This is a genomic window from Hyalangium ruber (assembly GCF_034259325.1).
Taxonomy (GTDB): domain Bacteria; phylum Myxococcota; class Myxococcia; order Myxococcales; family Myxococcaceae; genus Hyalangium_A; species Hyalangium_A rubrum.
Genome location: NZ_JAXIVS010000002.1, coordinates 573,164 through 629,833, shown reverse-complemented (window position 1 = coordinate 629,833; position 56,670 = coordinate 573,164). Strand labels below are relative to the sequence as shown.

46 protein-coding genes (2 of these 46 only partly in view) are annotated in these 56,670 nt (G+C 69.7%); 23 read left to right on the top strand and 23 right to left on the bottom strand.

Annotated elements, in window-relative coordinates; all coding sequences use genetic code 11:
* Together SYV04_RS07615 and SYV04_RS07610 are read right to left on the bottom strand one after the other, a co-directional pair.
* Positions 1–175: the 5' portion of a CHAT domain-containing protein gene (locus tag SYV04_RS07615; protein WP_321544967.1), read on the bottom strand. The gene continues 3,224 nt to the left of window position 1, outside the view; 175 of the gene's 3,399 nt are visible here — the first part of the coding sequence; the start codon lies at positions 173–175; its stop codon lies off the left edge, out of view.
* A 56-nt stretch (positions 176–231) separates the two neighbouring features.
* On the bottom strand, positions 232–1,494 hold the full coding sequence (locus SYV04_RS07610) for a hydroxymethylglutaryl-CoA synthase family protein (RefSeq protein WP_321544966.1): 1,263 nt from the start codon (positions 1,492–1,494) through the stop codon (positions 232–234).
* Positions 1,495–1,600: 106 nt separating this feature from the next.
* Here SYV04_RS07610 and rarD point away from each other — a divergent pair, with 106 nt between their 5' ends.
* Together rarD and SYV04_RS07600 are read left to right on the top strand one after the other, a co-directional pair.
* The gene (rarD, locus tag SYV04_RS07605; protein WP_321544965.1) at positions 1,601–2,542 is read left to right on the top strand and encodes an EamA family transporter RarD; all 942 of its coding nucleotides are present in this window, start codon (positions 1,601–1,603) and stop codon (positions 2,540–2,542) included.
* A 111-nt stretch (positions 2,543–2,653) separates the two neighbouring features.
* The gene (locus SYV04_RS07600; protein WP_321544964.1) at positions 2,654–3,625 is read left to right on the top strand and encodes a TIGR03885 family FMN-dependent LLM class oxidoreductase; all 972 of its coding nucleotides are present in this window, start codon (positions 2,654–2,656) and stop codon (positions 3,623–3,625) included.
* A gap of 2 nt (positions 3,626–3,627) precedes the next feature.
* On the opposite strand, the gene SYV04_RS07595 is transcribed toward SYV04_RS07600, so the two are convergent.
* The gene (locus tag SYV04_RS07595; RefSeq protein ID WP_321544963.1) at positions 3,628–4,095 is read right to left on the bottom strand and encodes a hypothetical protein; all 468 of its coding nucleotides are present in this window, start codon (positions 4,093–4,095) and stop codon (positions 3,628–3,630) included.
* Positions 4,096–4,248: 153 nt separating this feature from the next.
* Between SYV04_RS07595 and SYV04_RS07590 the strand changes: the two genes are divergently transcribed.
* Both SYV04_RS07590 and lepB read left to right on the top strand, forming a co-directional pair.
* Positions 4,249–5,256 (top strand): serine hydrolase domain-containing protein, encoded by a 1,008-nt coding sequence (locus tag SYV04_RS07590; protein WP_321544962.1) that lies wholly within the window; start codon positions 4,249–4,251, stop codon positions 5,254–5,256.
* A 9-nt stretch (positions 5,257–5,265) separates the two neighbouring features.
* Complete coding sequence (gene lepB / locus SYV04_RS07585; protein ID WP_321544961.1) at positions 5,266–5,973, top strand: signal peptidase I; 708 nt, start codon at positions 5,266–5,268, stop codon at positions 5,971–5,973.
* A gap of 1 nt (position 5,974) precedes the next feature.
* On the opposite strand, the gene SYV04_RS07580 is transcribed toward lepB, so the two are convergent.
* Positions 5,975–6,703, bottom strand: a complete 729-nt coding sequence (locus SYV04_RS07580) for an SDR family NAD(P)-dependent oxidoreductase (RefSeq protein WP_321544960.1) — start codon at positions 6,701–6,703, stop codon at positions 5,975–5,977.
* Between the two features lie 42 nt (positions 6,704–6,745).
* Between SYV04_RS07580 and SYV04_RS07575 the strand changes: the two genes are divergently transcribed.
* The 4 genes from SYV04_RS07575 (at position 6,746) to SYV04_RS07560 (ending at position 13,926) form a co-directional block, all read left to right on the top strand.
* Positions 6,746–7,261 (top strand): macro domain-containing protein, encoded by a 516-nt coding sequence (locus SYV04_RS07575; protein ID WP_321544959.1) that lies wholly within the window; start codon positions 6,746–6,748, stop codon positions 7,259–7,261.
* A 49-nt stretch (positions 7,262–7,310) separates the two neighbouring features.
* Positions 7,311–8,063 (top strand): DUF1338 domain-containing protein, encoded by a 753-nt coding sequence (locus SYV04_RS07570; RefSeq protein WP_321544958.1) that lies wholly within the window; start codon positions 7,311–7,313, stop codon positions 8,061–8,063.
* A 110-nt stretch (positions 8,064–8,173) separates the two neighbouring features.
* The gene (locus SYV04_RS07565; protein ID WP_321544957.1) at positions 8,174–12,493 is read left to right on the top strand and encodes a pilus assembly protein; all 4,320 of its coding nucleotides are present in this window, start codon (positions 8,174–8,176) and stop codon (positions 12,491–12,493) included.
* 26 nt (positions 12,494–12,519) lie between these two features.
* Entirely contained in the window at positions 12,520–13,926 is a 1,407-nt protein-coding gene (locus SYV04_RS07560; RefSeq protein ID WP_321544956.1) for a pilus assembly protein, read from the top strand.
* 70 nt (positions 13,927–13,996) lie between these two features.
* Here SYV04_RS07560 and SYV04_RS07555 read toward each other — a convergent pair whose 3' ends face one another.
* Positions 13,997–14,269, bottom strand: a complete 273-nt coding sequence (locus SYV04_RS07555; RefSeq protein WP_321544955.1) for a mersacidin/lichenicidin family type 2 lantibiotic — start codon at positions 14,267–14,269, stop codon at positions 13,997–13,999.
* 157 nt (positions 14,270–14,426) lie between these two features.
* Between SYV04_RS07555 and SYV04_RS07550 the strand changes: the two genes are divergently transcribed.
* The 3 genes from SYV04_RS07550 (at position 14,427) to SYV04_RS07540 (ending at position 18,395) form a co-directional block, all read left to right on the top strand.
* A complete protein-coding gene (locus SYV04_RS07550; protein ID WP_321544954.1) occupies positions 14,427–14,726 on the top strand; it encodes a mersacidin/lichenicidin family type 2 lantibiotic in 300 nt (99 codons plus the stop codon).
* 133 nt (positions 14,727–14,859) lie between these two features.
* Positions 14,860–15,117 carry a mersacidin/lichenicidin family type 2 lantibiotic gene (locus SYV04_RS07545; protein ID WP_321544953.1) on the top strand — a complete coding sequence of 86 codons (258 nt, stop codon included), beginning with the start codon at positions 14,860–14,862 and terminating at the stop codon, positions 15,115–15,117.
* 47 nt (positions 15,118–15,164) lie between these two features.
* On the top strand, positions 15,165–18,395 hold the full coding sequence (locus SYV04_RS07540) for a type 2 lanthipeptide synthetase LanM family protein (RefSeq protein ID WP_321544952.1): 3,231 nt from the start codon (positions 15,165–15,167) through the stop codon (positions 18,393–18,395).
* 9 nt (positions 18,396–18,404) lie between these two features.
* Here SYV04_RS07540 and SYV04_RS07535 read toward each other — a convergent pair whose 3' ends face one another.
* Positions 18,405–22,367, bottom strand: a complete 3,963-nt coding sequence (locus SYV04_RS07535; RefSeq protein ID WP_321544951.1) for a protein kinase domain-containing protein — start codon at positions 22,365–22,367, stop codon at positions 18,405–18,407.
* A 78-nt stretch (positions 22,368–22,445) separates the two neighbouring features.
* Positions 22,446–25,106: a PAS domain S-box protein gene (locus SYV04_RS07530; protein ID WP_321544950.1), complete on the bottom strand. Its 2,661-nt coding sequence runs from the start codon at positions 25,104–25,106 to the stop codon at positions 22,446–22,448.
* 300 nt (positions 25,107–25,406) lie between these two features.
* Between SYV04_RS07530 and SYV04_RS07525 the strand changes: the two genes are divergently transcribed.
* A complete protein-coding gene (locus SYV04_RS07525; RefSeq protein WP_321544949.1) occupies positions 25,407–27,431 on the top strand; it encodes a S9 family peptidase in 2,025 nt (674 codons plus the stop codon).
* 9 nt (positions 27,432–27,440) lie between these two features.
* Here SYV04_RS07525 and SYV04_RS07520 read toward each other — a convergent pair whose 3' ends face one another.
* The 5 genes from SYV04_RS07520 to SYV04_RS07500 all read right to left on the bottom strand — a co-directional run bounded on the left by SYV04_RS07520 (position 27,441) and on the right by SYV04_RS07500 (position 30,599).
* The gene (locus SYV04_RS07520; RefSeq protein WP_321544948.1) at positions 27,441–27,821 is read right to left on the bottom strand and encodes a hypothetical protein; all 381 of its coding nucleotides are present in this window, start codon (positions 27,819–27,821) and stop codon (positions 27,441–27,443) included.
* Positions 27,818–28,453, bottom strand: coding sequence for a hypothetical protein (locus SYV04_RS07515; RefSeq protein WP_321544947.1), 636 nt, complete (start codon positions 28,451–28,453; stop codon positions 27,818–27,820). Before SYV04_RS07515 ends, SYV04_RS07520 begins: the two co-directional genes overlap by 4 nt.
* A 6-nt stretch (positions 28,454–28,459) precedes the next feature.
* Entirely contained in the window at positions 28,460–29,053 is a 594-nt protein-coding gene (locus tag SYV04_RS07510; protein WP_321544946.1) for a GNAT family N-acetyltransferase, read from the bottom strand.
* Between the two features lie 76 nt (positions 29,054–29,129).
* Entirely contained in the window at positions 29,130–30,215 is a 1,086-nt protein-coding gene (locus tag SYV04_RS07505) for an OmpA family protein (protein ID WP_321544945.1), read from the bottom strand.
* 21 nt (positions 30,216–30,236) lie between these two features.
* Entirely contained in the window at positions 30,237–30,599 is a 363-nt protein-coding gene (locus SYV04_RS07500; RefSeq protein ID WP_321544944.1) for a DUF4398 domain-containing protein, read from the bottom strand.
* Positions 30,600–30,792: 193 nt separating this feature from the next.
* Between SYV04_RS07500 and SYV04_RS07495 the strand changes: the two genes are divergently transcribed.
* Entirely contained in the window at positions 30,793–32,400 is a 1,608-nt protein-coding gene (locus tag SYV04_RS07495; protein WP_321544943.1) for a Na+/H+ antiporter, read from the top strand.
* A 558-nt stretch (positions 32,401–32,958) separates the two neighbouring features.
* Here SYV04_RS07495 and SYV04_RS07490 read toward each other — a convergent pair.
* Together SYV04_RS07490 and SYV04_RS07485 are read right to left on the bottom strand one after the other, a co-directional pair.
* Positions 32,959–33,975, bottom strand: coding sequence for a hypothetical protein (locus SYV04_RS07490; protein ID WP_321544942.1), 1,017 nt, complete (start codon positions 33,973–33,975; stop codon positions 32,959–32,961).
* Positions 33,976–33,988: 13 nt separating this feature from the next.
* Complete coding sequence (locus SYV04_RS07485) at positions 33,989–35,521, bottom strand: MBOAT family O-acyltransferase (protein ID WP_321544941.1); 1,533 nt, start codon at positions 35,519–35,521, stop codon at positions 33,989–33,991.
* Positions 35,522–35,826: 305 nt separating this feature from the next.
* Here SYV04_RS07485 and SYV04_RS07480 point away from each other — a divergent pair, with 305 nt between their 5' ends.
* The 4 genes from SYV04_RS07480 (at position 35,827) to SYV04_RS07465 (ending at position 39,708) form a co-directional block, all read left to right on the top strand.
* The gene (locus SYV04_RS07480; RefSeq protein WP_321544940.1) at positions 35,827–37,137 is read left to right on the top strand and encodes a hypothetical protein; all 1,311 of its coding nucleotides are present in this window, start codon (positions 35,827–35,829) and stop codon (positions 37,135–37,137) included.
* Positions 37,138–37,333: 196 nt separating this feature from the next.
* Positions 37,334–38,296, top strand: coding sequence for a hypothetical protein (locus tag SYV04_RS07475; protein ID WP_321544939.1), 963 nt, complete (start codon positions 37,334–37,336; stop codon positions 38,294–38,296).
* A 52-nt stretch (positions 38,297–38,348) separates the two neighbouring features.
* On the top strand, positions 38,349–39,230 hold the full coding sequence (locus tag SYV04_RS07470; RefSeq protein ID WP_321544938.1) for a 5'-3' exonuclease: 882 nt from the start codon (positions 38,349–38,351) through the stop codon (positions 39,228–39,230).
* Between the two features lie 37 nt (positions 39,231–39,267).
* Complete coding sequence (locus SYV04_RS07465; RefSeq protein WP_321544937.1) at positions 39,268–39,708, top strand: group II truncated hemoglobin; 441 nt, start codon at positions 39,268–39,270, stop codon at positions 39,706–39,708.
* Here SYV04_RS07465 and SYV04_RS07460 read toward each other — a convergent pair.
* The 3 genes from SYV04_RS07460 to SYV04_RS07450 are packed head-to-tail and all read right to left on the bottom strand — an operon-like array spanning position 39,705 to position 43,719.
* A complete protein-coding gene (locus SYV04_RS07460; protein WP_321544936.1) occupies positions 39,705–41,573 on the bottom strand; it encodes a putative Ig domain-containing protein in 1,869 nt (622 codons plus the stop codon). The genes SYV04_RS07465 and SYV04_RS07460 overlap by 4 nt on opposite strands.
* A gap of 32 nt (positions 41,574–41,605) precedes the next feature.
* Positions 41,606–43,012, bottom strand: a complete 1,407-nt coding sequence (gene kaiC / locus SYV04_RS07455) for a circadian clock protein KaiC (protein ID WP_321544935.1) — start codon at positions 43,010–43,012, stop codon at positions 41,606–41,608.
* Positions 43,009–43,719: a response regulator gene (locus SYV04_RS07450; RefSeq protein WP_321544934.1), complete on the bottom strand. Its 711-nt coding sequence runs from the start codon at positions 43,717–43,719 to the stop codon at positions 43,009–43,011. Before SYV04_RS07450 ends, kaiC begins: the two co-directional genes overlap by 4 nt.
* A 200-nt stretch (positions 43,720–43,919) precedes the next feature.
* Between SYV04_RS07450 and SYV04_RS07445 the strand changes: the two genes are divergently transcribed.
* Together SYV04_RS07445 and SYV04_RS07440 are read left to right on the top strand one after the other, a co-directional pair.
* Entirely contained in the window at positions 43,920–44,519 is a 600-nt protein-coding gene (locus SYV04_RS07445; RefSeq protein ID WP_321544933.1) for a TetR/AcrR family transcriptional regulator, read from the top strand.
* Between the two features lie 36 nt (positions 44,520–44,555).
* Entirely contained in the window at positions 44,556–45,482 is a 927-nt protein-coding gene (locus SYV04_RS07440; protein ID WP_321544932.1) for an alpha/beta fold hydrolase, read from the top strand.
* On the opposite strand, the gene SYV04_RS07435 is transcribed toward SYV04_RS07440, so the two are convergent.
* The 4 genes from SYV04_RS07435 to SYV04_RS07420 form a co-directional block, all read right to left on the bottom strand.
* Positions 45,469–46,545, bottom strand: a complete 1,077-nt coding sequence (locus tag SYV04_RS07435) for a hypothetical protein (RefSeq protein WP_321544931.1) — start codon at positions 46,543–46,545, stop codon at positions 45,469–45,471. The genes SYV04_RS07440 and SYV04_RS07435 overlap by 14 nt on opposite strands.
* A gap of 58 nt (positions 46,546–46,603) precedes the next feature.
* Positions 46,604–47,620 (bottom strand): hypothetical protein, encoded by a 1,017-nt coding sequence (locus SYV04_RS07430; RefSeq protein WP_321544930.1) that lies wholly within the window; start codon positions 47,618–47,620, stop codon positions 46,604–46,606.
* Positions 47,621–47,641: 21 nt separating this feature from the next.
* Positions 47,642–48,805 carry a hypothetical protein gene (locus tag SYV04_RS07425; protein WP_321544929.1) on the bottom strand — a complete coding sequence of 388 codons (1,164 nt, stop codon included), beginning with the start codon at positions 48,803–48,805 and terminating at the stop codon, positions 47,642–47,644.
* A gap of 77 nt (positions 48,806–48,882) precedes the next feature.
* Positions 48,883–49,818: an acyl-CoA desaturase gene (locus SYV04_RS07420; protein ID WP_321544928.1), complete on the bottom strand. Its 936-nt coding sequence runs from the start codon at positions 49,816–49,818 to the stop codon at positions 48,883–48,885.
* Positions 49,819–50,116: 298 nt separating this feature from the next.
* Between SYV04_RS07420 and sitA5 the strand changes: the two genes are divergently transcribed.
* From sitA5 to SYV04_RS07405, 3 genes are all read left to right on the top strand, one after another.
* Complete coding sequence (gene sitA5 / locus SYV04_RS07415) at positions 50,117–51,601, top strand: SitA5 family polymorphic toxin (protein ID WP_321544927.1); 1,485 nt, start codon at positions 50,117–50,119, stop codon at positions 51,599–51,601.
* A gap of 12 nt (positions 51,602–51,613) precedes the next feature.
* Complete coding sequence (locus tag SYV04_RS07410; RefSeq protein WP_321544926.1) at positions 51,614–52,234, top strand: pentapeptide repeat-containing protein; 621 nt, start codon at positions 51,614–51,616, stop codon at positions 52,232–52,234.
* 79 nt (positions 52,235–52,313) lie between these two features.
* The gene (locus tag SYV04_RS07405) at positions 52,314–54,302 is read left to right on the top strand and encodes an alpha/beta fold hydrolase (protein WP_321544925.1); all 1,989 of its coding nucleotides are present in this window, start codon (positions 52,314–52,316) and stop codon (positions 54,300–54,302) included.
* Between the two features lie 9 nt (positions 54,303–54,311).
* Here the strand turns inward: SYV04_RS07405 and SYV04_RS07400 are convergent, their stop codons facing one another.
* Entirely contained in the window at positions 54,312–55,223 is a 912-nt protein-coding gene (locus tag SYV04_RS07400) for an SEL1-like repeat protein (RefSeq protein WP_321544924.1), read from the bottom strand.
* A 134-nt stretch (positions 55,224–55,357) separates the two neighbouring features.
* On the opposite strand from SYV04_RS07400, the gene SYV04_RS07395 reads away from it, so the two are divergent.
* Positions 55,358–55,894 (top strand): hypothetical protein, encoded by a 537-nt coding sequence (locus tag SYV04_RS07395; RefSeq protein WP_321544923.1) that lies wholly within the window; start codon positions 55,358–55,360, stop codon positions 55,892–55,894.
* A 55-nt stretch (positions 55,895–55,949) separates the two neighbouring features.
* Here SYV04_RS07395 and SYV04_RS07390 read toward each other — a convergent pair whose 3' ends face one another.
* On the bottom strand, positions 55,950–56,670 hold the 3' portion of the coding sequence (locus tag SYV04_RS07390) for a sensor histidine kinase (RefSeq protein ID WP_321544922.1). The gene runs 2,471 nt beyond the window's last position; the window shows 721 of its 3,192 coding nt (coding positions 2,472–3,192); the start codon falls outside the window, past its right edge; it ends in the stop codon at positions 55,950–55,952.

Genomic DNA, 56,670 nt, shown 5'->3' with positions numbered 1-56,670 from the left:
TTCCCGAGCGGCGCACGGCCAGGGTGTGCAGCCGCTCGAAGCGCTCGTCACCGAAATACGACCGGAGTGCGCGCTCCTCGTCTCGACTGGGACGATAGAGCAAGGCGGCGAACTGATCCGGCTCCGAGGCTTCGACACGCGCGATGAAGGCTCTCTCGTCCAGGGTCGGCGTCATGGCCACCGAGCCTAGCGGAAGTCATCGCGCGCGGAGCATTGCCCGCTGGGATGAGTTCAGCTCTCGGCACCCTCGACGTAGCGGCGCTTGTGGTCCCGAATCTCCGCCAGGCGGAACTCTCCCGGCGCGGGGGCCAGCGCCTCCGGCGCATCTCCCGGCAGCTTCATGAGGCGCTCGTACTCCTCCACGGACACGCGCTCGCGCCGCGCCATCACCGCCTCCACGTCCGTGCGCGCCATGCGCTGGGCCGCCTGCGCTCCCACCACGCCGGAGAAGAACTCCGAGGCGCAGCCACTGCCGTAGGACAGCAGGCCCAGCCGCTGCCCGGCCAGTGCGCTGCTCTCGGCGTGCAGCAGCCCTGCCAGCGCCAGGTACAGCGAGGCGGTGTACACATTGCCCACGCGCGCGTTGAGGCTCAGCGAGGAGGCCACCTGCGCCTCGTAGCTGGCGCTCGACTTGGCCAGCTCCTCGCGCGCCTCGGCCGTCGTGGTGGCCGCGTTGGGCGCGTCCTCCAAGTCACACAGCCGCAGCTGGGTATGCGCCTTGCGCGCCATCTTGCAGAAAGGCACGTGGTAGAGGATTCGCGCCAGCTGCTCTCCCGGAGTCGTGGAGCCCCAGCGCACCACCTCGTGCGCCAGCGCCCGCTCACGCCAGCCTCGGTAGGCCCCCGAGAGCGCCTCCAGGTAGCACTGGATGGAGTAGTGCCCGTCCACCACCGCCTCGCGCCGGCCCAGCGGACGCCAGAAGTCGTACACGTCCATGCTGCACGAGCCGTTGAGCCCCACGTCCAGCGCCAGCAGGTCCGGCTGCTCGCTCACCAGCAGCGCCACCGCGCCCGCGCCCTGCGTGGGCTCGCCCGCCGTGTTCAGCCCGTAGCGGGCGATGTCCGAGCACACCACCACCGCGCTGCGCCCGGCCGCCGCTCCCGAGGCAATCCACTCCGCCGCCGCCATGAGCCCCGCCGTGCCGCCATAGCAGGCGTGCTGGGTGTCATACACGCGCATGGTGCGCGGCAGCTTCAGCAAGCCCTGGACGTGCGAGGCCACCGGCTTGGAGTGGTCCACGCCCGTCTCGGTGCCCACCACCAGCATGCCGATGCGCGAGGCGTCCACCTGGTGCGTACGCAGCAGCCGCGAGACCGCCGAGGCCGCCAGCGCCACCGTGTCCTCGCCCGGGTCGTACACCGCCATCTCCCGCGCTCCGAGGCCCGAGGTGTACTTGGCCGGGTCCACTCCGCGCGCGCGAGCGAGCTCCGCGAGGTCCACGTAACGGCGGGGGACGGCGATGGCCAGGGCTTCGATTCCGACGGGCTTCTTCATGGCGGTTGGCGGGTCCTAAAGGAGAGCGTGCTTCGTCATGCGGTGCGGCCAGGGGGGATGTTATCTAGGTCCAGCCCGAGAGGGACGAGAGAGAGAGAAAGCAGCCATGCCCAGCGAGCCCTCGCCCGCTCCGCGCGCGTCAGGCTTCGCCTACGCCATCGCGGCCTACCTGTCATGGGGCCTGTTCCCCATCTATTGGAAGCAACTGGCGCAGGTGCCACCCCTGGTGGTCATCGCCCACCGGGTGGTCTGGTCCTTCCTCTTCGTCGCAGGCCTGCTCACCTTCGCCCGGCGCTGGCCGGAGGTGAAGCGCGCGCTGAGCCAGCGCAAGACGCTGGTGGCGCTGCTCGTGTCCACCGCCCTCATCTCCTCCAACTGGTTCCTCTTCATCTGGGCCGTCAACACCGGCCATGTGCTGGAGGCCAGCCTGGGCTACTACATCAACCCGCTGCTCAACGTGGTGCTCGCCCGGGTCGTGCTGGGCGAGCGGCTGCGTCCGCTGCAGCTCGTGGCGGTGGGGCTCGCGGCGCTCGGCGTGCTCTACCTCACCGTGGGGCTGGGGGTGCTGCCCTGGGTGTCGCTGCTGCTCGCGCTCACCTTTGGTTTCTACGGGCTGGTGCGCAAGATGGCCCCCGTGGAGCCGCTCACGGGGCTGGCGGTGGAGACGGGCTTCGCCGCGCCCGTGGGGGTGCTGTTCCTGCTGCTGGTGCCCATGGCCCAGCAGGGCCAGCTGTTCGCGGGCACCGTGCGCGAGTCGCTGTTGCTGGTGGGCAGTGGCGTGGCCACCGCGCTGCCGCTCCTGTGGTTCGCCCTGGGCGCCAAGCGGCTGCGCTACTCCACGCTGGGCTTCATCCAGTACCTGGCGCCCACCGGCCAGCTCGCCCTGGCGGTGCTGGTCTATGGCGAGTCGTTCACCTCTCGCCACGCCGTCACCTTCGCCCTCATCTGGACGGCCGTGCTCCTCTACGCCGCCGACAGTGTGCGGGGTAGCCGGCTCGGAGGCACGCCCGTGCCCGTCACGAAGCCGCGGCGGACCCAGTCCGCGTAGCCCGAAGGAACAGGTGGAGACACTCGTGGCGTGGGGCCGCTTTCGTTAGCGGACAGTCGGGGGCCAGAGCGCTCCCGGCCCGCCTGCCCCTGCGACAAGGTTCGGGCCTCCATGTCCAGGGTCCAGGTCGGCTACCACGCCTCTCATGAGCAGTTTCCCCCCAGCGCGTTGCTGCGCATGGTGCGCAAGGCGGAAGGGGTGGGCTTTCGCGCCGCGCTCAACTCCGACCACTTCCACCCGTGGACGGAGGCTCAGGGCCAGAGTGGCTTCGCCTGGTCCTTCATGGGCGCGGCGCTCGCCACCACGCAGCTCTCCCTGGGCGTGGTGAACGCGCCCGGCCAGCGCTACCACCCCGCCATCATCGCCCAGGCCCTGGGGACCCTGGCGGAGATGTTCCCGGGGCGTGTCTGGGCGGCGCTCGGCAGCGGGCAGTTGCTCAACGAGGCCATCACCGGACAGGGCTGGCCCACCAAGGAACAGCGCAACGCACGGCTGCGCGAGTGCGTGGACATCCTCCGTGCCCTCTTTCGCGGCGAGACGGTGACGCACCGGGGCCTCGTCACCGTGGAGGAGGCGAAGCTCTACACCCGGCCGAAGGAGCCACCGCTGCTGGTGGGTGCCGCCATCACCGCGAAGACGGCCGAGTGGGTGGGGAGCTGGGCCGACGGGCTCATCACCATCTCCCAGCCGCCGGAGGCGCTGCGCCAGGTGGTGGAAGCCTTCCGGCGCGGTGGTGGCGAGGGCAAGCCGATGTTCCTCAAGGTGCAGGTGTCCTACGCCGCGGATGAGGCGGCGGCCCGCTCGGGGGCGCTCGAGCAGTGGGGGTCGAACATCTTCCCCAGCTCGGTGCTCACCGACCTCCGGGGACCCTCGCAGTTCGCGGAGGCCGCCAACACGGTGCGCGCCCAGGACCTCGACCGCGCGGTGCGCATCTCCTCCAGCCTCCAGCGGCACCTCGACTGGCTGGGGGAGGATGCGCGCCTGGGCTTCGATCGGCTCTACCTCCACAACGTCAACCGGGAGCAGGACGCCTTCATCGAGGCCTTCGGAGAGAAGGTGCTCCCCGCCCTGTCCCGCGCGTAGGGTCAGTCGCCGCGCGCCGGGTTGAGGCGCTCGTCGTAGGGGCGGGTCCCCGAGGGCTCCGCCGAGACGAAGGAGAGCGTCACCCCGCCCTGGGTGGACTTGAGCTTCGCGGTGACGCTGTAGCAGGTGAGGGCTGATTTGGCCTCGAGCTCCTCGTTGTTCTTCGCGTTCATCTGCTCGGAGACCGGTTCCGGTACGTCCTCGACCTGGACCGTCCCCACCAGGCCCGTGCGCTTCTGGATCGCTGGGTCCTTGGGGTCACACGGCTCGGCGTAGAGGGTTCCCGGCGAGCCCACCAGCACCCCCGAGGGCGCGACGTGCAGCAAGAAGACGCGGCCCTTCTTGGCCTTCGAGAGCTCGCGGAAGCTCTTGACCTTGGTCGCCTCGACCTTCTTCGGCTCGTCGGCGCTCGCCGGAGCCGCGAGGAAGAGGAACACGCACGCCACGAAGCACATCCACCGTCTGGACATCTGTTGCTCCTTGCCGCTTCCCATGGGTTTATCCGCCTCCGCATGCTCATCGATCCGAGACCCTCGCGGAAGTACCGCGACCTTCTCATCGTGGTGTTGGCCTGCGGCCTGACGGCCTGCGGGGGCCTCCGGATGGAGGGGCCTGGCAGTCCGGTGGATCCGCTCGAGGATGGGTGGCCCGTCTCCTCGCTGGAAGCCGAGGGCATGGACCCCGCGAGGCTCGCGGAGCTGGAGCGGAAGTTCGAGGCTGGGGAGTACCCCGCGCCGGACTCACTGCTCATCGCGCGCAACGGCAAGCTCGTGTACGAGCGCTACTGGAACGGCTTCCGCCGCGACACGCCGCATGACCTGCGCTCGGCCACCAAGAGCGTCACCTCGATGCTGACGGGCGTCGCCCTGGAGCAGAAGCTATTGCCCGGAGTGGATGCGCCCATCCTGCCTCTGCTGAGCCGGTACGCGCCCTTCCAGAATGAGGATGAGCGCAAGGGACGGCTGACCCTGCGCCACCTGCTGGAGATGCGCACCGGGCTGGCGTGCAACGACTGGCAGCAGGACTCTCCCGGCCAGGAAGAGCGGATGTACGACTCGCGGGACTGGGTGAAGTTCATTCTCGACCTGCCCATGGCGGAGGAGCCGGGCCAGTCGAGCGCGTACTGCACCGGCGGCGTGGTGGTGCTGGGCGCGCTGGTGGAGGACGCCGCGGGCATGTCGTTCCCCGAGTTCTCGCGCCGCCACCTCTTCGAGCCGCTGGGCATCACCCACTTCGAGTGGGAGGAGGCCGACGGCGGGCGCACCGACACCGGAGGCCACCTGCGCCTGCGCCCTCGGGACTTCGCCAAGCTGGGCCAGGTGATGCTGGATGGAGGCAGGTGGCAGGGCCAGCAGCTCATCCCCGAGGACTGGGTGCGGGAGTCGACCGTGGGCCGCCACCCGCTCGGGGACTCGAAGTATGGCTACCTCTGGTGGGTCAACACGTTCGGCATTGGCGACACCCCCGTGGACGCCTGGTTCGCGCGTGGCAACGGCGGCCAGTACGTCTTCGTCTTCCCCTCGCAGAGCCTGGTGGCCGTCTTCACCGGCAGCCTCTACAACGAGCCCGAGTCCGCCCTCGCCGTGGAGCTGTGCGGCCGCTTCGTCCTTACCTCCGCGCTGCGCAAGTAGAAGACACCCATGAAGCCCGCCCACCTGCGTCTCCTCATCGGCCTGCTCGTCGGCTTCGGTGTTCTGGCCGTCTCGGGCGTGCTGGCCCTCCGGTTCCTGGTGGTTCACACGTGGACCGTGCCCAGCTCCTCCATGTACCCGGCCATCAACGCCGGGGACCTCATCTCCGGGTACCAGTGGTCCTATCTCTCGGCTGCGTCGGCCGCCAAAGCCACCCAGCGCGGGGATGTGGTCATCTTCCGGCACCCCGAGCAGGGCTCCGACGTCCTGCATCGGGTCGTGGGGCTGCCGGGCGATACCATCGACGTGCTTGCTTCGGGCGAGGTGCATGTCAACGGCACGCCGCTGCCGCGCTGCCTGCTCGGGCCCTGGCCCTCGGACGCGCTCCAGCAAGTCGACTCCGTGCTCGCGTTCCTCGAAACCCAAGGCGAGCGGCGGTACGTCGTCCTCCAGAGCCTCCTGGCTCGCGCGGAGCCCAGCCATGCCGTGGTTCCCCCAGGTGACGTGTTCGTCATGGGAGACAACCGAGACAACTCCTGGGACAGCCGCTACTGGGGGACGGTGCCCTTCGCGAACCTCCGCGCGCGGGTGAGCCACATCGTCTTCGCCGGCGAGGACCCCGCGGTCTGGGAGAAGAAGCGGTTGGGGCACGAGGTCCACGCCAGCCCGCTGCTGCCCCTCTCCCTGGAGCCGGCGCTGAAGAACTGCCCGCCGTGACTCAGAACTTCTCGGGGGCGGGGCGCAGGTCCAGCTCCTGGGTCCACGCGCTGGGGTGCTGCTGGTGGAGCTGCCAGTAGCTCTCCGCGATGGCGTCCGGCGCGAGCATCGTGGAGGCCTCCCGGCCCGGCATCATCCCGCGCACCCGCGCGGTGTCGATCTGCCCGTCGATGACGATGTGGGCCACGTGGATGCCGCGCGGGCCGAACTCGCGTGCCAGCGACTGCGCCAGCGCCCGGAGCCCGAACTTGCCCACGGCCAGCCCCGCGAAGCGCGCGCCGCCGCGCAGGGAGGCGGTGGCGCCCGTGAAGAGCAGGGTGCCGCGTCCGCCCTCGAGCATCGCCGGGAGCACCTCGCGCGCACTGAGGAAGCCGCCCAGGCAGTTCGCCCGCCACGCCGACTCGAAGGCGGCCGGATCCAGCTCCAGGATGCCGCCCATCTGGAAGGCTCCCGCGTTGTAGACGAGCACCTCCGGAGCGCCCAGCTCCGCGCGAACCTTCGAGAAGGCGGCCGAGACGGAGCCCGCATCCCCCGCGTCCGCCGGGTACACCGCCGCGCTCCCGCCGTCTCGGGTGATGCTCGCCTGCACCTCGCGCAGCCCCGCTTCCCCGCGCGCCAGCAGCGCCACCGTGTAGCCCTCGCGCGCGAAGCGCCGGGCCACCGCCGCTCCCAGCCCCGGGCCCGCTCCGAACACCGCCGCTACCTTCTTGGTCGTGGTCATGGCCGGCATGGGTAATCGCTCCGCCGCCCGGATGCCATCGTCCGGAGGACCGTGCCCACCTCTCGCCTATATAAGGATGCGGGGCCTGTCCCGGAGGTGTCGGTGGTTCGCGTCGTGGAGGGAGACCTGCTGGACCAGCGCGTGGACGCCATCGTCAACGCGTGGAACCGGAACATCATCCCCTGGTGGCTGCTGATACCCCAGGGCGTGTCCGGCGCCATCAAGCGGCGCGCGGGGCACGGGCCCTTCCGCGAGCTGGCGCGCGTGGGCCCCATGCCGCTGGGCACCGCCGTGGTCACCTCCGCCGGTGGGCTGCCGTACCAGGGCATCATCCACGTGGCCGGCATCAACATGCTGTGGCGCGCCTCCGAGCAGTCCATCCGGGACTCGGTGGTGAACGCGCTCGCGCGGACCCGGGAGCGTGGGTGGCGCTCGGTGGCCTTCCCCATCATCGGCGCGGGCAGCGGGGGCTTCAACGAGGAGCGCGCCCTGGGCCTCATGCACACGGCGCTGGAGCCGAACGTCGGGGACCTGGAGGTGACGGTGGTGCGCTACCGGCGGCCCTGAGCACGCCCGGGCTCGTCTCCGGCACGCGGGCCGGCTATGACTCGCGCGCATGAACCCTGCCGCCGTGCGATTGCTCGACCTGCTGTGGGACCGCTACGCCGCCGAGGTGCCCTACGCGCGGACCTTCGTCCAGCTCTCCGGAGGCAGCTTCCGCAATGACCACGTGGCGCTGCGCACGCTGGCCCGGCCCGGCGGCGGCATCGCCCTCTTCGAGCGCGTGTTCGAGCGGCTCGGCTGGAAGCGCGCGGGCGAGTACACCTTCCCGGACACGCACCTGGCCGCCATCTATATGTCCCACCCGGAGGGACTGCCGCGCGTCTTCATCTCCGAGCTGAAGGCGGAGGAACTCTCACCACGCGCCCGGCAGCTGCTCTCCGCGCTGCCCGAGGACCCGCCGCCGCCCGAGGACGTGGAGGCACTGGCCGCCTGGTTCTCCGCGCCTCCGCCGCCGGAGGAGTCCGCGCTGCTGGAGCTGGAGAAGGAGTCCCAGTACGGCGCGTGGCTGCTGGCCTTCGGCCGCAAGGTGAACCACTTCACCGGCTCGGTGGACGACGTGGAAGTCTGGCAGCGGCGCATGCGCGAGGCCGGTGTGCCGATGAAGGCCGACATCGAAGGCGCCGTGGGTACGTCCCTGCGGCAGACGGCCACACACGCGGCGCCGCTGCCGGTGGCGCTCAAGGGCGGCGGCACTCGCACCTGGCCCTACGCCTACTTCGAGATCGCCCAGCGCTCCGCCGGCTTCGATGGCTTCCTCGGCCCGCAGGCCCGCGCCCTCTTCGACATGACCAGGCGCGGAGGCTGATCCGGACCCACAGTCAAGCCAGAATCCACTGATAGCTCAGTAAAAACAGGATTCCCATCTTAACGGGAGTGTGAGACCTAGCACTCCGTTCAAGGCATTGGGGGTCTTCGATGAAGCGTCTGCGGAATGTCTGCCTGGGGCTGGTGCTGCTGGGGGTGGCGGGTGTTGCCTCCGCGCAGCTCGGTACGAACCAGAACAGCGCGGCCTGTTGTCAGCTCACCACGTCGCTCATTCAGGATGTGCTCACCAGCAAGGAGCCATCGGGGGACGAGCGCCAGCTGGTCACTCCCGCCACGCCGCCCAACGTCCACTTCCTCGTCGACACGTCGGGGTCGATGCGGGAGCTGCCGCAGGTCACCAACGCTGACCACGTCGCGTTCTTCAACAGCACCATCAACGGGTGCTCCAACCCGAAGCTGGATGCCTTCCAGCTCAGTCGCGGCTGGGACCCCGCAATTCTCTATCCCGTGCCGGATGTGGGGACGGGCCTGGGCGCCGACACGGGCTTTCCCAACCTGTTCCAGGACAGCAAGTTCTACGGGTACATGACCTGGGGAGACAGCTCGAACCCCTCCCCGAACTGGGCCTCGAAGGAGCAGGCATGCCAGGAGCGGATACCCAACTGGAACAGCTCGCGCGCGACTGACTACATCCGGTGCCTGAGCTGCCTGAGCACCCGGGGCTATTACAAGCTGCCGGAGGCGTATGCGAACAACAGCGGGGATGTGAGCAATCTCGACTTCATCCTCTGGGGCCGCTTCCTCAACTTCAACCCGCCCAAGTACGTGACGATGCGGGCGGTGCTCAAGCAGGTCCTCAAGGATCTCCAAGGCTCGCGCGTCGGCTTCAGCATCTTCAGCAACACCACTGCGAATACCGAGCTGCGGCAGCGTCAGAACCCATCCTGCGACCAGACGCTCCTCAACCCCAACGCCTTCGATGCCTACCGCGGCAGCTACATCAACGCCATCAACGGCCTGGGTTTCACCACGGGCACCCCCCTGGCGCGCTCGCTGCTCAACATCGGCTACTACTTCACCTCGGATGATGGGGTGTACCGGGACGTGTTCGGCTTCGGCACGGGCTACATGTACCCGAGCGCGTTCCGAAACGGCTCGCTCACCTCGCCGGGCCGCAGCGTGTGCTGGGGATGCCAGTCCACCTCCGTGGTCATCATCACCGATGGCGAGCCCACCGGTGACAACCTCCACAACACCGTCGTCAGCAAGCTGCGCATCCTCAATGGTGGGCCCGTCTACTGCCCGGACTCCGCGTGGTGCGGCTCCAACTCCACCACTGGGCGCGACCGGGGCACCAATCTCGCCAGCTACACGGACGACAACCCGAACTACCTCCTGGATGACGTGGCCAAGATGCTGGCCACCCAGGATCTACAGCGCAACACGCCTGCCGTGGTGGGCGACTTCAACACCGCCGGCCGGCAGAGCCTGACCATCCACACGGTGGGCTTTGGCATCAACAGCAACCTGCTCCGGAACACGGCGCAGGTGGGCAACGGCTTGTATTACACGGCCGAGGACAGCGCCTCGCTCAAGCAGGCGCTGCTGGAACTGCTCGGCGTGACGCGTTCGCCTTCGCAGCCCGTCGCCCTGGCGGCGCCGGCCGTGGAGCTCCAGCCCGCGGCGGGCCTGAGCGCGGCCCTCATTCCCCGACTGAAGACCGCCCCGGGGAGCAATCCCTGGCAGGGGTTCCTCTACCGCTTCAAGTCCGCCGTGGAGCGGGAGCTGGGGTGTGATCCCCTCAGCCCCGGCATGGGCGATCTCAACGGAGATGGCGATTGTGAGGACACGCACCTGGTGGATGCCACGGGGGAGCCGGTCATCGAGAGCCCTGATGGGGGCTTCGTGAAGCTGTTCTCGCCCAACGTTCCCGCCCAGCCGTACTGGGAGGCGGGCCAGAAGCTGCGCCCAACGGGTGCGACCTCTCCCATGCGATGGAAGACGCGCCGCATCTACACGCTCGTGGACACCAACGGGGACCAGAAGCTGGACCGGAGGGACTCGCCCGTGGCGTTCACGGAGGCCAATGCCTCGCTGCTGATGGACTCGCTGGGCATCAGCCAGAACCCGACCGTGTGCAACGACCTGGCGGTGCTGCTCGGGGTGTCCTCGCTGACGCCCCTGGACTGTGCCCGCCTCGTCATCCGCTGGTACCGCGGCGCGGACGCCCTCAACCCGGATCCGGCCCTGCGCGACTATGACCGGCCGTTCCTGCTCGGCGACATCTTCCACTCCGCGCCCATCCTCGTGGAGCCGCCGATGCCGAAGGCCGAGTGCGGGGCTTCCGGGCAGTGCCTGCCCGCGCTCTTCAGCGGGCAGACGCCGAATGAGCAGGGCCCGCTCTACCCGAATGGCCCGTGGGGGGACGCCTATGAGCAGTACGTCTACCGCGCGTCGAATCGCGACAAGCTCGTCCTGGTGGGCTCCAACGGGGGCATGCTCCACGCGTTCCACGGGGGCAAGAGCACCGGCTGGGTCGTCACCCCGGGAGGCCGCTTCCAGTACGACGAGGGAACGGGCGAGGAGCTGTGGGCCTTCATGCCGCCGGATCAGCTGCCCAAGCTGCGCCCCAACCTGGGCAAGCACGCCGCCTTCGTGGACGGCACGGCCATGGTGCGCGAGGTGTGGCTGGACGGAGTGGACGGACCGTCGGATGGGGTGAAGCAGGCGGGCGAGTTCCGCACCGTGGCCGTGGTGGGCACGGGCAAGGGCGGGGTGCATCGCTTCGCGCTGGACCTCACGCGCCTGCTGGGCGTGGGCATGGACATTCCGTCCAACGTCCGTTCGCCCAACGTTCCGGGCGACTTCTTGTGGATGTGGCCGCAGCCGTGCGACCCGCTGGCCCTGCAGCTGGGCGAGAGCACCAGCCACTTCGCTCCCCAGCCGCCGCCGGTGGGGCCGGTGGCGCTGTCGCCGGAGGCCGATGATGCCCTGCGCAACCTCTACGGGCAGTGGGGCAGCGGGGTCGAGACGCCCTGGTCCATGGGCGGGATGCCCGCGCGCGAGCGCTGGGTGGTGGGCCTCAACGGCGGCTATGACGCGCTCCAGGTCCGCGGCCGGGGCATGGCCCTGGTGGACGTGGCCACCGGCCACACCGTGTGGAGCTTCTTCCACGGAGATGGGCAGAGCCGCTCCGAGTTCCTGCGCTACCCCCTCGGCGCGGGGCTGGCGCTGGCGGACGTGGGCAACGACACCTATAGCGTGAACGAGTCGGACGGCCTGTTCGACACCGCCACGGTGGGCGACTACGGCGGCCAGCTGTGGACGGTGCGCTTCTGGCAGCCGGGCACGTGGAACCCCAGCCGCCAGCGGGTGGACAACTGGCACGCGGCGCGGGCCTTCCGCGTCGCCCACCCGGGGCAGACGGGCAGCCCCGAGGCCCTGCGCGGGCCCTTCAGCACCATCGCCGTCAACGTGGTGCATCCGTGGGCGGGGGCGCTTCGCACCCTGGTGGGCACCGGGGACCGGCAGAACCTGGACGAGGTGGGGACGACGTGCCGGCTGGGCAACCCGCGCGCCTGCGCGGAGCAGGGCTGCATCGTACAGAACTCGCTCCAGGTGAGCCGGGGCGGCTCCACGACGTCGGTGACCAATGCCACCTACCTCAATTACAGCTACTGGAGCGGTTCGGCGATCCAGGGCTCTTCGGGCGCCTCGTGTGCCAGCGCGCGGGTGCGGCTGAACTGGGACCATGATTCCGGGGGCACGTGCTCGAGCAACGACGTGGGGACGTTCGACTACCTGTGTGATGGCACCTCTTCCACCTGGCTCTGCCGCGCGATGACCGACGGCCGGACGAAGTACGCCCTCAACGGGTCGGTGGCGCCGTACCCCCAGCGCTTCTATAGCGTCTGGAGCTATGGAGGAGGCACCCCGGGCCGCACGTTCAATACCGATGCGGAGGCGGACATGTTCGACAGCCAGATGCTCACGGACGCGGACCTTCAGAACGTGAGCCAGTTCGACGCGAGCGGCAACGTGGGGCTGGAAGAGCTGGAGGCGCCGGCGAATGGCATGGGCTGGTATGTCCAGTATGCCCAGGGCTCCGAGCGCACCAGCACCAGCGCCACCGTGGTGAACGGGTGTGTGCTCTGGAATTCGTTCGTGCCCAACAACGCCTCGACCGGGGCGTGCATGGTGGGCAACCGCCACTCGAACCTCTACCAGGCGGACTTCGTGAGCGGGAAGGCCAGCTGCGCCTCCGGCTTCGTCTCCGCGTATACCGGCACCCGGGCCCGCTACCTGAGCTTCGCGACCCAGGTGAGCCTGCCCGAGGCGGCGGTGCGCCAGGTGAGCTTCAATGGTCAGAACGTGACGAACGTCACCCTGAGCGCGCCGCTCTGGACGCGGAGCCTCAGCGATGGAAGCCAGGGGCCGCTCATCTCCGTCCCCGTGTCCGTGAGCCCGTAGTCGAAACCCCCAAGAGGAGAATCCGAATGAACCTCATGTCCCATCGACTGTGTGTCGGGCTGGCGCTGCTCGGCCTGGCCGGCACCGCATCCGCCCAGACCGCTCCCCCGAACATCCACTTCCTCGTCGACACCTCGGGCTCGATGCGGGAGCTGCCGCAGGTCGTCGCCAGCGACCACATCGAGTTCTTCAACAACACGACGAACGGCTGCTTCAACCCGCGCCTGGATGCGGCGCAAGAGAGCCGTGGCTGGCACCCGGACACCGTCTACGCCGTGCCGGACGTGGGCACGGGGCTGGGCACGGACACGGGTTTCCCCAACCTGTTCCAGGACAGCAAGTTCTACGGCTACATGGCCTGGCTCGACAGCAGCAACCCCACGCCCTATTGGAGCTCGAAGGAGCAGGCCTGCCAGTCGCAGGTGCCCGACTGGAACACCACGCGCACGAACGATTACAACCGGTGCATGAGCTGTCTGGACCTCAAGGGCTACTACAAGGTGCCCGAGGCCGAAGCCGTCAACAACGGGGACCTGAGCAACCCCAACTTCATCTTCTCGGGCCGCTTCCTCAACTTCAACCCGCCCAAGTACGTGACGATGCGGGCGGTGCTCAAGAAGGTCATCAAGAACCTGCAGCAGACGCGGGTCGGCTACAGCTACTTCTCCAACTCGGCGCCCAACACGGTCATGGGCAGGGGACAGAACGCCACGTGCGATGCGGCTCGGGCGGACCCCTATGCCTTTGACTCGCACCGCATCAACTATGTCCAGGATCTCAACGCGCTGACCTACAACACCAGCACGCCGCTGGCGCGCTCGCTGCTCAACATCGGCTACTACTTCACCTCGGATAACGGGGTGTACCGGGACGTGTTCGGCTTCGGCACGGGCTACACCTACCCGCTGGGCTTCCAGAACCCGCTGCTCACCTCCTCGAGCCGCAGCGTGTGCTGGCAGTGCCAGCACTCCGCCGTCGTCATCATCACCGATGGAGAGCCCACCAGCGACTCGCTCAACGCGACGGTCGTCACCAAGCTGCGCACCCTCAATGGTGGGCCCGTCTACTGCCCGGACACGGAGTGGTGTGGCTACAACAGCAGCAGCGGGCGCGACAAGGGCACCAGCTCGACCAGCTACACCGATGACAACCCGAACTACTACCTGGACGACGTGGCCAGGCTGCTGTCCCAGCAGGACCTGCAGCGCAATACCCCGTCGGTGGTGGGAGAGTTCGACACCGCGGGCCTGCAGCGCGTGACCGTCCACACGGTGGGCTTCGGCATCCAGAGCAACCTGCTGAAGAACACGGCGGCGGTGGGCGGCGGCCTCTACTACTCGGCCGACAGCGCGGCGACCCTCCAGCTGGCGCTGCAGGGCATCCTCAGCAACGTGCAGACGCAAGCCGCGACCTGCACGCTGCCGACTCCGTAGTCCGTTGGAGCAGAGACCCGGACGCCGCACCCGCTCGGGCGCGGCGTTCGGGGCCTGCGGCGGTGCTCGCTCAGAAGCGCTGCGCGGCGAACTTGAAGGCGGTCGCGCGCTCCTGCCAGCCGAACGGGTTGACCCGGATGTACGGGGTGACCCAGGGCGGGAAGTCGCCGAGGTCCTGATCCGGTCCGATGCGGCCTCCCACGACGTCGGCCAGGTGGCTCTCGTCCAGCTCGCTGAGGGCGTAGCCCGCCGGCGACTCGGGCAGCGCGTCGCGCTCCTCGGTGGACAGACGGGCGCGGAACTCCGGATCCTTCCACGCGCGGATGATCAGCTCTCTCTTCATGGTGCATCTCCTGGTGAGGCCCTGCGAGGGGTTGCTCCGGTAGAGGACCCCGTCGTGATTTGTGAGGCAGTCGGGCCGCCAGCGCCCGCCTGTCACAAAGCCCTCGGCGCTCACTCCTTCCGAATGCCCACTCACGGGCAATGCAAGGAGCAGGGACATGAAGCGAGAGACTGTAGTCCGGGCCTGGAAGGACCCGGCGTTCCGCGCGAGCCTCACCCCCGAGGAGCGCTCGGCGCTTCCCGAATGCCCGGCTGGTACCGCCTTCACCGAGCTGGATGACGCGGAGCTGGCGGACGCCGTGGGTGGGGCGCTCCTCTTCATCGAGGATGGGTGCATGTGCACGGACTGGACGGTGCCCTTCACCACCAAGACGTTCACCTCCGTGCGCATCAATCAGCTCGAGCTGGTCAACCCGGTCGTCCTCGACAAGGCCGTGCTGAACACGCGCGGCTTCTGAAGTCTGGGGCACGGTGAGCCCCTCTCGAGTCGCGTGAGAGGTGCTCACCCCGCCCCATCACAAACGGCCTCGTCGAACTCTCTCCTCATGTCCGCGCCAGTGAAGGCACGGCCCACCCCCACAGGAGAATTCGATGGACCCTCGCAACATCATCCAGGCTTGGAAGAACCCCGAGTACCGCGCCCGCCTCTCCCCCGAGCAGCGCGCGTCGCTTCCGGAGTGTCCCTCGGGCCGGCCGCTGACCGAACTGGGTGAGGAAGAGCTCGGCGACATCATCGGCGGGCGTCCTGCTCCCATCGACGTCGCCAACACGGGCTGCACCGGCGAGCCCAAGCAGACCTGCGGCATCATCAACTGCGACATCAAGATCCTCTTCCCCGAAGTGGCGTGACGGCTCCCGGCACCCTCCGCTCCGCTCCGCTCTTCGTAGAGGCACGCATGCAAGCCCCCGTACCGGTATTCCCCTGGAAGAAGGCGACGTTCCTCCACGAGCGAGCGATGGCGGAGGCAGGCGGCTCCGAGCGCCAGAGCGAGGCCGCCCTCCAGCAGGCTGAGCAGCGCGCGAGCGCCTGGCGACAGGTGATGTCCGTGGACGAGCCGGTGCTCGAGGAGCGCCTGCGCAGCATCGGCCTGAGCCGAGAGGACTTCCTGCGGGTGCTCGCCAGCGAGGAGCAGGCGGAGGGCTCGGCCCCGGGCGAGCCCTGGGAGCGCCTCATCCAGGAGGTGCTCGAGGACCGCTACGCCGGGGAGCCGCTGCCGGACTCGCTCCAGGCTCCCGTCAGCGCCAATGCGGCCGGGCTGCCGTTCTCGGGCTTCTTCCAGCCGTTCCTGCGGCTCGGGGCGGCGAGGCTCCGGGCGGGGCTGGCGGCGCTCCAGGCCCGGCAGGCTTCGGGAGAGCCCCTCGTGGCGCCCGAGCTCGAGGCCACGCTGCTGGAGGGGCTGATGCAGCGGCTCCACGAGCTGGCCTCGCGGGTCCTCATCCTGGAGCTCAACGTGGCTCGGATGATGGATCAGCTCTCGGGGAGCACGCCGCGCGAGCGCTTCCACCACTTCTCCACGGTGCGGCTCCAGGAGCCGGGCGTACGCGCGGCGCTCCTGGAGGAGTACCCGGTGCTCGCCCGGTTGATGGCCACCTCGCTGGAGCGCTGGTGCGACACCCGCCTGGAGTTCCTGGGTCACCTCGCCGAGGAGCGCGAGCTGCTCGGCCGCACGTTCCTCGGTGGCGGGGCGCTCGGTCCCCTGGTCGCGATTCAAGGAGGCGTCTCGGACATGCACCGGGGAGGCCGGGGCGTGTTCCTGCTGCGGTTCGGCTCGGGGCTGCGGCTCGTCTACAAGCCGAAGTCCCTCGCGGTGGACGTGCGCTTCCAGCAGCTCGTGCAATGGCTCAACGCGGAGGGCATGCGCCACCCGCACCGCGTGCTCACGGTGGTGGACCGCGGGGACCACGGATGGGTGGAGTACGTGGCGTGTACCGGGTGTGACTCCCGTGAGGCGCTCCAGCGCTTCTATTGGAGGCAGGGCAGCTTCCTGGCGCTGCTCCACCTGCTGTCCGCGGTGGACTTCCACCTGGAGAACCTCATCGCCTCGGGCGAGCACCCGGTGCTCGTGGACCTGGAGGCGCTCTTCCACCCGCGAATGCCGCCGGAGCCGGGCGAGCGGGCCCGCGCGCGTGCCTGGGCGATGCTGGACCAGTCGATCGTCTCGGTGGGCATGCTGCCCATCTTCCTCTACGGCCGAGAGGGCAGGGCGGGGCTCGACGTGAGCGGGCTGGGCGGCGAGGCCGGGCAGCTGTCGCCCCAGCGGGTGGCGATGGTGGAGGACCTCTGGAGCGACACCATGCGCGTGGTGCGCCGCCAGGGGACGATGGAGGGCTCGAACAACCGGCCCCAGCTCGGGGATGCGCCGGTGGACCCCACCGACTTCACCGAGGACATCGTCCAGGGCTTCCAGGACACGTATGCGCTGCTGGCGAGCCGGCGCGAGGAGCTGGCGCCGCGCCTGCGCGCCTTCGCCGACGTGGAGGTGCGCCACATCGCCCGCGCCACCCAGCGCTATGCGCTGCTCCTGCACGAGAGCCACCACCCGGACTTCCTGCGGGACGGGCTGGAACGGGACAAGGTGCTCGACCACCTGTGGGTGGAAGCCGGGCACCTGCCCGCGATGCGGCGGCTCGTGCCGTTCGAGCATGAGGATCTGCGGTTGGGAGACATCCCCTTCTTCACCGCCCGCCCCGGCGCGCGCCACCTGTGGAGCAGCACCGGCGAGTGCATCCCGGACTACTTCCCGCGCGACAGCCTGAGCGTCGTGATGCGGCGGCTCGAGGGCCTGGAGGAGCGGGACTGCGCCAACCAGGTGTCCTTCATCCGCAAGGCGATGGTGTCGCTCGACAAGGGGCGGGGCCCGGCGCGGACCGCCACGACTCCTGAGGCGCAGGCGCTCCTGCCCGAGGCCACGGCGGAGGAGTGCCTGGCGGGCGCGGTCGCCATCGGCGAGGCGCTGGCGGCCAAGGCCGTGCGGGGCGCGACGGATGCCAGCTGGATTGGCCTGAACCTGGAGGACATGAAGCAGTGGCGCTGGAGCCTGTCGCCCGTCGGCATGGACCTCTACGAGGGGCTGGGCGGCATGGCGCTGTTCTTCGCCTGCCTCGCGAAGCGGACGGGGCGCGCGGACTTCGAGGCGCTGGCACGCGCGGCGGCGGAGCCGGTGCTCGAGAGCTGGCGCGAGCCACGCCCGGAGAGCGGCTCGGGCATGGGCGTGTTCGTGGGCCGGGGCGCTCCCGTCTATGTGCTCGGCCACCTGGCGGCGCTCTGGAACGAGCCCGCGCTGCTGGACGAGGTGCGTGACGGGCTGTCCGCGCTGGAGCCGCTCATCGACGCCGACATGCGCTTGGATCTGCTGAGCGGCTCGGCGGGGCTCGCGGTGGCGCTGCTGGGCCTGTACCAGCGGACGAAGGAGCCGCGATACCTGGAGGTGGCGGAGCGCTGTGGGCGGCGGCTCATGGCCACGGCGGTGACCCTCTCGGAGGGTGTGGTGGCCTGGAAGTGCGAGGTGGGAGAGCAGCCGCTGGGAGGCTTCTCCCACGGCGTGACGGGCATCTGCTGGGCGCTGCTGGAGCTGGCCGCCGCCACGGGAGACGCGCGCTACGCGGAGCTCGCTCACCGAGGCCTGGCCTATGAGCGCTTGCTGTTCGTCCCGGAGCAGGGGAACTGGAAGGACCTGCGCGCCCCTGGCAGCACGGTCACGGGCCCCGCGGGCCACTTCATGGCCATGTGGTGCCATGGGGCCGGGGGGATTGCCCTCGGGCGGCTGCTCTCGCTGCGGCACATGGATGGGCCCGAGGTCCGCGCCGAGCTCGAGACGGGGTTGGAGACGACGCTGCGCACCGGCTTCGGCGGCAGCCACTGCCTGTGCCATGGCGACGTGGGCAACCTGGAGGTGCTGCACCTGGCGGGCGAGCGGCTCGGCGAGCCGCGATGGACGCAGGCGGCGCTGCGGTGTGCCACCTCCGTCCTCCGCCAGGGCCAACAGGGCGAGTGGCGCTGCGGGTTGCTCCGAGGCAGTGAGAGCCCCGGCCTGTTGATGGGACTGGCGGGCATCGGCCACGGCCTGCTGCGGCTATCCGCGCCGGAGTGGGTGCCGAGCGTGCTCGCGCTGGAGCCCCCGCGCTGAGCGGGCCCCTCAGCGCAGGATGCCCTCCCAGTGCTCGCCCCAACGATGGCGGGCCAGCTGGAGGGTGCGGGCATTCTCCGGCACCTGGCGCATGAAGCGCTCGCGGGCGTCCGGCTCCGGGATGTCCTCGGCCTGCTGGCGCAGGCACCGCACGGCCTGGCGCAGGGCGTTCTCCCCGGGGGCGGCTTCCTCCTGGGCGAAGCAGGCCTCGGCCAGCGCCAGCCACATCCCCACGGCGGCGGCGCCGCGGCCGCCCATCTGCTCCAGCACCTGCACGCCCTGCTCCGCCTGCGCCTGGGCCTCCGAGGAGCGTCCCCGCGCCAGCAGCGCCGCGCACAAGCTCATCCGCGCCATGAGCTGCAGCGGCTTGAGCATGCCCAGCAGCTCGCACGCCTTGCGGGCTTGCGCCTCGGCCTCCGAGGGCAGGCCCTGGAAGGCGGCGACCCGGGCCAGGGCGATGTGTGCCATGCCCAGGTGCACCAGGTTCACCTTCTCCGTGCGCAGCACCTGGAGCGCCAGGTGGCGGGCCTCCTCCTGGTGGCCGGCCTCGGGGCTGCTGGTCAGCACCAGGGCCAGGTGGAGCTGTGAATAGGTGATGGCATACATCTGCCGTGCCCGGAGGGCGCCGGCCAGGCTCTCGCGGGAGATGTCGATGGCGCGCGGCACGTCTCCCAGCGCGACCAGCGTCAGCCCCAGCAGGCCTCGGGGCGCGGCCTGGTTGCGGTCCGAGCCCACCTCCTGGAACGCCTGCACGGCCTGCTCCAGCCAGGACTGGCACTGCCAGAGCCGCGCATCGAGGAAGTAGTCGAAGTAGCTCCGGGCGTTGTACGTCCACCCGCGCGCCATGGCATCCCGCGCCACCGTCTCGGCGCTGGCCGCGTTCAGCCGCTCCAGCGCGGAGAGGGCCTCCTGCCGCTGGCCACTCCACGTGTACATGGCGACGAGGTAGCTGACGGCCTCCACGTAGATGGTCACCGCCTCGGCGTCCGGCGGAGTGCTCAGCAGCACCTGGCTCAGCTCGGGCAGCTCCGCCATGTGCCCGCTCTGGGGGCCGGCGAGAATCATCCCGCACATCACCCGTCCCCACTGAGCGCTGCCGGCGACGAGGTGGGGCCGCACCTCGCTGCCCAGCCGGTAGGTGCGCGAGAAGTCCTCCATCCAGAAGGCGATGGCGGCCTCCAGCGCGCGCAGCTCGATGAACGTGGCCCCCGTGGGCTCACAGGCGAGCGCCGCGTCCAGGCACTTCTGGGCCCCCATCAGGTCCTGCCGCTCGAAGAGCCGCTCTCCGGCGCGGGTGAAGAAATAAGCGGCCCGCTCCTTCTGCTGCCCCAGCTGGTAGTGCTCGGCCAGCACGCGCGGGTCCGCCTCGCCCACCTGCTCCAGCCACGCCCCGGCCAGGCGGTGCCCGTCCGGCTTGAGGCTGTCGGGCACCAGGCTGTAGGCGGCGTCTCGCACCAGCGCGTGGCGGAAGCGGTACTCGGTCTCGTCCGGGAAGCGGCTGCGCGGGTGGGGTTGGACGACCTCCAGCTCCACCACCTGGCGCAGGCTCTGCTCCAGCTCCTCGGTGGAGAGGTCTCCTTCCAGGAGCGCCCGCACCCCGCCGGCCCAGAAGGTGCGGCCCAGGATGCTGGCGGCCAGCAGCACGCGCCGCAGGGTGGGCTCCATCCGCTGGAGGCGCGACTGGAGCATGGCCAGCACCGTGCCCGGAGGCGCCTCGCCTCGCCCCTCCGCCTCGCCGCGGATCAGCTCCTCCAGGAACAGCGCGTTGCCCGCCGCCTGCTCCACCAGCCGGGCCACCACCGCCTCGGGGAGCTTGGTGCCCAGCACCTCCTGCACCAGCCGGGTGCTGGCCTTCTGGCTCAGCCCGCGCAGCGGCACCTCCTGCAGGAAGCGCGACCACAGGCCGGGGAACAGCTCCTTCACGTCCGGCCGCGCCAGGGCCAGCACCATCAGGGGACACTCGGCCAGCTCGCGCAGCACCTCCTCCACGAGCCGCACCGTGGGCGCGTCGCTCCAGTGCAGGTCCTCCAGCACCAGCAGCACGGGGCGCTGGGCGCAGTGGGCCCGGAGGAAGGCCACCATCGCCCGCGTCACCTGGGCGCTCATCAGCCGGGGGTCCTCGTGCGCCGCGCGCAGCTTCGGACTGTTGTCCACGGGGAAGGGGATGCCGCACAGCTCCCCGAGGAACACCCCGGTGTCCTTCACCTGCTCAGGCGGCAGGTGCTCGGAGACGTAGCGGGACAGCCGCTCGCGGCGGGCCTCCAGCGGCTCGCCGTCCACCGCGCCGCACAGCCGGCGCACCGCCTGGCCCAGCAAGTCATAGGCGGAGCCGGCGTTCATCGGGTCGCCCCGCCCGAGCAGCACGAGCGCCGATTGCTCGCCCTGCTCCAGGCGGCGGAGGAACTCATGGCGCACGCGCGACTTGCCCATGCCGGCCGGCGCCGTCACCAGCAGGGCCCGCGCGGCGGAGTCCTCCACGCAGGACTGGAAGGCCAGCTCCAGGATGGCCAGCTCCTGCTCGCGCCCCACGCACGGGGTGGGACGGCCCAGCAGCGGGCGCGTCTCGTCCACGCGCAATTGGCGGCTGCGCAGCAGGAAGGTGCCGGACACCAGCTTGTCCAGCTCGAAGCGCGAGCCCAGCAGGCCCGCGGTCGTCTCATCCAGCATGACCCGCGAGGCCAGGGTGGCGGCGCTGCCCTCCAGCCGCCGGAGGAACTCACCGGCCCGGTCCATCACCTCGCCCACCGGCAGGCGCTCTCCCCGCAGGCTCAGCCCCGTGGCCAGCACCACCAGGCTGTCGGGCAGCCGCTCCTGGATGGACAGGGCGCAGTGCGCGGCCAGGGCGGCCTGGTCCGTGGCCGTGCCGCGCTCCAGCAGGAAGGTGGCCAGCAGCGAGCCATCCCACAGCAGCGCGGTCTGCCCGCCATGGGCCTGCAGCTCGCGCTGGAAGGGGGCAATCATCCCGCGGATGCGCGCCGCATCCTCTGCCTTCATGGGAGCGCCCCCCGAGCAGGGCCCCTCGGAGGTGGCCAGCAGCACGCTCACCAGGTGCTGCTCGGCGTTGGACAGGCCCGTGGGCACCGAGGCCGTGCTGGGGCTCGGAGGCAGCAGCTCCTGCGACACCTCCAGGGACTCCACCGCGCGCGAGAGCTGCTGCCCGTCGGCGAGCCGCTGCCGGGGGTCCTTCACCAGCATCTGCTCCACCAGCGACTGCAGCGCGGGGGACAGCTCGGGGCGCAGCGAGCGCAGCTCCAGCGGCTCGGAGAAGAGGACCTTCGCCAGCATCGCCGCCAGGTGCGGGGCGCGGAAGGGAGGCTGGCCCGCCAGGCACTCGTAGAGCACGCAGCCCAGGGAGAAGATGTCCGCGCTGGGGGTGATGTCCGGCTTGTTGGAGGCCTGCTCGGGGGCCATGTACCCCGGGGTGCCCAGCACCATGACGCTGGCGGTGAGCGCCTGCGAGGTGGCGTTGACGCGCGCCAGCCCGAAGTCCAGCAGCACCACGTCCTCCACCTTCCCGCCGCGCAGGAAGAGGTTGGAGGGCTTGAGGTCTCGGTGGACGATGCCCCGCGCGTGCGTCTGCGCCAGCGCCTGGGCGACGCGGCGCAGCATCTGCAGCGCCTCGGCGGGGCTCAGGGGCTGGCGCGTGAGCCGCCGCGCCAGGTCCTCCCCCTCCAGCCAGTCCATGGCGAGGTAGGGCTGGCTCTCGTTGGTGAGGCCGTGGGCCACATAGGAGACGATGCCGGGGTGGCGCAGCTCCGAGAGCACCCGCGCCTCGCGCTCGAAGCGCCGGGCCGCCTCGGAGCCGCTCCGGGAGTTCAGCAGCTTGAGCGCCACGGTGCGCTCCGTCAGCAAGTCTCGGGCCTGGTAGACAAAACCCATACCCCCGCGGCCCGTCTGGGCCTGGAGCACGAAGCGGCCGGCGATGACGGTCCCCGGGCCGAGCGCGGCGGGCGGTGGAGAGGCGTGAGACATGTCGGATCAGGCTACCGGAAATCCGCTAGGGGGTTGAGGGGCCCCCCGGCCCCCGGGTCAACCTCTACCCACGCGCGGCTACTCGGTGATGAGGGGCAGGTGGACGGAGAAGGTGGTGCCCTGGCCGAGCTGGCTCCGCACTTCGATTCGGCCCTTGTGGCTGTTGATGATGGCGTAGCAGATGGACAGCCCCAGGCCGGTGCCCTGGCCCGCGGGCTTGGTGGTGAAGAAGGGGGTGAAGATGCGCGAGAGCGTCTCCTCGCTCATGCCCGGGCCGTTGTCGGTGATGCGCACCACGGCCTCGTTGCCCTCCTGCCGGCTGGAGACGCGAATCTCCCCGCGCTGCTCGATGGCCTGCACGGCGTTGAGCAGCAGGTTCATGAACACTTGATTGAGCTGGGTGGGGAAGCAGCGCAGCAGCGGCAGCGGCGCCAGGTCGCACTGCACCTCGCACTTGTGCTTGAACTCGTGGCGCAGCATGCGCAGGGTCATCATCACGCCCTTGTTGAGGTCCGAGAGCTGCGGCTCGCCGGACTCCTCGCGCACGAACGTCTTCAGGCCCTGGATGAACTCGCGGATGCGGGTGGTGCCCTCCTTGGCGTCGCCCAGCAGGTCATCCAGGTCCCCCAGCAGCTCCTCCAGGCGCTCGTGCTCGCGCAGGGCGCGCGTCTGTTGCAGCAGCCCGGCCACGGCCTCGGGGGGCTGGGCCTCCAGGGCCTGCTCCACCTGGAGGTAGAGCGCCAGCAGCCGGCGCAGCACGGAGATGTAGTCCTCCAGGGTGCCCAGGTTGCTGGAGACGTAGCTGACGGGGTTGTTGATTTCGTGGGCGATGCTGGCGGCCATCTGCCCCAGCGAGGCGAGCTTCTCGGACTGGATGAGCTGGGCCTGGCGCGACTCCAGCTCGCGGGTGGCCTGGCGGACGCGCTCCTCCAGCTCCTCGGCGTGGCGGCGCCGCTGCTCCTCGGTGGCCTTGCGCTCGGTGATGTTGCGCACGATGCACATGGCCTCGTCCGTGTCGCTGCGGACGATGCGCGCCTCGTAGTGCTGCGGGCCGGCGGGCGTGTCGACGGCGTACTCGAAGACCTCCAGCGGGCTGCCGGTGAGCACGCCGATGAGCCCCCGGCGAAGCTGGGCGAGCACGGGCTCGGGCAGGGGCAGCGTGTAGAGGCTCTTGCCGATGAACTGCTCGGGGGACATCAGCGGCGCATCCAGCGTGGAGGCCTTGAAGCCCAGGCAGGTGCCGTCGGCGCGCACCTGGAAGATCATGTCCGGGATGGCCTGGATGAAGGCCTTGAGCCGCTCCTGGGCATGCTTGCGCGAGGTGATGTCCACGTTGGTGCCGACGATTCGCAGCGGCTGGCCCTGCTTGTCGCGGCGCACCACCTTGGCGCGTCCCAGCACCCAGACCCAGCGGCCGGACTTGTGCCGCAGGCGGTGCTCGAACTCGTACATGGGGCTGCGGCCCTCCTGGTGCTCCAGCATCCGCCGGTCGAGCTCGGCCCGGTCCTCGGGGTGGCACAGCTTCTCGCGCAGGAAGCCGGGGCTGGGGTCCAGCTCGCCCAGGGCGTAGCCCAGCATGCTCAGCCAGCGAGGGCTGACGGTCAGCCGGCCGGTGCGCAGGTCCCAGTCCCACATCCCGTCCTCGGCGCTCTCCAGGGCGAGCTGGAGCCGCTCCACGCTCAGGGCCACCTGCTGCTCGAGGTGGCGGCGCGGGGTGACGTCACTCTCGATGGCGACGAACTGGACCAGCTTGCCCTGCTCGTCGTGTACCGGCTGGATTTCGATGAGGTTCCAGTACGGGTCGCCCGCCTTGGTGTAGTTGAGCAGCTCGACGGAGACACCCTGGCCCCGGCGCAGGGCCTGGCGCATGGTCTCGACATCCCGCGCCTCGGTGCCGGGCCCCTGGAGCACATCGCCGGGCCGGCGGCCTCGGACTTCCTCCAGCGTGTAGCCGGTGGTGCGGGTGAAGCCCTCGTTGACCCACTCGGTGAGGCCCTGCGCGTCGGTGATGATGACGGCGTTGCTGGTGCGGGCGGCCACCAGGGCCAGCTTCTTCATCTTCTCCTGCTGGAGGCGCAGCGCCTGCTCGGCCTCCTGGCGCCGCGTGTCGTTGCGCCAGGCGTGGAGGATGTTGCCGCAGGTGATGAGCAGCGGCTGGAGGAACTCGATGAGGGACTCGGGGTAGCCCTCGTCGCGGTTGGCGATGCCCACCATGCCCACCAGCTCGCCGAAGGCCTTGAAGGGCAGCCCCAGGAAGGACTGGAGCAGCGGGTAGTCGACGGGGAAGCCCTGGGGGTGCGGCTCCAGGGCGAGCCCGTTGGCGCGCACGGGCTGGCCCGAGGTGAGCACCGTGCCTGGGAGTGTCTGGAGGTCATACACCGCGCGTGCCTCCTCGGGGCTGGCGGCCAGGTGCGTGCGCAGCTCGCCCGAGGGGGTGATGTGGATGATGGCGTGGGCGCGCAGGTAGGGGGTGCCCTCGGGGGAGCGGAGCACCTCGCCGATGAAGCCGTACTGGCTGCGCGTCAGCTCGAGCACCAGGGCGAGCAGCTGCTCGAAGAGGACCTGGGGGTCGCCCTGGCTCACCAGGTCGGCGTGTACCTGGGTGAGGGCGTGCAGCATGCGCCGGCTGGACTCCAGCTCTTCTTCCAGGAGCGAGCGCTCCGGGGAAGCGGAGGCGGAGGCATGAGCGACGGAGGCGCTCTGCTGCTGCTGGAGGGTTGGGGATCGCTGGGGAGCCATGTCTCGGGTTCCACGGTGCCGCGCCGCGAACGATACCGTCCTGGCCCGCCTCGTCGGAACCCGTCCGCGTGAAATCCGGCACGCCCGCGTTTTTCGGAAGGCAGTGAGCCAGAGAGCGCGTAGCCGCCCGCCGTCTTGCCTGCCGCTGCCGGGGGGCCGAGGGGGCCTGGACTGTTCGCCACCCTTCAAATAGCCCTTGAGGGGAGGGGGCGCGGCGTGGGGGTGGGGGAGGAGGGCGGGGTGGGAAGCACTGGCGGTCCTGGCTGCGGATAGGCTCGGAGTCACTCTCGAGGAGGCGCGATGCGAGCGGTGTGGCGGATCACCGGGGTGGGGGTGATGTTGGCGGTGCTGTCCTCGCTCGGGCAGGCACGGGCGGCCCGGCCTTCCCGGGAGACGGTCATCGACGTGATGCAGCGGGTGGTGCGCTTCAAGCAGGTGGCGCTCTCGCCGGACGGCTCCCGGGTCGCGTGGGTCGAGACCGTGGCGGATCCTCAGGGGCTCTCGCCGGACAAGCCGCGGATTCAGATGATGGAGCGCGCCGCTCCGGAAGCCGCGCCCCGGCGCATCACCGCCGCGTCGGATGGTGTGCTGCCGGATGAGCGCGAGCTGGCGTGGAGCCCGGATGGGCGACAGCTGGCGTTCCTCTCCGACGCGGAGAAGAAGGGGCAGGCGCAGCTCTACGTGGTGGATGTGACGAGCGGCCAGGCGCGCAAGCTCACCTCTCTCTCGGGGATGGTGAGCCAGCCCCAATGGTCGCCGGATGGCCGGTCGATCGCGCTGCTGGTGATGGAAGGGACCTTGGACGCCAAGGGCCCGGTGGGGCCCGCCCCGCGCGAGACGGGCGTGGTGCAGGAGTCCCACGTCTCGAAGCGGCTGGCGGTGGTGAATGTCGCCGAGGGCAAGCTGCGCGTCGTCTCTCCCGCGGACCTCTTCATCTATGAGTACGCGTGGAGCCCGGAGGGGAAGCGCTTCGCCGTCACCGCCGCGCCGCCGCCGGGGGATGCCAACTGGTGGGTGGCGCAGCTCTATCTGGTGGCGGCGGATACCGGTGTGGCTCGGGTGCTCCACAAGCCCACGTTCCAGGTGGCGGAGCCCACGTGGAGCCCGGACGGAAAGGAGGTGGCGTTCCTCGAGGGGTTGATGAGCGATGAGGGCATCAACGGGGGCGATGTCTTCATCGTCCCGGCGCGGGGAGGCAAGGCGCGCAGCGTGACGCAGGGGCTCGAGGCCTCCGCGGCGCACCTCCACTGGCAGGAGCCGGGTCGGCTGGTGTTCAGCGCGGTGGTGGGAGGCGAGGCGGCGGTGTCCGCGGTGGATCCGCGAGGGGGCACGGTCTCGGTGTTGTGGCGCGGCGTGGATCGCATCTCCGACGGCTCGAAGAACGTGGGCCTGTCCCTGTCACGCGATGGGGCGATGAGCGCCGTGGTGCGCGAGTCGTTCTTCCAGCCACCGGAGGTCCATGTGGGGCCCATCGGGGAGTGGAAGGCGCTGAGCCGCCGAAACGTGGAGGTGAAGAGTCCGGCGGGAAGCGCGCGCAGCCTCACGTGGAAGAGCGACGGGTGGGAGATTCAAGGCTGGCTGCTGGCGCCTCCCTTGGTGCCGGCGGGGACGCGGGCGCCGATGGTGACGGTGGTCCACGGGGGCCCGGCGGGGGTCTTCACGCAGGGCTTCCACGTGCAGCCGTTGCTGCTGGCGAGCCAGGGGTACTACGTGTTCATGCCCAACCCGCGCGGCAGCTTCGGGCGGGGGGCGGCCTTCGTGGAGGCGAACCGGAAGGACTTCGGCCACGGGGACCTGCGAGACATCCTGGCGGGGGTGGACGCGGTGCTGGCGAGCGAGCTGGTGGACGGCGAGCGGCTGGGCATCATGGGGTGGAGCTACGGGGGCTTCATGACGATGTGGGCGGTGACGCAGACGCGGCGCTTCGGGGCGGCGGTGGCGGGCGCGGGCATCTCCAACTGGCAGAGCTACTACGGTACGAACCTCATCGACATGTGGATGGTGCCGTACTTCGGAGCGTCGGTGTACGACGCGCCGGAGCTCTACGCGCGCAGTTCGCCGATGAACTTCATCCAGCAGGTGCGCACGCCCACGCTGGTGGTGCATGGCGAGCGGGACGCGGAGATCCCCGCCTCGCAGGGCCGCGAGTTCTTCAAGGGGCTCAAGGCGCAAGGGGTGAAGACGCAGTTCGTGGTGTACGAAGACGAGGGCCACGGCCTGCGCATGCCCGCGCATCAGCGGGATCGGCTGCGGCGCACGGCGGAGTGGTTCGACACGCACCTGGCGCCCGTGGCCGCGCCGAAGGTGACGGCACCGACGCGGTAGTCGATTGATTCAACCCGGTGGTGGTGTGGAGGGCGGCCTGGAGACGAACTCCTCGACGAAGTCGAGGAACTTCAGGGCCGCGCGCTCATGATCCCCATCGCAATCACGCAAGTACTTCACGTGCCAGCCTTCACCCGGAAACTCGCCCTTCACGTCTCGAAGCCAGGTGACGAACTCCTGCCACTGAGGCTCGCTTCCGCCGTTGAACTGGGTGTTCGCGCACCAGCCAAGGATGAAGGATCGGAGTGCATCGACCGTGGTGCCGCCTGTGAGGAACCAGAGGCCCCTTCCTTGTTTCAGCTGCCCGCGAAAGTAGAGAAGAGCATCCAGCACGCCAACCCTGCGTCCGCGCCAGGCTTCGGGGAAGGCCGTCTCTCCGCCTGTGCTCATAAGTGCTCCACTGCTTCAGTGATCAACTTTGACCCGGGATAGGGCACCAATCGCTTCAGGTACTCCTCTTCAGGCAGTCCCGCCAGGCCGGTGTATGCGTCGATGATTCGCCCTTGAAGCTTTACGGCGAAGTGGAGACCGTTGTCTGAAACCTGGTGGGTTCTGACGAGCTTCCCGTTGGCGATCTCATCGAAGCCTATCAGTTGACCGTCGCCCTGGACGGTGAAGCGAACAAACGATGGATGTTGGCCCAGGCTGCTCAGCCCTCGATGGATGGCCTTTGCAACCTCCACGCACTTGCCGGCCTGACGATTGGCGGCGGCGAATGCATTTTGGAACTGCAGCAGCCAATCGGGGAGCTTGCTGGTGCCCGTCAGTGCCATCCATTGCGTAAGGACGCAGGACAGATCGCCCGTGAGCAGGCAGGCCTTGAGCTTCGAGCGGATCGACTCCTCACCCGGAGCGGGAAGCGCGAGAATGGCCTGAGTGAAGGGGGATGCTGGATGCACCGCCTGGGTGGTGGATGTCACCACCGTGGGGAGCGATGCCCGCTCCGCGCCCGCCCAAGCCGTCCCCGAGATGCCCTGGAGTGAAAGAGCCAGGACCAGCATCGTCACGAGCCGAGAGTTCATACGCCTCTACTCCCCGCTTGGGTCCGAGTCCCTGGGGGCCACGAGCGATGTGAGGACGTGGTCCCTCCATTGCCCGTTGATCATCAGGTAGTCGCGGGCGTAGCCCTCCACGGCGAAGTTCAGCCGGCGCAGCACCGCTGCGCTGCGCAGGTTCTCCGGCAGGTGGTTGGCCTGGATGCGGTGCATCCCCATGGCGCTGAAGACATGGGCGCACGCTGTGCGCAGCGCCTCCGTCATCATCCCCTTGCCCTCGTAGCGGAAGTCGAGCCCGTAGCCCAGCTCGCACGCCTGCAGCGGACCCCGGCGGATATTGGTGAAGCTCACCGTGCCGATGATCGGCGCCGAGCTCAGCGGCTGCTCGCGCGGCAGCAGGTACAGCCGCAGCGCCAGGTCATTGCGCAGGTCCTCCCGGTCCTGCGCCAGCCGCGTCCGCCAGTACATCAGCGTGAAGAAGGTAGGCGGACGCGCGGGGGAGACGGGGCCCAGGTGCTCCTCGTTGACCTGGTGGTAGGCCAGCACGCGCCCGGCCGCATCCGGCGGCAGCATCGCCAGGTGCAGCCGATCGGTCGTCAGCAGGACGGGAGTCGTGTCGGTGGACATGGAAACGCGCCAAGCCTAGCGCGTCCCAGTCGGTCGGAGAGCCCCTTGTGCTTCCAGCCAGGCTGGAAGGCCTGGCTCAGCGCTCCCGCACCTTGCCACTGCCGCCGATGCCCGTGGGGGCGTCATCCCCAGGAGCGCGCTGGAGGACGATCTCCACCCGGCGGTTGTTCGCGCGGCCCTCGGCGGTGGAGTTGCTCGCCACCGGGCGGTACTCACCCAGCCCGCGCACCGAGACGCGGTCCGAGGAGACGCCCTGGGAGACGAGGTAGTCGCGCACCCGCTCCGCGCGCCGCAGGGACAGCTCCTCATTGAAGCCGTCCGGACCCTGCGCGTCCGTATGGCCCTCGATGGTGAGCTGGTTGTCCGACTGCTTCAGCGCATCGGCCACCTCGGAGAGCCGGTTACGCGCCGAGGGCAGCAGCTCCGCCGCACCCGAGGCGAAGAGCACGCTGCCGGAGAGCGTGAGCACCGTGCCGCGCGCGTCCTCCTGCACCTGCACCTCGCCCGCGCGAGCCAGCTCGGTGAGCGCCTCGGAAGCGCGAGCCTCCGCCTCCTCCCGCGCGCGTCGCTCGGCCTCCAACTGGGTCTCGGCCTGGGCCAGCCGCTGCTGCGCCTCCTGGCGTTGGCGCTCCTCGGCCGCCAGCCGCTCCGTCTCCTCCTGCTGGCGACGGGCCTCCGCCTGGAGTCGGGCCGCCTCCGCCTGGAGCTGTCGCGCCTGGGCCAGCCGCGCCGCCTCATCCCTCATCCGCCGCGCCTCGGCGAGCTGCTGCTGGGCGGCCTCCAGCTCCCCCAGGGCGCGTTGACGCTGGGCCTCTTGCGTCTCGCGCAGGGCCTGGGCGGCCAGGGCCCGCTGCCGCTCGGCCACGGCGATGCTCGCGCGCGCCTCGGCGAGCTGCGCCTTGCGCAGGGCGATATAGGCCAGCGAGCGCGTCCTCGCCGAGTCCTTGTTCCGGTCGTACTCGCGCTCGGCCTCGAGCAGGGCGTGCCACGCCTCCGTCACCTCGTTCGAGCTCTCCGTGCGCACCGCCGTGCTCGTCGACACGCGCTGGTAGGCCGCGCGTGCGTCGAGCAGCTCCCGGGGCGGTGGGCCATGGGCGGCACACCCCGCCAGGAGCGCCGCCGCCGCACCCAGGCCCCACATGCGCTGCTTCCACCGATGCATGACGTGCCTCCTCCTATCGACTCACCGCGGGCTGCGCCGCAGGGCATTGGCCTGGTCCGTCAGCCTCCGGGCCTCGTTCTCCAGCGGCACCGCGCGGGCCAGCATCAGCGCCAGCTGCGCGTCCGCGGACGCTTGGCGCAGCTGGAGCTCCGCCGCGTCGTTGTGGCCCTGGCTGATCAGCCGCTCGGCCTCGGCCGCCTGCTGCTGGGCGAAGGCGAGGTAGGTGGCCGCCTCGGGCACCTGCCCCGCGCCGCTCTGCTCCGCCGCGCGGATGGCTGCATGGGACTCCGCCCGGCGGGCCGCGGGCACCTCCGCCGAGATTCGCTTCGCGGCGCACCCCGAGGCCATCAGCGCCAGGGCCACGGTGAGGAGCGTCTTTCGCATCGTCCACCTCCGAGCCGAACGAGGCCGGAGAAAGCGCCGGCCATCGCCTCGGGCAGAGGTGTGTACGTCAGGGCAGGCCGGCAATCCGCCTCGCGCGAGGCTGTCTGACAAGCAGGCAGGCGGATTCACGTCGTTGGCGAGAGCCCAGCTAGGTTACGCTCCCTCTGTTTGAGGACAAACAAGTAGGAGAGCGATGCACTTCGAACTGGCCTTCGTGCTGATCTTCTCCATCGCGACGGCGGTGGCGATCGCGGCGCGCTACTTCAAATTCCCCTACACGGTGGCCCTGGTGCTGGCGGGACTCATGCTCGGCATGGTTCACGCCTTCGAGCCTCCCCATCTCACCAAGGAGCTGCTGTTCGCCATCATCCTGCCGGGGCTGCTGTTCGAGGCGGCCTTCCACGTCGAGTTCCGCAAGTTCTGGAAGAACAAGCTGGCCATCCACTCGATGGCGATTCCCGGGGTGGCGGCCTCGGGGGCGCTGACGGCGCTCATCCTCTCCCCTGGGGTGCAGGGGTTGGAGTTCGTGCAGGGCTTTGGCTTCATCCACGCGATGGTGTTCGCCTCGGTCATCGTCTCGACGGACCCCATCGCGGTGGTGGGGCTCTTCAAGGCGCTGGGTGCGCCCAAGCGGCTGGCGATCCTCGTGGAGGGCGAGAGCCTGCTCAATGACGGAACCGCCGTGGTGCTCTTCACGCTCATGGTGGCGGTGGCCTCTGGCGGCCAGTTCACGGTGGGCGGGGCGACGTGGAACTTCATCCAGGTAGCGGGCATGGGCGCGCTCATCGGCGGGGTGGTGGGCTTCGCCGTGGCCCAGGTCATCCAGCGGGTGGACGACGCGATGGTGGAGATCACCCTCACGGTCATCGCCGCCTACGGCTCCTTCGTGGTGGCCGAGCACTTCCACTTCTCGGGCGTTATCGCCACGGTGGTGGCGGGGATGTTGTGTGGCAACTGGGCGGCGCACCTGGGCATGAGCCCCACCACGCGCGTGGCGGTGGAGAGCTTCTGGGAGTACCTGGCCTTCGCGCTCAACTCGGTGGTGTTCCTGCTCATCGGGTTGGAGGTGAAGGTGGGCTCGCTGCTGGCCTCGTGGAAGCCGATCCTCCTGGCGTACGTGGCGGTGCTGGTGGGGCGCGCGGTGGTGGTCTACGGCGTATCGGCGCTGCTGCGCCTCACGTCCGAGCGCGTGCCCTGGAGCTGGAGCGCGGTGCTCACCTGGAGCGGATTGCGCGGGGCCATCTCCATGGTGCTGGTGCTGGGCTTGCCGGCGGACTTTCCGTTCCGCGAGCTGCTGGTGAACATGACGTTCGGAGTGGTGGTGCTCTCCATCATCGTCCAGGGGCTCACCATGGCGCCCTTCCTGAAGTGGCTGGGCATCACCGGCCAGAAGGACGTCTACCAGGAGCAGTACGAGCTGGCGCGAGGCCGGCTGGGGGCGATCCACGCCGCGCTGACGTCGCTGGAGAGCATGCGCCGCGTGCGCGACATCCCCATCGACGTGCTGGAGCCGCTGGAGCGGGACTACCAGCAGAAGGCGGCCACGGTGGAGAAGGAGCTCACCGACCTCAAGCAGCAGTCGGCGCGCTTCCACGAGGAGGAGCACCAGGAGGTGGTGCGGCGCATGCTCATCGTGGAGAAGGACTCGCTCTTCGCCTCGTACCAGAAGGGAGCCATCGGCAAGGAGGCCTTCGAGCACCTGTGCGCGGAGCTGGATGAGCGGCTCGCGCAGGCCAAGAGCGCGGAGGCGCACGTCCCCTTGGAGGACGCATCCTCCGAGCCGAAGGTGTCCGGGGCGTGAGGAGGAGCACGCTCCTCCCGAGCAACTCGCGGCTCAGCCGTGCTCGGGAGGGGCGCTCGAAGCTTTACATGCAGCTGTAATAGGTGGGGTTCCAGCACCGCTGCTTGGGGAGAGAGCAGTGGTAGCCGCCGGGACAGTCCGTGTCCACCTGGCAAGGCTGGGCCCAACCCGTGCATTGGTAGGTGCCTGGGCCAGAGCGGGGCCCGCAGCACAGCTGATTGGGGGACGTACAGTCCAAGTTCGAGGCGCACGCCGTCATCGCGACGATCTCGGACGACGTGGCCTCCACCTGAGGTTGTGGCTCATCGGCAGGGATTGTCTCGACTCCACAGCCCGTCAGGACAACCGTGCTCGCGAAGAATGCAGCCACCATGAGAGATTTTGCTGAGTTGATCATCGTTCCTCCCTGCTCAATGCCAGGCTCATCCTGGCAATCACTTTCACTCTGAGAGAGGGCAGGCTCTCCGTCAACGTCATGCACCCGTATTGAGCGGAAGCTCCATGGGACGGAACTCGTTGGTGGTCGGCTCGTAGACGCGTCCAGGGGGACGAACTTCATCAGGGCGTTGAGGGGCCGCTCACCGGAACCGGAGGGCTCGCGCCTTCCCGGAAGGCCCGCAAGCGCTCTTGATAGAGGGCCTCGTAGGCCTCGAACGTCAGCCCGCTCACGCGCACGCCGAACGTGTCCTCTTTTCCCGCGAGCCGGCCAGTGACGCGCGCGTTCACCGCGTTGTGGTAGTGCCGCCCGTCGTAGGTGTTCTCGGGCTCGGCGGTCACCTCCGAGGGTACGGCGAAGTCGTAGACCTCATCGAGCACCGAGCTCACCGCGTGCAGGCTCCGCAGGTAGCCCGGCAGCGTGCCCGTGCGCTCCAGCTCGGAGATGTGCCACGCGGAGACCGGAGGCATCCACCCGACCCAGTGTGCCTCGGGGAACACGGCGCGCAGTTCCGCGAATCGGGAGGCGCGTGCGGGGTCCAGCGTGCGCGGCCCGAGCTTCAGGGCATCGGGGTTGAAGGTGCCGGCGTCGGGGTGGACCACCACCTCGAAGCGCTCGTCATAGAACTTGGGGTAGGGCGACTGGCCCGCCGCCGCCAGCACCGACCACAGGAACGCGTCCAGCGACAGGTAGCTCTTCCAGCGCGGCGGCGGAGCCTCTTTCTTGGCAATGAAGTCCGGCACATCCACCAGCGTGTCCGCACGCGGATCGAAGTTCACGTAGTCCGTGCCGACGATGACGAGCGAGGGTCGCGCACCCTGGGCGCGCAGCCAGTGCGCATAGGCGATGAACTCGCTCACCTTGCCGGCGCTAAAGGCGAAGTTGAAGCAGCGGTGCGGCTCCAGCAGCGAGGGATGGATGATGGTGGAGGTAGAGCTGCCCAGGATGATGCAGTCGTAACGGGACGGCTCCTGGAGGAACAGGTTGGGCTTGGAGACGCGCTCGTTGAACTCGTAGTTGCGCCGGGTGAGGCGGTTGCCACGGCCGTACCAGAGCGGATCCACGAGCATGTTGAGCGCGAGCACGCCCAACACCAGCGCCGCCGTCGCCACCGCCCAGTGCTTGAGGTACCTGTCCATGCGCGCGTGCGGGCTAGAAGTTGTAATAGATGAACTCGCTCACTTCGCTCAGGCGCAGGATGGCCACCGCGGCCATCGCGGCGCAGGCGAGCACCTGTCCGGGCGAGGGTTGCCAGCCCCAGCGTATCGCCGGGAGCGGCTGGGCGGACTCCCCGATGAGCGCGGGGTTGTACGGCCCCATCCAGCGGTGCAGGCCGGTGGACAGGAACACCACGGGCAGCGCCGCGAAGAGGATGGCCGTCTTCGTCGCTGCCCGGAAGAAGCTGGACAGGTCATCGTTCCACACCGCGCGGAAGGCGAGCCCCGAGGAGGCATGGCTCGACAGGCCCGCCATGCCCTTGAGCACGCCGAGCGCTCCATCCAAGGTCTCCGCGCGGAAGAAGACCCAAGCCACCACCACCGCCACATAGGTGGCCGCGATGGAGAGCGGCCGCGTCCACCGGCCCTCCTGCCCGAGCGGGGCGAGGTCCAGCCGTTCACGCGCGGCGGTCCACGCATGGGTGAGCACGAGGTAGCTGCCGTGCAGCGCACCCCAGAGCAGGAAGTTCCACCCGGCGCCGTGCCACAGCCCGCCCAGCACCATGGTGAGCATCAGGTTGACGTAGCGGCGGACGCGCCCCTTCCGGTTGCCGCCCAGCGCCACATAGAGGTAGTCGCGCAGGAAGCGCGAGAGTGAGATGTGCCAGCGGCGCCAGAACTCGACGATGCTCGCCGAGCGGTAGGGCGTGTCGAAGTTGAGCGGCAGGCGGATGTTGAACATCCACGCCAGGCCGATGGCCATGTCCGAGTAGCCGGAGAAGTCGAAGTAGAGCTGCAGCGAGTAGGCGACGGCGCCCACCCAGCCATCCACCAAGCCGATGGCCTCGCCCCGGCCGGCGGCGGCGAAGACGGGGTTGGCGAACTGGGCGACGACGTCGGCCACCGCCACCTTCTTGAAGAGTCCGCGGAAGAAGCAGATGAGCCCTACGGTGATGCGCTCAGTGCGAGCGCGCGCCACGTCCGGCTCGGCGAACTGGGGCAGCATCTCCCGGTGGTTCACCAGGGGGCCGGCGATCTCATGCGGAAAGAAGGTGACGAACAGCCCATAGCGCAGAGGGCTCGGCTCGCGCTCGGCGGTGCGGTAGCAGTCCACCAGATAGGCGACCTGCTGGAAGGTATAGAAGGAGATGGCCAGCGGCAGCACGGGAGGCGTGTAGTGCCAGTGCGTGCCGAGCAGCGCTTGGACGTTCTCCACCAGGAAGCCCGAGTATTTGAAGTAGGCCAGCAGCCCCAGGTCGATGGTGAGGCCGACGATCAGCAACCGCCGCGCGCGGGGCTTGTCCACGGCGGCCAGCCGGGCGATGCGTGCGCCCAGCAGGTAGTCGAAGGACAGCGAGGCCACCAGCAGCAGCACGTAGCCCGCGCTCCACCACCCGTAGAAGACGAGCGAGGCGGCCATCAGCGAGAACAGGGCGCCGCGCGTGTGGCCCCGGTGCCCCAGCCCGAAATAGACGAGCAGCGCCAGGGGCAGGAAGGCGAAGAGGAAGACGTGGGAGTTGAAGAGCATCCGCGGGGCGCCAGGCTGGCCTCGTGACGCTAGCAGAGCACCCCGGGTCCGCGCTTGCCTGCTCCCTATCCGAGCCCTCTGCTCCGGAGGCGTTGGCGCTCGTCCCACGCAGGAGCGGACGCGATGAACCCCAGCGTGGCCCTCAATGAAGTTGTCGAGACGGCCTCGTGCGGGGCGACACTTCCAACCCCCGTGTTTAGGATGATGGGCTCTGGAGATGACACCCAGTGCTTGAGTCGAGCAGTTTCTCCCAGGAGAGCAGGGCCACGGCGGCGAGGCGCTCACTCCGAGCCGTCGGATGTGGAGTGTTCGTGCTCATCCTCGCCTGTGCTGGAGCGCTCGCTGGACTGCTGATGCGTACCGGCCCTCGCATCGAGCGTGTGGTGCGTGAGGCCAATGACTTCGAGGGCGCTCTTCATCCGCGTCCACCGCACATTGGCACGCCCACCACGGGCACCTTCGCTCGAGCCGTAGAACCCCTCCTGGCCGAAGCTCGCGAGTTACCCGAGCCCGAGCCTGACTCCATGTCTCGGCCCGAGGGGGAGGATGAAGTCGCCTCCGAGGCTTGGTCCAAGGCTTTCCAAGCGCTGCGCGAGCAGTGCCTGGATGTCACCGTCGGCAAGCTCTCGCTTGAGAAGATGCCGGCGCCTTGTCGAAAAGCGCTGGATCAAGGCCGGCAGGTGATGCGCCGCGTCCTCGCCGCTACCCATGCGGAAGTCGGGGGCTTGCCAGCAGGTGCGGGTAGCCTCAGCCGGCCCTCTTTTTCCCGAGAGCCGAGCGGCATGCGCGCTTTGGAGCGAGTTGTGGAACTGGCTGCGCTGGAGACTCGGCTATTGGTAGCGGAGGGCCATGCACAGGAGGCCGTGGACGTCTGCCTTGATTCGCTCGCGGTGAGTCGGGAACTGAGTCTCGGAGGTGCTCTCCACGGCAGTCAGCTCTCCGCCAGCAGTCAGGCTCTTACGTATCGCCCCTGTGCGGAGGCTCTCGACAAGGCGAGCGTGGAGCGGAAGCGGCAAGCCCTGGTGCAGATTGGCCGGCTGCGCGAGGGCAGGCCCTCGTTCTCCGCCGTCCTGCGCGAGGAGTCTGTTTTCCACCAACTGACGACCTTTGGCCCGGACTTCCTCCCACCAGAGGCCCTCTCCCGCTTGCCGCCTGCGGGTCGCACGCTCGTCAACGCTCATAGCGGTTGGTTCTTCTTCACGTCTCGGATCGGCCATCCGATGCTGAGGCGGTACCTATGGCGCAGAAACGTCTCCATGTTCGATGCCATGGCGGCGGCAGCGGACCTGCCGCAGGGTGAGCGTCACCAGGCATTCGCGCGTATCGACGCCGCCCACACGCTCCTGTCCGACTTCCCAAATGCGGTGCATGCCTTGGAGTATCACCGCCAATGGGAATTGCTCGCACCGCAGGATGTCCAGCTCGCCGCCCTGATGGTGCTTGTAGAGGTGGACATATCCCGCGCTGAGAGAGGGGCTTGGCCCGCTCCCCTTACTCCTCCCACTGCGGAGGGGTTCTCCTTGCAAGTGCTCAACGAGGAAGAGGCGCTTCTAGCTCCTCACGACGCGAAGCTCGCGGAGTATGCCCTGCCGCTTGCTGCGGATAGCGCACCGTGAGGAACGCGTTACACCAAGGCTCCTGACATCAGCGCGCCGGGCAAACCTGTCTGACAACCATACAGGTTCAGCCAGCGCGCTCCGCAGAGGGCCGCGCCTGTTCCGATGTCGTAGGCGGGTGCCTCGGTGACCACCTCTGAGGTAGGATGAAGAGCAGCAGCCAGCGGGAATTGCCGCGGAAGCCATGAGGGCACCGATGAAGAGAGCTGCCGCGCCAGAACTGGACCCAGCCTCGCTTCCGGCAGGAACGCGGATAGGGCCCTGGCGTGTCGAGGGCTGGGGTGGCTGTGGCACCTACGGCGTCGTGTATCGCGCGGTGTATGTGGGAAACGAGGAGGCGGGCTGCGTAGCGCTCAAGCTCGCCTTGGAGCCGGAGGATCCGCTCTTCGAGCGGGAGGTGAAGCTGCTGTCTGGCCTGAGCCACCCGAATGTCCCACGCCTCCTCGGCCACGGGGGGTGGCGGCATCCTTCCGGCGCGGTGCATCCCTACTACGCAATGCAGTGGGTCCAGGGAAAGCCACTCTCGCTCGAAGAGGCTGCGGAGCAGGCGGGCTCCGAGGCCGATCATCCTCTCTTCGCCTGGGCGGCGCTCTCGCCCGCTTCATGGAGTCCAGAGGATGTCGCCATCGCCGTGGGCCTGCACCAGCGCGCACGCCGACGCGACAGGCAGGTAGCGCGCCTGTCTGAGCAGAGGGACTCCGCGGAGCAGCTCGAACTCGAGCACCAGGCCCGCACCGAACGGGGCTCGACTCGAGCAACCAACCCTCCCTGGAGACCTCGGCTCAGCGCACTCGCCGTGGGCACGCTGATGATCCTGGGAATCTGGTGGATGGAGCATCAACGCTCCAGGGAGGCCTTCATGGTGGCGCAGGAGGATGGTGGCACCACGGCCTTGGGCGACGACGCACTGCCCCCGTACGTCGCGGCAACGACGCCTCCAACGCATGGAAGAGGGGTTCACCTGGACATGCCGCCCAAGCCGTTCAAAGGGCAGCGCAGGGCTCCATGCTCGAAAGGAGATGTCGAGATCCGGGGAGGATGCTGGGGAAAGATGGAGGCCCGCGCGCCGGACTGTCCAGAGTATGCCTACGAATGGCTTGGCGGCTGCTACGTGCCAGTCATTGCCGCTCAGCGTCCGAGTACCTCGGAGCAGCCATAGAGCACACATCCGGTGGCGCGGCGCGAGCCAGAGCGGTACACCTGGGCGCGCCATGCGCCTGCACCTCGTCGACGGTACCTATGAGCTGTTCCGCGCCCACTTCTCCCCCCGCCCGGGCCACAACGCTCCGGACGGGCAGGACGTGAAGGCGACAGCGGGAATCATGTCCTCGCTGCTCGCCCTGCTGCACGACAAGGACGAGGCGGTGAGCCACCTCGCCGTCGCCTTCGACAACCCCATCCGCTCGTTCCGCAACGACCTCTTCGCGGGCTACAAGACCGAGGAGGGCGTCCCCCCGGAGCTGCTCGCCCAGTTCGATCTGGCCGAGGAAGCCGTGCGCGCGCTCGGCGTCACCGTCTGGTCCATGAAGAACCACGAGGCCGACGACGCCCTGTCCACCGCCGCCGCGCGCTGGGCCTCCAAGGTCCAGCAGGTGCGGCTGCTCACCCCGGACAAGGACCTGGGCCAGTGCGTGCGCGGCAAGAAGGTCGTTCAGGTGGACCGGCGCCAGGAGAAGGAGATCGACGAGGACGGCGTCCGCGCCAAGTTCGGAGTGCCGCCGAAGAGCATCCCGGACCTGCTGGCGCTGGTGGGCGATGACGCGGATGGGATTCCAGGCCTGCACGGCTTCGGTGAGAAGGGCGCCTCGGCGCTGCTCGCCGCCTACGGCCATCTGGAGGCCATCCCCGAGGATGCCGCCAAGTGGACGGTGCGCCCACGCGGCGCGGACAAGCTGGCGGCCACCTTGCGCGAGCACCGCAAGGACGCCCTGCTGTACCGCAAGCTCGCCACCGTGGTGACGGATGCGCCCTTGAAGGAGTCCCTGGAGGATCTCGAGTGGGCCGGCGTCCCGCGTGCTCCCTTCGAGGCCATGTGCGACCGCCTCGGGCTCACCACCCTCAAGTCCCGCCCCAAGCGCTGGGCCGCTGTCTGAGAGAATGCCGCTGGCTCCCTCCGGGTTGAACCCTTTCATGTCCACTCAGCTCAAGACACCTCCCTCGGACGACTGGCTCCCCTCGCTGGAGGACACCCCCTTCCAGCGCATCGGAGGCGAGGAGGCCGTGCATGCCCTCGTGGGGGCTTTCTACGACGCCATGGATGCACACGAGCCCGCGCTCGCTCGCCTGCACGTGCTGGATGCGGACGGCAAGGTGGATCGCGGCACGCGCGAGCGCTTCGGCCTGTTCCTCATCGGCTGGCTGGGCGGCCCCCAGCACTACAGCGAGCGCCACGGCCATCCGCGCCTGCGCATGCGCCACGGCCATGTCCCCGTGGACACGGGCGCGCGTGATGCGTGGCTGCGCTCCATGCAGCGGGCGTTGGATGCGCGCGGCGTGACGGGCGGGCTGCGTCGCTTCCTCGAGGAGCGCTTCAACCAGACCGCCGACTTCCTCCGCAACACCGAGGGCTAGCGCCGGCGCCGCCAGGCCCCCGCGAGCAGGCCGGACAACGCCAGCAGCCACGGGCCCTCGCCCCCTCCGGTGCAGCCACACGCCACCCGCAGGTCATGCGGCTCGGGGCACTCCACGGTGATGGACAGCGTCTCCACCGCCGAGCCTCCAGGGCCGGTGACGCGCAGCGCGGCGCTGTGGCTCCCCTTCGCCGCGCGCTCCGGCACCCACCGCAGCGCGCCCGTGCTGGGCTCCACCGTCAGGCCCTCGGGCCCTCCCTCCACCGAGAAGGTGTACGGGCCCGCGCCGGCCACCGTGGGCGGAGTGTCTCCCTCGTACCGCGCCGCCTGCCCGCAGACGGCCTGGGCGCGCGAGAGCGCGAGGAAGCGAGGCGGCAGGAACTGGCAACCGCCGGCGCGGCACACCGCCTCCGTGCCGCAGCTCGTCTCATCCGCCGCCAACACGTCCGCCGGACAGCCCTTCTGATTTCCATCGCAGCGCTCCGCCACATCGCACGTGGAGGCCGCCGGCCGGCAGACCCGCGCCGTGGCCAGTCCACACACCCCATCCGCCGAGGCGCCTTCCGCGAGCCGGCACGTCTCACAGACCCCGTCGCAGCGCCGGTCACAGCACCGCCCATCCGCGCACGTGCCGGTGGAGCACTCCGCGTCCCCGCCGCACACCGCCCCGGGCGCCAGCGAGGTCGCCACCCGGTAGATGAGGCGGTCCGTCGTGGCATGCGGCGCGGCGAGGTCGTGGCTCGCGTAGACCACCAGCACGTGCCCCTGCCCATCGCTGGCCAGGTGCGGCACGCTCGCCCCCGGATCCGTCCCCGACAAGGGGAAGGGTGCCGTCTCCACCGCCAGCCCGTTGCGGTCGAAGCGGCGCGCGTTCACCCCGTGCTCCGCGTTGGGCAGCTCGAACTCGTACGCCACCCACAGCCAGTGGCCGTCGAAGGCCAGCGCCGGGTTCCGGGTGACTTCGCCAAACGTCACCGCCTGCGTCGAGCTGGGAGTGCCGCGCAGGTGGATTGCGGGTGCGCTCGGGTTGAGCAGCGTGTTGGTCCACGCCGCCCACGTGCTCGTCCCATCCCAGACCAGGGCGGGCCGCTCATAGGTGCTGCTCGCCTGAGCCTCGATGTCCGTACCCGTGGCGGTCGCCGGCTGTGCCGTGGCCGACACCTCGACGCCGTAGATGCCGTAGGCGGAGGCGTCGCGCTGGTCGCTCCAGGCGGCGACGTAGCCTGGGCCCGCGCGGACCACCTCCGGGACGTACTGCCCCCGGTTCACCCCGGAGATGACCTGGTCTCCGGCGCTCGTCACCGTGCCGCTGGCGTTCACCGTCACCCCGAGGATGTCCCACGAGGTGGTGGCGCGGCGCTCGCTCCAGATGACGAGGCACTCCGAGCCCACGCAGTCCACCGAGGGCACGTACTTCTCCGTCCCCGAGGGGCCCGTGGACAGCTTGAACTGTCCCGGGTCCCGGATCGCGCCCGCGGTGGAGACGAGCACCCCATAGATGTTCGAGGCATCCCCGGTGCGGGAGTCGTTCCAGGTGACCAGGAAGTTCGTGCCGTTGAAGGCCACGTCCGGGAAGCTCTGCTCGCCCGGCGCGGTGGAGATGGGGAAGGCCCCCGGCGCGAGCAGCTCCCCCGCGACGCTGATGCGCGCGCCATAGATGTCCGGATCGCTGCCGCGCACGTCGGACCAGACGAGCAGGAAGTTCGTGCCATCGAAGGCCGCGGACAGGCGGTTGAGCTCGACGGGCAGTTGAGCGCCGGGGAGCTGCTGCTCGGGCGTGAGCAGGGGCGCACCCTGGGGTCTGGCCTCCAGCGGGGCGAACAACAGCGCGAGCAAGAGCAGGGCCAGGATGCGGGGTGGGCGCATGGCCCCCAGTCTACGGAAAACCGGCCGCGGGCTCACTCCAGCTCGGAGACGCCCAGCCCTCCCGGGCGGATCATCAGCCGGAAGGCATCATCCGAGTGGGCCGAGCCGCGCATCTTCGTCACGTTGATGGTCCGCTCGAGCTTCTTGCCGTGGCGGTGGTAGTCGAGCGAGATGATGGCGTCGGCGATGGTGGAGAGGAAGGGCGCGGTGCGCTCGTCCTCCTTCACGTCATTGATGGTCTGCGTGAGCAGCGCACTGCGGTTGTGCTCGCGCACCAGCGAGGCGAAGCCGACCATGAACTGGCGGAAGCCTCGCGTGGAGGTGGAGTGCGCCACCGAGGAGATGCTGTCCAGGACGATGAGCGAGGGCCGGAACTCCTCCAGGCTCTGGCGCAGCTCCACCAGCAGGTCCTCTGGGCTGGTGGCCTCCGGGTAGCGGCACTCCAGCAGGAGCGTGCCCGCCTGCGTGAACTCCTCCATGGGCATGCCGATGTTGGAGAAGTTGCGCATCAGCATCGGCTTGGTCTCCTCGAAGCCGTAGTACGCCACGCGCTCGCCACGCTGCGCGCCGGCCCGCGCGTACATGCCCGCCATCGTCGTCTTCCCGCTGCCGGCAGGGCCCCTCAGCATGGTGATGGAGTCGCGCAGCCAGCCGCCGTTCATCATCGAGTCCAGGCCCTCGAACCCGCTGGAGAACCGCTCGTTCTGCAGCCGCTCCTGGGACGCCGGCGCGCCGAAGGGGAACACCATGAGCCCCCGCGCGCTGACGGTGCAGGGGTATTCGCCCTTCTGGTGACCGCTGCGCCGGTACTTGTGGACCTCGATGGTGCGTCGCCGGCGCTCGCTGTCGATGAGGTTGCGCAGCACGAGCACCACGTCGCAGACGAAGTCCTCCACCCCCAGCGTGGTGCGCGGGCCGTAGTCGTCGGGCGCCTCGGCGGTCACCACCGCCGTGAGCTGGTACTTCCGGAACGAGTCGATGAGATGGAAGAAGTGGCTGCGCAGCCGCTCCTCGGAAGGCTTCGGGCTGAACAGCGCCGTGGCCGAGTCGAGGATGAGCGCCTGGGCGCCGAACTCCTTGGCCGCCGCCTCCACGCGGTGGAGCATCGCGGTGATGTCATAGTCGCCCGTGACGACGGTGGCGCTGTCCGCCGGGTGCGTCAGGTCGGCGAACCGCAGCTGACCCTGGGCCACCAGCTCCGACAGCCCGAAGCCCAGGCTGTCTCCGGACTCGATCAGGTCCGAGGGCGTCTCCTCCACCGCGAACACCACCGTCTTCATCCCCGAGCGGGCGAAGTGGCCGGCCAGCTGCAGGGCCAGCACGCTCTTGGCCGCGCCGCTCTTGCCGGTGATGAGGGTGGTGCGTCCCTTGGGCAGTCCTCCCTGGGTGATGCGATCCAACCCGGAGATTCCCGTCGCCACCTTCACCACTGGACTCATCGCTTGCGCTCGACTTTCGCGTCATTGAGCAGGTCAACGACCGTCTGGATGTTCTCGAGGGTCCCCAGCAGGTACACGCGCGGGTCGGGCATCCGGCGCACCAGCGTGGGCGTGAAGGTGACGCGGTCCTCATCGAAGGAGGTCGGCCTGTCCTTGGAGAGGTCCACCACCTGCAGGTCGACCTGGGTCGCCTCGTAGTCCTTCAGCAGCGTCTGCAGGTTTCGCAAGGCGCGCAGCGAGGTGGTGGAGGCCTCGCTGACGTAGAGGACGAAGCGGATGCGCTTGAGGCTGTCGCCCTGCGCCTTGCGCTCCATCGCCACCTCGAGGTGGGCCTTGGCCCGGGCCAGCTCCTCGTCGCGCACTGGCGCCAGGATTTCATTCAGCTTCGCCAGGAACTTGTCCACGTCCACCGGCTTGCGGATGACCCGGTAGCCCGCCACGTCGTCCAGCCGCGAGGCGCCCGTCAGGATGAGCGACTCACAGTTGAGCAGCCCCGTCGCCGCCGCCTGCGAGAGCATCTTCGCCCCGCTGGTATCGGGCAGGTTGTAGTCGCTGATGACCAGGTGGAACTTCTGCGAGCCCAGGAGCGCCAGGCCCTCCGTGGCCGTCGACGCCACCGTGACGCGATACCCGGCCGACTCCAGGATTTCCCGGAGCGCGTCCTGGATGTCGATGTCGTCCTCGACATAGAGGACCTGCAGCCCCATCGAGGCCTCGGGGTCGGTTCGGTTCGGGGCAGAAGAAGCGAGCGAGGGTGCCCCAGCCGCGGGCGGAGAAGGATCAGTTGCCACAGGGGCGAAATCCTTATCCCGGAACGGAAGCCCTCAGTAGGCGGATGGTGCCCACCTGGCGGGGACTGAACGAATCGGTTGCGAGAATAAAACGACCGTTCTATTCTTGAAGGGCGATGAGAAAGGGCGAACTCACCCGGCAGGCCATCCTCGAGCGCGCGGTGCGCCTGGCCAGCCGTGTGGGCTTGCAGGGGCTGACCATCGGCGGGCTGGCGGACGAGCTGCAGCTGTCCAAGAGCGGCCTGTTCGCCCACTTCCGCTCCAAGGCCTCGCTGGAGGTGGAGGTGCTGGAGGCGGCCACCACCCTGTTCACCGAGGTGGTGATTCGCCCGGCCCTGGCCCGGCCCCGGGGCGAGGCGCGCATCCGCGCCCTCTTCGAGCGCTGGCTGGACTGGGGCCGCAGCGCCGCCATGGAGGGGGGCTGCATCTTCGTGGCCGCCGCCGCGGAGCTGGATGACACCCCGGGCCCGGCCCGCGACGCCCTGGTGCAGAGCCAGCGGGACTGGATGGACTGCCTGGCCCAGACGGCGCGCACCGCCATCAACGAGCGCCACTTCCGACCGGACGTGGACCCGGAGCAGTTCGCCTTCGAGCTGTACGGCATCATGCTCGTCCACCACCACGCGGCCCGGCTGATGAGAGACCCTCAGGCGGAGCAGCGCTCCCGCCGCGCCTTCGAATCGCTGCTGAACGCCTCCCGCGCCCTTTCCTCCTGAAGCTTTCTTCCCTGCCGTCTCGTTGGAGTCCTCGTCATGGCAAAAAATAGCACGAACGTTCGTAAGAAGATGGCCCGGTTGGCGCTGCGCCTCACGGGCCGCACGCTGGGCACGCTGGCGCCGGAGTGGGCGGCCCAGTGGGGGGAGCGGCTGTTCTGCACGCCGCAGCGGACGGCGCCTTCGCGCACGGCGCGGGCGGTGCTGGCGCAGGGGCAGCAGCGCTTCCTGGAGCTGTGCGGTGAGCGGGTGGCGGTGTGGAGCTGGGGCGAGGGCCCGCGCGTGCTGCTGGTACACGGGTGGAGCGGCTACGGCGGCCAGCTCACCGCCTTCGTCGCGCCGCTGGTGGCCGCGGGCTTCTCGGTGGTGACGTTCGACGCGCCGGGGCACGGCCTGTCGTCCGGCAGCCGCTCCTCGTTGCCGGAGCTGGCGCGGGTGATTCGGGCGGTGGCGCACGCCACCGGGGGGCCGCATGCGTTGGTGGCGCACTCCATCGGCGCGGCGGCCAGCGCGCTGGCGCTCCATCAAGGGCTGGAGGTGGAGCGGGCGGTGTTGCTGTCGCCGCCGTCGGATCCGCGCAAGGCGGTGGCCTTCTTCTCGCGCGAGGTGGCGCTGCCGGGGCACGCCGTAAAGCGGATGGTGGCGCGGCTCGAGGCGCGCCTGGGGCGGCTGGAGGACTACGTGGTGCCGCGCTTCGCGCCCGCGCTGAAGACGCCGGTGCGCATCTTCCACGACGTGGGAGACGAGGAGGTGCGGGTGGAGTCGGGCGAGGCCATCGCCCAGGCCTGGCCGGGGGCGCGGCTGGTGCGCACCCAGGGCCTGGGGCACTACCGCATCCTCTATACGCCGGCCGTCGTCTCGGAGGCGGTGGCGTTCATCACCGAGAGCCGCCCCCGGGACGCGTGGCCGCTGGTGACGGCGCCCCTGGCCGAGGCCGCCGCCACCCCCTCGCTCAGAAGCGCATGAACAGGCCCGGGCCGGCGGCCAGGGAGCTGTTGTCGCGGCCCGCCGCCATCACCACCGGCACGGGCATGGCCTGCACGGAGGAGACACGGCGCGGGCTGTCCTTCTCCGTGGGCACGCCCGGGTCCGAGGTGAGCAGCACCGTGAGCGCGAAGGTGGTGGCGATGCCCGCGATGGCCGTGAGCGGCACGGTGGTGCCATCGGCCAGCGCGGAGCCGAGCCACAGCATGCCCAGGCCCACGCCCAGGGGCAGCAGCGTGAGCTTCACCACCCGCGAGGCCTCCAGCTCCAGCGGCAGCGCGAGCAGCCCGCCCAGGGCCATGCCGATGGCGGGGGCCAGCAGCGTGGGCGTGAAGTCCGTGTCCCCGCTGCCGCTCTCCTCCATGATGCTCTGGGTGAGCAGCGTGAGGGTGAAGGCGTAGAGGGACGTCATGCCCACCAGCGCCGCGTCCCCGTTGCTCACGTCTCCGCCGCCCTGGGTGATGGCGAGCACGCTGACGATGCCGACCTGCGTGGCGGCCAGTCCCATCCACCCGCGCGCGCGGTCGGAGGCGTCGTCACTGTTGGCCAGGCCGATGCCGGCGATGAAGCCCGTGGTGGCCGCGCCCGCGACGAGGAACGACTCGTTGCGCTCCACCGGCACGGCGTACTGGTAGAGCGTGCCGATGGTGCCCAGCGTCAGGCCGCCCAGCATCGCGCCCGTGTAGCCGTGGTTGCGGCCCTCGTCGCTGTTCTCATCGTTATAGGTGGAGCCAATCATCGCGCCGCTGACGATGCCGCTGATGACCTGGGTGAAGGCGAGCAGCGGGCCGCCCGGGCCGGCGGAGAAGCGGCTGTAGCGCACCGCGCGCTCGCCCGTGGACTCGGCGGGACCGATGGCTGGGGGCGGCGTGGCGGCAGGGGGCAGCGGAGGCGCGGAGGGGTCCGCCTGCGCGGGAGAGAGGGGGGGCGGCGTGGGCTCGGCCGGCGCGGCTTCGGCGGAAGGCGGCGGCGTGGCGGGAGCGCGGGGCTGCTGGGCACTGGCCACGGTGGCGACGAGGCTGAGCAGGACGGCGAAGGACCGCATGTAGGTGCTCCTCTCCTTCAGGTTTTCCACTGTCCGACACTCCTGTTGACACGAGGACTCAGAATTGGATCCTCAAACCGGGCCCCGCGGCGAGGGAGGAGTTGCGCCGGCCGGCGGCCATCACCACGGGGACGGGGGAGAGGCGCACGGTGCTGGCGGAGGCCCGCTCCTGGGGAGGCGGCTCGTAGGTGAAGACGGCCACCAGCGTGGTGAGGATGAAGGAGGCGCTCAGGGTGGTGAGCACCACGCGGCCCGTGGTCGCGTTGCCGGACAGCGGCGCCGCCAGGGCAATCGACATGCCGGTGGGGATGAGCGGTAGGAAGGTGATGGCCGCCAGCCGCAGCGGGCTCAGCTCCAGGGGAATGGAGAGCAGCCCCCCGAGGGCCAGGCCCACGGCGGGGGCGATGAGCATGGGCGTGAAGTTGTAGCCGCCGCTGCTCTCCGCGTCGTTGATGAACTCCACGAGGCTGGTGACGAGGAAGGCATAGAGGGAGCTCATGCCCATGAGCCCCATGTCCGAGCCGCTCACGTCCTCGCCGCCAGCGGTGAGCAGCAGCGCGCCGAACAGGCCAGCCTGGGAGGACACCAGGGCGATGATGCCTCGGCCGTGGTCGCTCACGTCACTGCCGTTGGCGAAGCCGATGCCCCCCATCATCCACGTCACCGAGGCGAGCGTGGCCAGCACGGACTCGCGGCGCCCCACGGGGACGAAGTATTGGTAGAAGGTGCCGGCGGTGCCGAGCGCCAGCCCGCCCATCATCGCTCCGAAGTAGGCGTTGCTCGTCGACCCCTCGGCGTCATAGGCGTTTCCCAGCAGGGCGCCTCCGCTCAGGCCCAGGAGCACCTCGGCCACCACGACGGAGGGCCCCCCGGGGCCGGCGGAGAAGCGGCTGTAGCGCTGCGCGCGCGTGCCCGTGGACTCGGCGGGGCCGATGGCGGGAGGCGGAGTCCGCGCCCACTCGGGCTCGTCCGGAGAGGGGCTGGCCGAGGGCTCGGCCTGGGCGGAGAAGCGCCGGGGGGCTTGTGCGCTGGCCGCGGTGGCGGTGAGGCACAGCAGGAAGAGGAGCAGCCGCATGGGGGCCTCGGGGAGAAGGGCTCAGAATCGCAGGAAGAGCCCCGGACCGGCGGCGATTCCTTCGTTGCGCCGGCCTGCGGCCACGAGCACCGGCACGGGCATGGCCTGGACGGAGCTGACGGACCTCTGCTCGGGCTCGACGGCCTGGCCCGACAGCCCGTGGATCAACGCGACGAGGAAGAAGGTGCCCGCCATGGTGCCGAGCACCGTCTTGGCGACGGTGACGCCATCGGCCAGCTGCGTGCCGACGAGGAGCGCCAGCGCGCCGGTGCCGAGCGGGAAGGTGGTCAGCTCGAAGACGCTGGTGGAGGACAGCTCCAGGGGCAGGGCGAGCAGCCCGCCAACGGCCATGCCGACGGCGGGGGCGAGGAGCAGGGGCACGAAGTTGAAGGACTGATCCGTCTGCCGGGCGTGGATGTACTCGACGAAGCCGGTGACGATGAAGGCATAGAGGGAGGTGGCGCCCACGAGCCCCGCGTCACCAGCGCTCACGTCCTGGCCGCCGGCGGTGAGCAGTAGCACGGCGAGGATGCTCGCCTGCGTGCCGGTGAAGGAGAGCAGGGCGCGGTCCTTGGCGCTCATGTTCTCGGAGTGGGCCAGGGTGAGGCTGGCCATGAGCCCGGTGCTGGCGGCACCGGCGGCGAGCAGCGCCTCGCGGCGGCCCACGGGGACGAAGTACTGGTAGAAGGTGGCGGCGGCGCCGAGCGTGAGCCCTCCGAGGATGGCGCCCGTGTAGCCGTCGCTGTCCCGCTGCTGGCTGGCGACGTCGAAGGCCGAGCCCAGCATGGCGCCGGTGACGACGCCGACGAGGCCCTCGGTGAGCGCGAACATCGAGCCCCCCGCGCCCGCGGAGTAGAGGCTGTAGCGCGCGGCCCGCTGGCTCACGGGCTCGACGGGGCCGATGGCCTTGGAGGGAGGCGCGGCGGTGGCGCGAGGCGGAGGCGGAGGCGCGGGCGTGACAGCGGGAGGCGGTGGCGCTGCGCGCGGGGAGGAAGCAGAAGGCAGGGGGAGGAACTCATCCTCGGGCGCGGCGCCGACTGGAGGGGCCGAGGGCGGCTCCTCGTGGGGCGCGAGGGTGATGGGCGGAGGGGTGAGGGACTCCTCCGGAGGAAGGGGAGGCTCTCCGGACTGCTGCGCGCGCGCGGAGGCCGCGATGAGGCACAGCAAGAGGGCGATGGCGCGCATGGGGGAAGCTCCTGTGCGCACATCATCCCTGCATCATGGATGCCGAGGAAAGGGCTCCTCGGCGATGGTGCTGTGCGTCAGCGCGTCGGGGCTACCAGCTGTGCAGGCCGCTGCACACGGGTGCGTCGGGCGTGTCGCGGGCTCCGGGCGTGTACGCGTCTCGCACCTTCGCGCAGCGGCAGGTCCGCCACCGTCCGCACGCCCCACACCAGCCCCAGCGCCTCCAGCGCGCGCACGGCCCAGAAGCCCGGATCCGGCTGCCTCCAGCCGACGCCCATCTGCGCCGAGGCAGGGTAGGCGTGGTGCGTATTGTGCCAGGCCTCGCCCATGCTCAGCAGCGCCAGCCACCCGGCGTTGCGGCCCTGCTCCGCGGCGCCCACCAGCTCGTAGGGCTGCTCGCCCGCCACGTGGCTCACGTAGTGGATGGCCCAGAAGCCGTCCTGCGTGAGCGCCAGCCGGATGAAGATGCCCCACGCGACGAAGGCGGGGCCGCCCACCGCGTACAGGGCCAGCGCCAGCGGCACCTGGAGCCACAGCCCCGCGCGCTCCAGGTGCTGGAAGAGGGGCCGGGCCGCCACGCGCGGCTCCACCGGCGGGTAGATGGAGGCATCCGGCGCGCGGTAGTCGAAGAAGAGCGCATAGGCCATCGTCTCCAGGAAGCCGCCCCGGTAGCCGAAGTAGGGCGGGCAGTCCGGCTGGTTCTGGTGGTAGTCGCGCATGTGGTGCATGCGGCTCATGCCGAGCACGCCGCCCAGGCCCGCCAGCGTGCCCAGCACCGCGAGCACGGCCTCCACGGGGCGCGACGTCTGGAAGGCGCGGTGGATGAGGCCGCGGTGGATGCCCACCGAGACGCCCAGGCACATCGTCACCCCGAGCAGCGCGGCCGCCACCGCCACCGCGCTCCACGAGAAGAAGAGCGCGCCACCCACGAGCGCCGCCGCGTGCAGCAGCGCCCAGCGCAGCACCTTGCTCCGGTTCAGCCTCGTCTCTCCCCAGCCTCTCGCATCGTCCATGGCCTCCGGCTCCTTTCGAGGGGAGTCCATCGCAAGTGTCCTGCCAGCCCAGGGCGGCCCTCATTCCGGGCGCTTGCGGGCCCGGAGCGGCGGCACTGTCCACGGCGTGGACAGTCCACCGTCAACGCGGAAGACGCTCGGCACCCCACTGTCTCCGCCTCGGGCGGAGCTCTGGGGCAGGTGACGCATGGCAATGGAGAGCGGCTACTTCGCTGCTTGATCCGCGGCATCGTGGTGCCGCTTACGCCAGCCCGGCATAGGGCCCTAACCTGCGAGCTTCGCGCAGAAGGAGGCGGCCATGAGAGGGCGCAGAGCAGGAGCGCTGATGCTGGCGCTGGTGATGGGGGCTTGCGCCAGCACCCCGCGGCCGTGGCCAGAGCCGACAGATGCCTCTGAGCGAGAACTGGAGGCGGCACGGTACGAGCTGCGCGTGTGGGCCGCCTACGCCAGCCCAGAGGAGCGCGTGGAGGTAGGGGGAGCGGAGTTTGAGCGTGCCCTGGGGAATCTGGTGCGCCTGGTACATGCCTGGCCTCAGCCTCGGGAAGGGGCTCAGGTGCTGTTCCCAAGCGAGCGCGAGGTGCGCTTCGCCGCCGAGGTGCGAGAGGGGCAGGTGGTGTGGGCGGTGCCTCTGCCCGAGAGGCCCATTGGGGTGAAGCGCGACGTGGCGCGCATGACACGCGATTACCAGTCGCTCTGTCTGAAAGAGCATGGGGAGAGCGACTGCCTGGGGCTGCTCAAGGATGGGCCGCTGCTGGAGGGGGAGGACTTCTACGCGCTGGGCATGGGGTTGGCGCTGGGCTCGGTGTTGGGGGAGATGAAGCAGTCTCTGCGGGAGCTGGCCGACTGGCGCGCCTTGCTGTCCACGGTGTTGTGGGCAGCCACCACCTACTTGTTGTTGTGGGTGATACCCGAGCCGCTCACCAAGGCATTGGCGGCGGTGACAACGCTGGCGTTGCTGGCGTGGTTGGGAGCGGAGACGGTGGGCAGCCTGCTGATGGGGTGGGTGGACATGGTGGGACAGGTGGACCGGGCCAGCAGCTTCGAGCAGGTGCGCCAGGCAGGAGAGCGCTATGGCCAGGTGATGGGCCGAAACGCGGCACGAGTGCTGGTGCTGGTGGTGGCAGCGGCGCTGGGCGGTGGGGCCGGCAAACTGGTGACGCGGCTGCCGCAGGTGCCGGGTTTCGCGCGGGCGGCGGTGCAGGCCGAGGCGCGGGTGGGAGTCGAACTGTCCACGGCGGCGGCACAGGTCGAGTCGGTGGGCTTCTCCGCTGAGCGCTCCTTCTCGATTCTGCGCATGAGCGCCCGGCGCGGGGCCGGCAGTGCCTCCTCCGGTGAGCGGCAAGCGCTCACGCTCATTCGCCACCAGGCCGGCAACCGTCAGGTGCTGGTCAACGGCCAGCGCTGGAACGTGCCCAGGCACAAGTCAGTGAAGGACATTCCCAAGACGGACCCCGTGGGCGATGAGCTCCAAGCAGCCGCTGAGCGCGTCACTCTGCATTGGAGTCGAGAGGCACTCAGCGACGCGGAGAAGGTAGCCATCGACAAAGCCCGCGCTCACGGGGAGCATTGGTTGGGCAACCTCCTGGAGCGGGAGGCGAGAGGGCGCTTCGTGCATCGTGTCCTGGAACGCCAGTTCCCGAGCCTGCGGTGGAGCGCCAAGGGAATCGACGCGGTTGATCCCAGGACGGGCTACAGATACGAGCTTCTCACCGGGACGAACTCCAACCTGGAGCGGCACGGTCGCCGCATGGCCGAGGAGTTCTTCCGGATGATCTCCTTCTGACGGGTACCCGGCATGTGGCTCAACAACGTCATCTTCGAGGACAAGGTCATCGAGAATGAGCGGCTGGAGCTCACAGCGAAGGATGCGCTCTATTACCTTGGGCCCAAGCTCACACTTCGCCACTGCACCCTCGTTCTCCAGGTGCCTGCCAGACGCCTGCTTCTGGCGGGACCTCAGCTCATGGATTGCACGATCGAGGTGAAGACCGAGCTGAAGAACCTTCCCTGGTACACGGCATCTCTGAGGGGCTGCCGCTTCACGGGCAAGCTGACGGGAAACGACTTCGGGTATTACCCGAACCCTGCCTTGCCCGACAGAGACATGGGCAGGGTCGAGGATTGCGATTTCTCTCGAGCACAACTCCACGGGTGCCGGTTCATCGGGTGTGACGTCTCCACGTTGAAGTTTCCGCGCTGGCCTTGGTTCACCCTGCTCCATCCCTACAAGCGGGCGCGTGAGCTGGCGGCGCTCCCATGGCCTGGGCAGCTCTCGGTGGCCATGAGCGGGTTCACCGATATACCCGCAACCACCGAAGCGCTCACCCGATCCGCCACGGTCCTCGCAAAGCAGTTCGAGACCACGGAGGAAGCGATCAAGGCAACGCTCGCGCTCCTCGACGACGTCATCTATTGAAGAATTTCCTGGACGCGCGGGCGCTGGAGCACTGGGAACCCGCATCACAAGGGTGGACTCACTGGTAGGGTCGCCCGCCATGAACCTTGGAACCCTACCGCTCCTGGTGTCCTTGCTCACCGCGCAGCCCACGGCTCCCTCCGCGGTAGCCAATACTGCCCCGCTGCCGGGCCTGCCCAATGTGCTGATCAGCGGCGTGCCCGCGGTGCCTCCCGAGCTGGAGCGCCGCGTGCATCAGTACCTGGAGTCCCGCAACGCCCAACTCGTGGACGTGACGGATGACGGCAAGCAGGTGCTCATCTCCACGCGCTTCGCGGACGTGGCGCAGCTTCACTTGGTGGAGATGCCCATGGGCGCGCGCACCCAGCTCACCTTCACGCCCGAGCCCATCGCGCAGGCGCGCTTCCTGCCGGGCTCCGCGAACGTCCTCTTCTACCTGCAGGACGTGGGCGGCGGAGAGTTCTATCAGGTGTACCGGTTCGACCGGAGCACGGGCCGCGCGGAGCTCCTCACCGACGGCAAGAGCCGCCACGAGGGGCTGGGCGTCTCCCGGGACGGCAAGTGGCTGACCTACGCCAACACCGCGCGCAACGGGAAGGACACGGACATCTACGTCGCGCCCACGGACAATCCGCGCCAGGCCCGCCGCGTCACCGAGCTCGAAGGCACCTGGTACCCCGTCGACTTCTCCGCGGACGGCGCGAAGCTGCTCGTCCAGCAGTTCCGCTCCGTGGCCGACGCGGATCTGCACGTGGTGGATCTGAAGACGGGCGAGCGCCGCCAGCTCACCCCGAAGGAGGGGATGGGCAGCGTCGTCGACGCTCGCTTCACCCCGGATGGGAAGGGCATCTACCTCATCACCGACCGCTACAGCGACTTCTCGGAGCTGTACCGGCTGGAGCTCGACAAGGCGCCGTACACGGCCGCGCCGCCGTCGCTGACGAAGTCCATCCGCTGGAACGTGCAGGGGCTCGAGCTGTCCCCGGACGGCCGTCAGCTCGCGCTGGACATCAACGAGGATGGCATCAGCCGGCTGTACCTCCTGGACACGCGCGGCAACACGCTCTCGCAGGTGAGCCTGCCCCAGGGTGTACTGACGGGGCTCACGTTCCCCCGCAAGCGCTCGGACACGCTGTTCCTGTCGCTCATCACCTCGCGCTCGCCCACCGATGTGTGGCAGGTGGACTTGCGCACGAAGAAGACGACGCGCTGGACGCGCTCGGAGCTGGGCGGCCTCAACACCGAGGCCTTGGTCGAGCCGGAGCTGGTGCGCTACGACTCCACCGACGGCGTGAAGGTGCCCGCCTTCCTGTACCGGCCGCGAGGCGCGAGCGGCAAGGTGCCCGTGGTGGTCATCTTCCACGGCGGCCCCGAGGGCCAGAGCCAGCCGTACTTCAGCGCGTTGATCCAGTTCCTCGCCACCGAGATGAAGATGGCGGTGCTGCTGCCCAACGTGCGCGGCTCGGAAGGGTACGGCAAGGCCTACCGGGCCATGGATGACGGGGTGAAGCGCGAGCAGAGCCTCAAGGACATCGGCGCCACGCTGGATTTCATCGCCTCGCAGAAGGACCTGGATGCCTCGCGCGTGGGCGTCTACGGAGGCTCGTACGGCGGTTACATGGTGCTGGCCACGGCGACCTTCTACCCCGAGCGCATCAAGGCCGTGGTGGACGTGGTGGGCATCTCCTCGCTGCCCTCCTTCCTGCAGAACACGCAGGCCTACCGGCAGGACCTGCGCCGCGCCGAGTACGGCGACGAGCGCGACCCCGCGGTGCGCAAGGTGCAGGAGCGCATCTCTCCGCTGGGCGCGGTGGACCGCATCCGCGCGGCGCTCTACGTGCAGCAGGGCAAGAACGACCCGCGCGTGCCGCAGTCGGAGGCCGAGCAGATCGTCAAGGCGGTGCGCGCCAAGGGCGCCGACGTCTGGTACATGCTGGCGCTCGACGAGGGGCACGGCTTCGGCAAGAAGCCCAACCGCGACTACGCGACGATGACGGCGCTCATGTTCCTCGAGAAGCACCTGGGCACGCCGGCGCCGGCCGCGGGCGGCTCGGGCTCGAAGCCGTAGCGCCCGCGCCTACGCCGGGCCGGGCGTCTCGGGGCCCGGGCTCGGCTCGGCGCTCGGCTCGGGATTCGAAGTGGTGCCTGCCTCCGGCTTCGTGTCGGGGGCGGGCTCCCGCTCCAGGTGCTTGAGCCACCGCCGAGACCGGGCATGCCCCAGCTCCGCGGCGGCGCGCAGGTAGCGCAGGGCCCGCTCCTGGGAAGGGGGAATGCCCAGTCCCTCGAGGAACATCTCCCCCAGGCTGAACAGGGCGCGGGGCTCACGCTGCCTCGCGGCCTGCTCGTACCAGCGGAAGGCCGCCAGCGAGTCCTGGGGGCCGCCCACGCCGTTGAGGTAGCACCAGCCCAGCGCGAGCTGCGCGTCCACGTCGCCCGCCTCGGCCGCCTCGCGGTAGAGCTGCAGGGCCTTCTTCCGATTGCGCCGGGTGCCCTTGCCCTGCTCGTAGGCCAGGCCGAGGTTGTACCGGGCCGCCGTGTTGCCCCGCTTCATGGACTGGCGGTACAGCGCCACCGCCTGGGGCCAGTCCTTCGGATCCTTGCTGGCGAAGAGCAGGTCCGCCAGGTTCGCGGCGGCGTCGAGGTTCCCGCTGGACAGCGAGCGCCAGTACCACTTTCGGGCCATGGCCGGGTTCTTCCGCAGGCCGCGCCCCTGTGCGTAGAAGAGGCCGAGGTTGAAGGCCGCCAGCGCGTCGCCCTTGAGCGCGGCCCGGCGCAGCCACCGCGCGCCCAGCGCCGCGTCCCGGCGCACCCCGTCGCCGTAGGCGTAGTGGAGCCCCACGTTGTTCATCGCGTCCACGTTGCCCGCGCGCGCGGCCACGAGGTAGGCGTGGAAGAGCGCCTCGGCATCGCGCACGGGCGCCTCTTCGAGCGCCCATGCTCGTTCCATCGCCGCGTCGGCGAGCCGTGTCTTGGAGCCGTGGGGTCGCATCCGTCGCTGCTCAGTGTCCGTCGCCGGGGTGACTGCAAATCACCGGCCAGTCTGGGAAGACAGGCGTCCGCCGGCGAAATTCCCGCCTCTCCGAGGGGTGGAGCCCCAGACGCGGTGGTGGCTATCTTCACGACATGAAGACGCCACGCCTTGTTCACTACGCGCTGGGCCTGCTGGGGGTGCTCGCTGGCGGGATGGCCGTGGGGGCACCGAGCGAGCCCGCCATCTCGGTGAAGCTGCCCCAGGCGTCCTACAACGTGCGACTCACCGGCAATGACATTGTGTCACCGCACCTCCAGCTCCACCACTCCCGGAAGGAGCTGCGGGGCCGGGCGTTCGATGCCTCCACGGTCCTCTCCTTGAAGGAGGACGAGGTGAAGGGGACCATCGGCGGCGGGCTGGTGAACCTGAAGGTCTCCTCCCAGGGCGACACGCTGCGCGGAGAGGGAGGGTTCCTCGGCCGGCCAGCCGAGGTACGCCTCAGCCCCATGGAGCTCTACGTGTACGTGGGCGGGTGTACCTACCGGCTGAAGAACACCGAGGGGACGTATATCGGTCCGCGCAGCTGCGATCGGGTCTTCGCACCACCCACGGAGGTGACGCTGCCCGAGGTGTTCCAGGAGCTCACCCCCGCCGAGCAGGTGGCGCTGTTGCTGCTGTCGCTGGGTTGATCCGAACACGCTCGGTCGGCAAGCGGCCTTACAGGGGCTCGCTCGCCTGCCTGCTTCAACCCTGGGCGCGAGGCAGCTCCACGGTGAAGGTGGAGCCCACGCCCAGCTCGCTGGTCACGTGGATGTGGCCCCCCATCGCCTCGACGCTCTGCCGGGCGATCCACAGGCCCAGCCCGAAGCCGCCGTAGTTGCGCTCGGACACGGCCCGCTCGAAGCGGTTGAAGAGGCGCGTGAGGTCCTCCGCCGCGATGCCGATGCCTCCGTCCTGGAGGGTGAGCCGCACGTGCGAGCCGGTCACCTCGGTGGTGAGCTGGATGGGGTTGCCCCGCCCGTACTTCACCGCGTTGGACAGCAGGTTGGTCACCACCTGGTCCAGCCGCAGCCGGTCCCACTGCCCCGCCGTGTCCGCGGCGAGCTGGAGCCGCAGGGCCGAGCCAGCGCGCGTCAGCTCGGGCTCGAAGCGCTCAGCGACCTCGCGCGCCAGGGCCGACAGCTCCAGGGCTTCGATCTGGAGCTGCAGCCGGCCGGCGCTGATGCGAGAGACATCCAGCAGCTCGTTGATGAGCTGGGTCTGCCGATGCACCTGGCGCTGCACCGTCTCCAGGCTGCGACGCAGCCGCTCCGGGGTGGGGCCCGAGGGAGAGCGGGACAAGGTGGACAGCAGGCTCTGCACCTGGAGCTGGAGCGCGCTGATGGGCGTCTTCAGCTCGTGGCTGGCGACGGAGAGGAACTCCTCGCGCAGGCGGATGGCCTGCTGGGCCTCCTGATAGAGCCGG

Coding starts and splice junctions, on each gene's coding strand:
- SYV04_RS07530 (WP_321544950.1), bottom strand. CDS start 25,106: ATGGCTCCCCAGCGATCCCCAACCCTCCAGCAGCAGCAGAGCGCCTCC.
- SYV04_RS07555 (WP_321544955.1), bottom strand. CDS start 14,269: ATGAAGAGAGAGCTGATCATCCGCGCGTGGAAGGATCCGGAGTTCCGC.
- SYV04_RS07525 (WP_321544949.1), top strand. CDS start 25,407: ATGCGAGCGGTGTGGCGGATCACCGGGGTGGGGGTGATGTTGGCGGTG.
- SYV04_RS07545 (WP_321544953.1), top strand. CDS start 14,860: ATGGACCCTCGCAACATCATCCAGGCTTGGAAGAACCCCGAGTACCGC.
- SYV04_RS07490 (WP_321544942.1), bottom strand. CDS start 33,975: ATGGACAGGTACCTCAAGCACTGGGCGGTGGCGACGGCGGCGCTGGTG.
- SYV04_RS07540 (WP_321544952.1), top strand. CDS start 15,165: ATGCAAGCCCCCGTACCGGTATTCCCCTGGAAGAAGGCGACGTTCCTC.
- SYV04_RS07600 (WP_321544964.1), top strand. CDS start 2,654: ATGTCCAGGGTCCAGGTCGGCTACCACGCCTCTCATGAGCAGTTTCCC.
- SYV04_RS07520 (WP_321544948.1), bottom strand. CDS start 27,821: ATGAGCACAGGCGGAGAGACGGCCTTCCCCGAAGCCTGGCGCGGACGC.
- SYV04_RS07595 (WP_321544963.1), bottom strand. CDS start 4,095: ATGTCCAGACGGTGGATGTGCTTCGTGGCGTGCGTGTTCCTCTTCCTC.
- kaiC (WP_321544935.1), bottom strand. CDS start 43,012: ATGAGTCCAGTGGTGAAGGTGGCGACGGGAATCTCCGGGTTGGATCGC.
- SYV04_RS07405 (WP_321544925.1), top strand. CDS start 52,314: ATGAACCTTGGAACCCTACCGCTCCTGGTGTCCTTGCTCACCGCGCAG.
- SYV04_RS07395 (WP_321544923.1), top strand. CDS start 55,358: ATGAAGACGCCACGCCTTGTTCACTACGCGCTGGGCCTGCTGGGGGTG.
- SYV04_RS07500 (WP_321544944.1), bottom strand. CDS start 30,599: ATGCGAAAGACGCTCCTCACCGTGGCCCTGGCGCTGATGGCCTCGGGG.
- SYV04_RS07465 (WP_321544937.1), top strand. CDS start 39,268: ATGTCCACTCAGCTCAAGACACCTCCCTCGGACGACTGGCTCCCCTCG.
- SYV04_RS07420 (WP_321544928.1), bottom strand. CDS start 49,818: ATGGACGATGCGAGAGGCTGGGGAGAGACGAGGCTGAACCGGAGCAAG.
- SYV04_RS07510 (WP_321544946.1), bottom strand. CDS start 29,053: ATGTCCACCGACACGACTCCCGTCCTGCTGACGACCGATCGGCTGCAC.
- SYV04_RS07610 (WP_321544966.1), bottom strand. CDS start 1,494: ATGAAGAAGCCCGTCGGAATCGAAGCCCTGGCCATCGCCGTCCCCCGC.
- SYV04_RS07450 (WP_321544934.1), bottom strand. CDS start 43,719: ATGGGGCTGCAGGTCCTCTATGTCGAGGACGACATCGACATCCAGGAC.
- SYV04_RS07495 (WP_321544943.1), top strand. CDS start 30,793: ATGCACTTCGAACTGGCCTTCGTGCTGATCTTCTCCATCGCGACGGCG.
- SYV04_RS07485 (WP_321544941.1), bottom strand. CDS start 35,521: ATGCTCTTCAACTCCCACGTCTTCCTCTTCGCCTTCCTGCCCCTGGCG.
- SYV04_RS07470 (WP_321544938.1), top strand. CDS start 38,349: ATGCGCCTGCACCTCGTCGACGGTACCTATGAGCTGTTCCGCGCCCAC.
- SYV04_RS07550 (WP_321544954.1), top strand. CDS start 14,427: ATGAAGCGAGAGACTGTAGTCCGGGCCTGGAAGGACCCGGCGTTCCGC.
- SYV04_RS07440 (WP_321544932.1), top strand. CDS start 44,556: ATGGCAAAAAATAGCACGAACGTTCGTAAGAAGATGGCCCGGTTGGCG.
- SYV04_RS07425 (WP_321544929.1), bottom strand. CDS start 48,805: ATGCGCGCCATCGCCCTCTTGCTGTGCCTCATCGCGGCCTCCGCGCGC.
- SYV04_RS07410 (WP_321544926.1), top strand. CDS start 51,614: ATGTGGCTCAACAACGTCATCTTCGAGGACAAGGTCATCGAGAATGAG.
- SYV04_RS07565 (WP_321544957.1), top strand. CDS start 8,174: ATGAAGCGTCTGCGGAATGTCTGCCTGGGGCTGGTGCTGCTGGGGGTG.
- SYV04_RS07515 (WP_321544947.1), bottom strand. CDS start 28,453: ATGAACTCTCGGCTCGTGACGATGCTGGTCCTGGCTCTTTCACTCCAG.
- SYV04_RS07560 (WP_321544956.1), top strand. CDS start 12,520: ATGAACCTCATGTCCCATCGACTGTGTGTCGGGCTGGCGCTGCTCGGC.
- lepB (WP_321544961.1), top strand. CDS start 5,266: ATGAAGCCCGCCCACCTGCGTCTCCTCATCGGCCTGCTCGTCGGCTTC.
- SYV04_RS07445 (WP_321544933.1), top strand. CDS start 43,920: ATGAGAAAGGGCGAACTCACCCGGCAGGCCATCCTCGAGCGCGCGGTG.
- SYV04_RS07475 (WP_321544939.1), top strand. CDS start 37,334: ATGAAGAGAGCTGCCGCGCCAGAACTGGACCCAGCCTCGCTTCCGGCA.
- SYV04_RS07570 (WP_321544958.1), top strand. CDS start 7,311: ATGAACCCTGCCGCCGTGCGATTGCTCGACCTGCTGTGGGACCGCTAC.
- SYV04_RS07430 (WP_321544930.1), bottom strand. CDS start 47,620: ATGCGGCTGCTCCTCTTCCTGCTGTGCCTCACCGCCACCGCGGCCAGC.
- SYV04_RS07435 (WP_321544931.1), bottom strand. CDS start 46,545: ATGCGGTCCTTCGCCGTCCTGCTCAGCCTCGTCGCCACCGTGGCCAGT.
- SYV04_RS07400 (WP_321544924.1), bottom strand. CDS start 55,223: ATGCGACCCCACGGCTCCAAGACACGGCTCGCCGACGCGGCGATGGAA.
- SYV04_RS07505 (WP_321544945.1), bottom strand. CDS start 30,215: ATGCATCGGTGGAAGCAGCGCATGTGGGGCCTGGGTGCGGCGGCGGCG.
- SYV04_RS07535 (WP_321544951.1), bottom strand. CDS start 22,367: ATGTCTCACGCCTCTCCACCGCCCGCCGCGCTCGGCCCGGGGACCGTC.
- SYV04_RS07460 (WP_321544936.1), bottom strand. CDS start 41,573: ATGCGCCCACCCCGCATCCTGGCCCTGCTCTTGCTCGCGCTGTTGTTC.
- SYV04_RS07580 (WP_321544960.1), bottom strand. CDS start 6,703: ATGCCGGCCATGACCACGACCAAGAAGGTAGCGGCGGTGTTCGGAGCG.
- rarD (WP_321544965.1), top strand. CDS start 1,601: ATGCCCAGCGAGCCCTCGCCCGCTCCGCGCGCGTCAGGCTTCGCCTAC.
- sitA5 (WP_321544927.1), top strand. CDS start 50,117: ATGAGAGGGCGCAGAGCAGGAGCGCTGATGCTGGCGCTGGTGATGGGG.